The sequence below is a fragment of the Gottfriedia luciferensis genome (genome assembly GCF_001712755.1).
GTDB classification, from domain to species: domain Bacteria; phylum Bacillota; class Bacilli; order Bacillales; family Bacillaceae_G; genus Gottfriedia; species Gottfriedia luciferensis_B.
This window is the reverse complement of the sequence record NZ_MDKC01000006.1, coordinates 57,672-115,342: the sequence shown is the minus strand read 5'-3', so window position 1 is coordinate 115,342 and position 57,671 is coordinate 57,672. Positions and strand designations below refer to the sequence as shown.

The following is a 57,671-nucleotide window of genomic DNA, read 5'->3' as shown; positions in this document are numbered from 1 at the left end:
TATTTATCCGTTGTTATTCAAAAAATGGTTTTCCCACAGGCTTCAGGGATATTATTTACTGCTGATCCTATTACTTCTAATCGAAAGGTACTATCAATCGATGCAAGTTTCGGACTTGGAGAAGCTCTAGTTTCTGGTTTAGTATCGGCCGATTGTTATAAATTACAAGGGAATGAAATCGTCGATAAAAGGATCGCGACAAAAAAATTGGCTATTTATGGTCGAAAAGAAGGCGGAACAGAGGCACAGCAGATTGATTCCAAAAAACAAATGGCTCAAACACTTTCTGAACAACAAATTTTACAACTTGCACAAATTGGTAGACAAATAGAAGCTTATTTCCGTTTTCCACAAGATATCGAATGGTGTTTAGTAGAAGATACATTTTATATTGTCCAAAGTCGTCCAATCACAACTCTATATCCGATTCCTGAAGTGGATGACAAAGAAGATCACGTCTATCTGTCTGTTGGACATCAACAGATGATGACCGATCCAATCAAACCGTTGGGATTATCGTTTTGGATGTTAACGTCTAGGGCACCTATGCGAAAAGCTGGAGGTAGATTATTTGTTGATATTTCACAAAATCTTGCTTCACCTGACAGAAGAAAAATGTTTATAGAAGCAATAGGAAAATCAGATCCGCTCTTAAAAGACGCTCTATTAAAGGTTGTAGGCCAAGAAGATTTTATCGAATCATCATCATCTATGAATCAGGCACCGACACCAACTAGAACTGATCAAGCACAATCGTCGTCGAGTTTTAAAGCACTGATTGAAAACGATCCAACAATTGTATCAGATTTGATTAAGCAAAACGAAACCTCAATCGAAAAATTAAAACAAACCATTCAAATGAAATCAGGATCAGATTTAATGGATTTTATTTTAGAAGATCTTCAGAAATTACGAGAGTTATTATTTGACCCACGAAGTTCGGCAGTCTTTATGTCTGCTATGAATGCGACAGAATGGATTAATGAAAAAATATACGAGTGGTTAGATGAAAAGACTGTAGGAGATATCATTACGCAATCTGTACCAAATAATATTACTTCAGAAATGGGTCTAGCACTAATGGATGTTGCAGATGTAATTCGTCCTTATCCAGAAGTAGTCGATTATTTGCAACATATAGAAGATGATAACTTTTTGGATGAATTGATTAAATTTGAGGGTGGACAGGAAACGAAAGATGCAATCGATGAATATCTGAGAAAATATGGCATGCGATGTACTGGTGAAATTGATTTGACTAGAACTCGTTGGAGCGAAAAACCAACTACACTCATACCAATGATTCTTAGTAACATCAAAAACTTTGAGCCGCATGCAAGTAGACGGAAATTTGAGCAAGGGCTAGAAAAAGCATTGAAAAAAGAACAAGAGCTTGTAGAACGATTGATGGAATTACCAAATGGTAAACAAAAAGCGGTAGAGATAAAGGAAGTGATTAGTCTAATCAGGAATTTTATTGGATATCGAGAATATCCAAAGTATGGAATGATTAGTCGCTATTTTGTGTATAAGCTAGCTTTATTGAAAGAAGCCGAACAACTCGTTAAAATGAACGTCATTTCTGAAGTAGAAGATATATTTTATCTGACATTTGAAGAACTTCACGAAGTCGTTCGCACAAAAAAACTAGATTACAAAATCATTAACAAACGAAAAGACGAGTACAAATTATTTAATAAACTAACTCCTCCACGTGTTATAACATCTGATGGTGAAATCATTGTAGGTGAATACAAACGAGAAAATCTTCCACCTGAAGCGATTGTAGGTTTGGCTGTTTCTTCAGGTGTAATTGAAGGAAGAGCACGTGTAATTTTAAATATGGAAGATGCAAACTTAAAAGAGGGTGACATATTAGTTACTTCATTTACTGATCCAAGCTGGACACCATTATTTGTTGCAATAAAAGGACTGGTCACTGAAGTTGGTGGACTGATGACACATGGAGCGGTCATAGCAAGAGAATATGGCTTACCTGCAGTTGTCGGTGTAGAGAATGCTACCAAACTGATAAAAGATGGGCAAAGAATTCGTGTTCATGGAACAGAAGGATATATTGAAATATTATAATTGTTGAATGAATAAGTCGTTTTTCCAAATGTGGAAAGCGGCTTATTTTTATTGAAATTAATGACAATTTAGGCAATTAGTGCAAAATTATGTTGTATAATAGTCTAAATATAAAGTAACGAGGGGAGAAGAACATCATGCTTTCATTTATTTTAGTTGTATTAATGCTATTTTTAATACCAGGACCCGCTGTACTTTTAACATTATCCCAAACAATGAAAGGTGGGAAATGGAATGGCATCTTAACAGGCGTTGGGATTGCTGTCGGTGACTTAATTCATACATGTGCATCAGTATTTGGATTATCAGCAATTTTAATGACTTCTGCATTTGCTTTTGAAATCGTTAAATATTTAGGTGCAGCCTATTTATTTTATTTAGGAATTACTGCAATCATTAAAAAATCGAAAAACAGTAAAAAAGCAACTGAACAAAAAGAAGTAAATAGTAAACTTTCTTTTCGTCAAGCAGTGCTGATCGAAGTATTAAACCCTAAAACTGCACTATTTTTCTTAGCTCTTTTACCTCAATTTGTTCAACACAATGGACATCCGGTATTCATTCAACTTTTAACTCTAGGTTTGACATTTGTATTACTGAGTATTTTGTACACAACTTTACTAGTGCTTTTATCAAGTGTAATCGGTAAAAAAATCTTTAGTAAGAAGACAAAAGGACCAAAATGGATGGGGAAGGCAATTGGTTTAGTTTATATTGGGTTAGGTTTAAGAGTTGCTCTTCAAACGCAATCGTAATAGTTTAATAATATTCAATAGAAAAAGTAGGCCGACTGGCATCCTTTTTCTGTTGCACATAATATTTGTTAAATCAATTTTTTTGTTATCTCAGATAGTAGAATAGTTACCTGAGAAACTATTCTATTCTTTTTCTATTTAAACCTTAGTAATTTTTTGAAAAAAGGTGAGTTCATATGATTAATTTTGAAAAATATAGATATCCAGCAATAATTAAACAAGAAGTAGATGGAGGTTTTGGTGTTTATTTTCCTACTCTTTTCTCTAAACATGGTTGGGAAATTTCCTTATCAAATGGCAGAACAAAATTTGAAGCAATCAAAGAGGCAAAGAAAAAATTAGCATTTAGCTTAGCAGGAATCTTAGATGATAATGAATCACTTCCGAAGCCAATACCAATTCAACTTGAGTCAATTTCAAATGGCATGGAGTTAATTGATATAGAAACCTCTTTTCATCCATATTGCGATGAAATCAAGCAGCATTTAATAGGTCGTCATTGGCATATTACTTTTTTCATAGAAGAATATGAAGAGGAAATTGAGGCGATAGCATATAAAAACAATCAAGGATTATGGGATATTCTTTTTGAAGATTATTCTAAGACAGAGGAAGAACTATTTTTCGATTCTTCGATTAAGAAACATTCAGAAAAGCCTAAAAGCATAATACTTTTTTCAGCCGAATTGCGAAATGAAGCACAAGAGAAATTTAATCAATTCATTCAAAATGTTATCTTAAAATACCGTACTAAAAAAGAATGGGAAGAAAGAAGAAAACTAAGAGTAAAAATGGAACAAAATTTTAAACAATCAATTTTACAAATAATAGATGAAAAAGTAAAAAGCGGTGAGATAACTGAAGATGAAGCTTTAATATTAAGGGAAATAAACAAAAAAAGCTAAAATTACATTAAACAAAAATAAGGAGCTGAATTTTCAGCTCCATAAACATAAACTAATAAAGTATTTCATATTCACTCAAAATACAAATGGTAATGGTTTTTGCACCCTGGATTAAAATCAGATTCACATTTAGGGCATTTGTAGTTACAATCTTGATATTCCCCTATAGTTAATTCCTCATGACAATTACCACAAAGAATTGCTTTTGTTTGCCATTCGTCTTTATTCCATGTTTTTGGTTTATGATTAGTGCTTTCCTCATGGCAATAATAACATCCATAGTACGTATCACAGCACTTGAATTTGATGGCAATGATATCTCTTGCAGTATGGTAATGTTTACAGCGTGTATGAAGATCGATTGAACCAATTACTTTCATATGTTTACCTCTCTTTATACTTCTTACTACTTGATGATTTATTAATTTTATTTTACGACCTCGAACAAGACAGCTAATCCGATTCCACCACCACTTCCAATTGTAGCGACTACATAACTTGATTGTAAGTTTTTTCTTCTTTGTACTTCATAAAAAAGTCTCGTGACCATGATACTTCCAGATGCACCATATGGATGGCCGATCGTTAATGCTCCTCCACAACTATTTAACTTGGAAGTGGGGATGGAAAGTTCTTTTGAACAAGCTATTACTTTTGAAGAAAAAGCTTCATTTATTTCATAAAGTTCAATATCTGCAACTGTTAATTTGTTTCTACTTAATAAATCTTGAATAGCAGGGATCGGTGCTGCACCTGCATAATTAGGATGAACACCCGAAACTTGACTATCCACAAATCGTAAAACTGGTTTAAAACCGTTTTTTATCGCTTCATTTTCTTCCATGATGACAACAGCGGATGCGCCATCATGAATCCCACAACTATTTGCAGCTGTGACTGTACCATTCTTTTTAAATACTGGTTTTGCTCTTTTTAAAAGTTCTTCCATTTTCCTTTTTTTGAAAAATACTTCATCTTGGTCAAAACCACCAACTGGAATAATCTCCTCATTGAAGTATCCATTCTGATGAGATTCCCAGCTTCGTGTATAACTTAATAACGCATATTCATCTTGAGTTTCTTTTGAGATACCATATTTTTCAGCTACATTTTCCGCTGCAATGCCCATATCAGGATCACCAATTTTGTCAGGTGCAAATCTAGCTCTAGCAGGAAATGGGGAAGTACTAGTACTTTCAACACCACCAGCAAGATAGCAATTACCAGCACCACCTTGAACTAAGTAACAAGCCATTCGAATCGCTTCTAATCCTGCACTACATTGACGATCAATTGTAATCCCAGGGACTGAGAGAGGAAGATCCGCTTCTAATGCAGAAACTCGAGCGACATTTCCTCCTGGTCCAACAACATTTCCTAAAATGATGTCATCAATCTTTTCATTTAACCCATCTGCCAAATGCTTGAGCAATGGGGCAGCAAGCTCATGTGGTTGAAAATCTCGTAAAATTCCACCTTTTTTTCCGATAGGTGTTCGCTTTGCTTTGACAATGACAGCTCTTTTAATTGTTAGTCACCTGCATTTCAATTTGTTTAATTAACTCTGCGCGTGCGATCTTTCCACTCGTCGTATACGGCATTTCATTTTGAAAAAACCATTTACGAGGAATTTTATATGCTGATAGTTGTGTCTTACAAAATCTTTTTAGCTCAAAAGAATTACTATTACCTTTGATCACTGCAGCAACAATCTGACCCCAATACGGGTTTGACAGACCAACGACTGCAACTTCCTCAACATCCGGATGAAGAGAAATAACTTTTTCGATTTCTTCAGGAAATATATTAATACCTCCGTATAAAATCATGTTTTTTTCACGACCGTTTATTGTTAAAAAACCGTCTTCATCAATAAAGCCCATATCATGAACTGTAGCCCAGCCGTCATCATCTTGAATTGAATGAATAGTTCTTTCATTTTCTTCAAAATACCCATTTATTAAATACTTACTTTTCACATATATTTTTCCAGTTTCATTCGGTTTAGCTAACTCTTGGTCTGGTCGACGAATTTGTAACTCCACACCATAACAAGGTTTCCCGACCGTTTTTGCCTTATGGACACCATCTTTATCAGACAAAACGGTAATGAAGCTTAGTTCACTAGCGCCAAAAAATTCATAAATCGTCATCGCAGGAAACAAATGACGAAATTCAACTTTTGATTTTTCAGTCCACTTTGCACCAGACGAAAGTATTTTCATCGCTTGATCGATTTGAATACCTTCTTTTATTAACGCTTCAATCATTGTCGGGACAACATAAATTGTTGTAATAGGAAAAGAATTAATTCTTGATATAACGTTTAAAGGAGAAAACTTTTCTAAAAGGTAAACTGTTCCACCTAAATATAAAGTACTAATTGCACCATATAAAAAATGAGAATGAATCAAAGCTCCAGGTATGAGAGTTTGATCAGTTTCATCTAATCCAAAGTCAAATCGATTACAATCAAAGCTAGCAACCCATGAATCTTGAGAACGGATAAATGCTTTGGGGCTACCGGTTGTGCCTGAAGTAAATCCCACATAGAAAGGTAGGTCCTCATTTATCTCCATTGAAGATAAGCTATCAAATAGGGCTATTTCTTGTAGGATATCATCTAAAACTTTCACATTTGGATGGATCGAATGAATCTTATTGTACATTTCTTTTGTTGTAACAATGATTGAAGGATTCGAAAGCTTTACCCTTTTTTCCAAATCAGCAAGATTCCATTTCATATCATAGGGAACAGCGATCCAACCTGCTTTAGAAGCTCCTGTAAACATCTGCAAAAACGAGATACCATTCGGTAAAAGGATACCTATTGTTCTCGAATTTGATCGATAAGAGTGTAGCCAATTAGCCGTTTGATTAATTAATTGATTCCATTCCTTATAACTGATTTGATTCGTACTCGTATGTATCGCAATTTTGTCAGGCGACAAATTAGCGTTTTTCTGATAGGTTTCTGTAATATTTGCCATTTTAAATCACCTCTATAAAAAAGAGACACAACTAGAGTGTCTCAAAGATTTACATATTTTCTGTTGATTGATTTGAATAGTTTTTTGTCAATGTGCTCAAAAAAACTGGTTGCTGTCTTAGTTTGAATACTAAAATTGAAGCAAGAATCGCTTTTAATACATCTCCTGGAATATAAACTAAACTTAATTTAGCCGCTGTCATAACTGGAATTCCCATCATAACCGCTTGAATTGGGATACCGATTAAATAGATTAATAGAATTCCAACAGTCAAGTTAATCAATAAGACATGTTTTAATTTTAACGTTTTAAAACGAGATAATAAATACCCAATTACAAAAGCCGTAATAGGCCATGAAATTAAATAACCAACACTTGGTCCTGCAAATACACTAAAACCACCACGACCACCGGATAGAAGCGGCATTCCAACTGCAACTAGTAATAAAAAGATAGTTTGGCTTAATGCACCTAATCTAGCACCTAAAACACCACCAGTAAGAAGAACACCAAGTGTTTGTAAAGTAATTGGAACTGGTGTAAAGGATAACATAATCGGAGGAACTTGTCCAAGGACACCCATAACTGCTGCAAACATTGCTACAAATGTAATTTCTTTGATCTTCATTTTAATTCTCCTAATGTCAATTTTCTAATAACTTCTTTCATATTAATGAAACTCAAATTATATGTCAACTAAATATTTTAGTTGGTTAACATATATTATAGTAAGATAGAAAACTAGAAAAAACTTAGAAGAGAGAATTAAAGATCAGAGTAGAAATTGGAAGATTTTATAGATGAGAGAGTAAGTAAAATTATAGTTATTGGTTTTGGTGGAGCGGGTAATTCTACTCTAATTGAAATCAAAAAGACAGCAAGCTAGTAATAGCCAACTGTCTTTTAATATTTTAATTATATTCATTATTTTTAAATTGAGTTAAACAATGGATCAATAACCTGGAATATTTACTTTCTGACCAATTCGCTCAATTACATCTTCCAATTCGTCCGGCTTCAAAAACTCAATCGGAGAAAATCCCTTTTCAAATTGCAATACATCAGCTTCTAAAATTACGACATATCGACCGTTTACTTTCGCAATATGCAGGTTATCACCAAAATCAGCTAATAATCCTTTTACAGAAAAATGATCCGCTTTAAATGATAATTCAATTTCTGGTGTATGTTCCACGATTTGTGCTGCTGCTTCGATGACTTCATTGGGTGTAAAATGCTCTTGAATTTCACGTTTAGGACTTGCTGCCCATACTTCCATTGCTGCATCAAATTGTTGTCTTTCAACACTTTCCTCTTCAAAAACGTCTTCAATTTTGTCATAAACCATTTCCATTACTTGTGATTTTACAATTTCAGGCATTGATTCAGAATAGGAAACAAATTTTAAAAAGTCTTCAAAATATCTTGCGTGAGATGCTTGATGGATTTTTAATTCACTCTCTGAGATCATCCCTAATTCTTCCATATAAGGGTATTGAATTGATTTCATATTTTTCGTGGTAATTGCCATTTCAACTGTTTTAATGAGTGTTGATTCATCTGAAATGGAGGCTACTTTTGGTTCAAAATCACATTTTAGTACAAATAAGAAAGGGTCATCAAAATATTTTCTTAGTTTCGCTTGAATAACTAGAAATGCTCCTCCGCGAACTGCACTTGTATCAATATAATTAATGACTAAAGTCTCATTTTCTGCTTTAAAATCTTCAATCGATTTTGCATCACGTATACGCTGGAATAAATTATAATTTGGATTTGAGTCTAAAGAATGGCCTTCTTCGACGATAAAGTGACCTAATTTTGTAGGTACAGAATCAGATTTTGGATGTTTTTCAACTTTTCGATTTACAATTCTTTCAAGTTCACCTTCTAAAAAGCCTTTCAATTCGCTTTCTTCAAACATTGATTCATCTAATGTTTGAAAATGTTTATATCGTTTATCAGATTGTTCACCTTTCCCTTCAACAGTTACAACATAAAACGATAAGTATGTAATTTCAAAATCCATCCAATCACCTTTTCCTATTTTTCTGTATTTAAGTATATGGATGAGGCTTCAATGAGTCAATCATGAACTAATCGAGTTTTGGGCAAAATTTCCATAAAAACTATCATAAGATAGAGAAATTTTACAGTTATGAGACAAATTCATTACACACTATGATAAAATAAAGATATAATTTAATGTGGAACCAATAAAATTATAGTACTTGGATGTGGGAATATCACATCTTTTTTTCGTTAAGTGGGAAAAAATAGGCAGCAATCTAGTGATTTCAGCATAGTCGCCATTTAGGCTCGTCAATCAACGAGTTTTCTTTACTTGCATTTTATGGGACCAACTTAGGGAGAGGGGATGAGAGACCTGAGAATAGAAAGAATAGCTACAATCTCATTAATTATCGTAACATTACTTTGGGGCACAACATTTGTAGTAGTCCAAAATGCGATTGCATACGTTGAACCGTTTGCATTTAACGCATTTCGATTTATCCTCGCAACTTTAGTCCTTTTACCATTTTTAGTTAAAAGAAAACAAAAAACTAAATTAACGGTTAAACAAATCGTTATTACTAGTGGTATTGGATTTATGTTGTTTTTAGGGTATTTACTTCAAACATTTGGATTGAAGTATACAACTTCATCAAAATCAGGTTTTATTACTGGTCTATGTGTTGTATTAGTACCTGTTCTTTTATATTTAGTCTATAAAGAACGGTCTAACTGGTCTACTGTAATTGCGTGTTTAATTGCATTACTTGGACTAAGTTTCTTAACTTTAGGTGATTCATTCTCTGTAAATCTAGGAGATGTACTAACACTAATTGGGTCGGTTGCATTTGCATTCCATATTATTTTATCAGGAAAATATACGAAGCAAATGGATCCACTCAGCTTTACAACGATTCAACTAGCAACTGTTGGCATTAGTAGTACGATTTTCTCTCTAATTTTTGAAGATACTTCCGTTTCATTTTCTAAAGAACTTTGGGTCAACCCGACATTCATTTTTGCAGTCATTGTAACAGCAGTATTCTGTACGAGTATCGCATTTTGGGTCCAAATGTTTGCTCAACAACATATTTCTTCAACGAAAGCAGCATTAATTTTTATTTTTGAACCTGTTTTTGCCGCATTTACCGCAGTACTTTTTGCAAATGAAACATTATCGATCCAAACAATTATCGGTGGGACTTTTATTGTAGGTGGTATGCTGCTATCTGAAGTTCCCTTACCCAAGAAACGAACAAAAGAAGTAAAAAATGAGGCAATCTAGTAAGAAATGTAAGAAATTTTAAAAAAATGGGTAGAATTCACATTGACAGATACAATTTGTTCACGTATTATAACTTTAAATTAATAAACGACTTAGAAAAGGAATAGTAAGTTTATAAGCTTTTAAGAGAGGGAATGGTCGGTGCAAATTCCTAAAGCAAGTATTCTGAACCAGCCTTGGAGTCTCTGTACCGAAATAATAGTAGGCTACAGCGGTTTTCCCGTTAAAGATGTTAAGAGATTATGTAGAGCTTTTACATAATAAGTAGGGTGGTAACGCCATGAATGGTCCCTTTTGATCATTCATGGCGTTTTTTGTTTATAAAAATCCGCTTATTTCGTATTTTCTATATAGTAATTAGGGTGGTAACGCCGAGAATGGTCCCTTACAGATTATTCTCGCGCGTTTTTTTTATTTTCTAAAAATGAATAGGAGTAGAGAAAATGACTACAAAAAAATTTGTTGAAGCAATTACAGATATGGATGTTGATTTTGCACAATGGTACACAGATATCGTAAAAAAAGCAGAATTAGTCGATTACTCAAGTGTTAAAGGTTGTATGATTATAAGACCTTATGGTTATGCATTATGGGAAAATATCCAAAAAGAATTAGATTTTCAATTTAAACAAACAGATCATGAAAATGTATATATGCCAATGTTTATCCCTAAATCATTATTACAAAAAGAAGCTGATCATGTAGAAGGATTTGCTCCTGAAGTTGCTTGGGTTACGCATGGTGGGCATGACGAATTAGCTGAACCATTAGCAGTTCGTCCTACATCAGAAACACTATTTTGTGAGCATTTTTCAAAAACAGTTGGAAGCTATAATGACCTACCAAAACTATATAATCAATGGTGTTCAGTAGTTCGTTGGGAAAAAACAACAAGACCATTTTTAAGAACGACTGAATTCTTATGGCAAGAAGGTCATACAGCTCATGCAACCGCTGAAGAAGCACAAGCAGAAACAATTCAAATGCTAAATGTTTATGCTAATTTCTTAGAAGACTTCTTAGCAATTCCTGCTATTAAAGGGCAAAAAACAGAAAAAGAAAAATTCGCAGGTGCAAAAGCTACTTATACAATTGAAAGCTTAATGCACGATGGGAAAGCATTACAAAGTGGTACATCTCATAACTTTGGAGATGGATTTGCAAAAGCATTTGATATTCAATACACAGATAAAAACTCTAAAAGACAATATGTACACCAAACTTCTTGGGGTATGACAACAAGAGTAATCGGCGCTTTAATTATGGTTCACGGTGATAACAGCGGATTAGTATTACCACCAAAAGTTGCTCCAACTCAAGTAATGGTCATTCCAATTGCTCAACATAAAGAAGGTGTGATCGAAAAGGCAACTGAATTAAAAAACCGTATTTCAAAAATTGCTCGAGTAAAAATTGATACTTCAGATAAAATGCCAGGCTGGAAATTTAACGAATATGAAATGAAAGGAATTCCAGTTCGTGTTGAAATTGGGCCAAAAGATATTGAAAAGAATCAAGTAGTTTTAGTAAGACGTGACACGCGAGAAAAAACGATTGTTTCATTAGATGCTTTAGAAGAAAATATTACAAAGTTACTTCAAGAAATCCAAACATCACTTTACGAAAAAGCATTAAACAATCGTACAGAAAAAACATATGAAGCTACTTCAATGGAAGAACTAAAACAAATCAGTGACGAAAAACAAGGCTTTATTAAAGCAATGTGGTGTCAGGATCTAGCTTGTGAAGAACAAATTAAAGAAGAGGCTGGTTTAACTTCAAGATGTATTCCATTTGAACAAGAACAACTTGCTGAAACATGTGTATGCTGTGGAAAGAAAACGGATGTAATGGTCTATTGGGGTAAAGCTTACTAATTTGACATCAATCTAAATCAACCTAAGAGGGTGAATGATTAATGGAAAGTTTAGATTTTTTAAAAGAGCATCTTTGTATGTTAGAAGAAAAATTACTACAACCAGAAATTCGCACCTCACAAATTGAACTAAAAAAGCTACTAGCCGATGAATTTTTTGAATTTGGTAGTTCAGGAAGGGTTTTATATAAAGAAGATCAATTCGAAACTGGCATTGGAATCGTAAAAATGACATTAAGTGATTTTGAAATTCATCCATTATCAGACGAAATTACATTAGTAACCTATCGAATTTTTAATGAAATAAAAAAACAACATTCCTTACGTAGTTCAATTTGGAAGTTAAAAGATGGTCAATGGAAAATGTATTTTCACCAGGGCACACCAACAGAGATTTAGGTAATGTATATGTATATTAAACAAAAGAACATATTCAAAAAAATAGTAAGATAATGTAAGAATGAGTAGGTAAGGAGAACAAAATGTATTTAACAATTAAAGAAACAGCGGAATACTTAGATCTTGATGAATCCTATATTAACCAGTTAATTCAAGAACGAAAAATAAGAGCAGTCCATGATGGTGAACAATATTTAATCTACAAAGAGCAATTTAATAATCATCTAGAACAAATGGAAAAAGCAAAAAAAATGATTGCAGATTACTATAACGAACCAATTCCTGAAGATATAGATGTAAAGGACGAAGACTAAATAAAATCAGATTATAAGAAGTTGCTATAACGGAGGGATAAAATGGATTCGCAAGTACTCATATCAATTTCTATTTACTTTATTTTTATGTTAGCTATAGGTTTTTACGCTTATAAAAAATCTACTGATAGTTTATCCGAGTATATGCTTGGTGATCGTGGTCTTGGACCTGCAGTTACTGCTCTTTCAGCTGGTGCAGCCGATATGAGCGGATGGATGTTAATGGGATTACCTGGTGCAATGTACGCAACTGGTATCTCATCTGCATGGATTGCTATTGGATTAACGCTTGGAGCATATTTAAACTATTTACTATTAGCACCCCGACTACGTGTATTTACTGAAGTAGCCGATAATTCAATTACAATACCAAATTTCTTTGAAAAAAGATTCCAAGATTCAACTCGAATTTTAAGAATTACTTCAGCTGTTGTTATTATCATTTTCTTTACACTTTATTGCTCAGCTGGTTTTGTATCTGGAGGTACATTATTTGAATCAGCTTTCGGGATCGATTATAAAGTAGGATTAATTATTACAGCTGCGGTTGTAATTGCCTATACATTATTTGGTGGGTTCTTAGCTGTAAGTTTAACAGATTTCGTTCAAGGTCTAATTATGTTTATTGCATTAATTTTGGTACCACTTGTTGCTTTTACAGATGTAGGTGGAGTAAAGCCTGCTTTCGATGAAATTAAAAATATAGACCCTAAGTTATTAAATATCTTTACTGGAACTTCATTTATTGGAATTGTTTCTTTACTTGCTTGGGGATTAGGTTATTTTGGACAACCTCATATTATTGTTCGATTTATGGCGATTTCAACTGTAAAGGAATTAAAGCCAGCGCGTCGTATTGGAATGGGATGGATGATTTTTACGATTGTTGGTGCAACATTAACAGGACTAGTTGGAATTGCATACATTTCAGTTAACAACTTAACATTAGATGATCCAGAAACAATTTTTATCTATTTCTCAGAAACATTATTTCATCCACTAATTACTGGATTCTTGTTATCTGCTATACTAGCAGCGATTATGAGTACTATTTCATCTCAACTTTTAGTAACTGCAAGTGCTTTAACAGAAGATCTTTATCGTATCTTTGGTAAAAAGAATGCATCTGATAAAGAGCTTGTTCGTATTGGTAGAATAGCTGTATTAGTCGTTGCGATCGTATCATTACTTTTATCGTTAACACCGAATGATACGATTCTAAATCTTGTTGGTAATGCCTGGGCAGGCTTTGGTGCTGCATTTGGTCCGGCTATATTATTAAGTTTATTCTGGAAAAGAATGACTAGCTGGGGTGCACTTGCAGGCATGTTAGTAGGGGCAGCAACTGTTATCATTTGGATCAGCGTCGATGCGATTAAAGAAGCAATCAACTTATATGAAATGGTTCCAGGTTTCTTTTTCAGCTTACTAGCAGTTATTGTAGTTAGTCTATTAACTTCAAATTCAAATCCAAAAGTAGAAAAGCAATTTGAGGAAATGGAAAAAAGAATAGCATAAAAACAAAAATACATTTTCTAAATTTAATCAGTAGAAATAGGGGGCGTGCTATGCACACTCCTATTTTTTTTTGACAATTTGCAAATGTGTTACTGACGATGCAAATTAGTAAATATTTTCAGGTTCAAGTTCTAAAAAAATAAAATCAGATTGTAGTAGTTGCTAAAGCAAGTTACTTCTTACAATCTGATTTTTTTATCGTTTAAAAAGTAATTTTTATTGGTAAAAATTCACAATTGAATAATACGTACACATTGTATACAATTTCGATATAGTCAGAAAATTAAAATTTAAATTGTACTTTAAGGGGTGTTGTTTATATGAAAAAGGAAGTAATGATTATAGTCCCAATCCTTATATGTATATCAGTTGCATTAAGTATGAATAATGCCTATCACGAAATGGTTTTTACAGGTGTAGGAGAAGGTTTTACTGATTTTGTGAAATATATTATTCATGGACTTTTCTAAAAAATTTTATAAAGAGATACGATCGAAAAAAAACCCTTTTCCTTTTTGGATTCAGGGTTATTTTTTTAAATTTACTTTAATTTAATAGTCTCGAATAGTTAATATGACAATCACATGCTCTAAAACCTTTATCGTTTATTCAAATTCTCCTGCGCCATTCTAACTAATTCTTTTACCATATTGCCACCAATACGTCCACCAACTTTACCGTTTTCATGAGACGTTAAATTGCCATTATATCCCTTCGTTAAAGGAACTCCAACTTCCTCAGCCGCTTCGAATTTAGCATCTTCAGGATTTGTTGTATGCATTACTTTTGCTTTTAGTGCATCAAGTGCTTTTCTAGATTCAGGAACTAAGATTTTATTCTTTCTACTCATCAAACCCACTCCTTTTTAGTTATAGATTTCCCGTTTATTGATTTTTTTAATTATGGAAATAATTGCTATAAAATAGGGAATGTTACATAATGAAGACATGCGTTGATCAATCGATATAAAAGGAGAATGATGATGAAATCTTTTAATGTAACATTTCACAAAGAAGATAATGTAGATAATATGTTAATCCAAAAATTGAATGACGAGGAATACCATAAGTCTACTGAAGGTGGAACTAGACATTTATTCGAAATCGATACGAATATAGGCTTTTTTGTGTTTTTAGATTCAGAGGATAATGAAGGAAATGTATCACATTTAGTCCTTCAATATAATGAAGAAGATGAAGAACCAGTTGCTTGCTATTCATTTGCAATGAAAGATTTTTATGAATTCATGGCTTTATATTTAAATGATTTAGAATTCGTTGATGAAACTTCTGAAGAAGAGGAAGTTGAACTGGATGCTTCTAGTTCAATTCATCATTTAGTTCATCTATTATTCCATGTAATTGAAGAAGGCGAAGATTTAGAAGTATAAACTACCAAATAAATGTATATTCTTCCAAAAAATACCGGGTTTATATTTCTTGAATCGGATATTTATGCAAAATATGGAAGTTTCACTAATTTGTTTTGGTTATTCATTTAAAACAATGATTTCGAAAAAGCTCTTGATATTTATCGGGAGCTTTTTTTATTTTTAGGATTCACTTTGTCTATCATAAATAACTTTCGACTAAAGTAGAATTAATACAAGGATATTTTCAGAGGAGCTAGTTTTAAAAAAATAAAAAGTAGAATAGGAGTCGATCATATTGAACTTGCCACAGTCTGTATTCATAAAAGAAATTGGACCTCGTATTAATTTTCAATATGGATCACGATTATCTATTGACCAAAAATTACAATGGATTAACTATCTGATTGATAGTGGATTAAATCACATCGAAGTGTCCACGTTAATGAATTTTCCGGATAAACTCCAGTTTAATAAGGCTACCGAATTAGTATTGAAGTTAAAAAGAGAGCATCACATAACATATGGAGTATTAGTACCAAATAAAAGAAGTCTAATGAGAGCATTTGTCGTAGATGCAGATGAAATTAACTTTTTTATCTCAACAAGCGAGTCATACAATGTTAAAGTTAAAAATTGCTCGATCACTCAATCTTTGAAAGATATTAAAGAAATGACAAAAGTAACAAAAGATTATGAAAAGCTTACGCGTGCTTATATTACAACAGTATTTGGCGATCACGATGAAAAAGTAAGTCATCAAAAGGCAATCGACTTGGCATCGCAATTATTAGATGATGGAGTGGAGGAGGTATCATTTGTTGATACGCAAGGCAAAGCAACACCTCATCAAGTTAAGTTATTTTTGGAGGATTTATTAATAAACATTCCTAAAGAGCGTTGCTCAATGCAATTTTATAATACTTTTGGGAATGGCATTTCTAATATCTATACATCACTTTCATATGGGATTCAGCGGTTTGAATCAGCTAATGGAGGGTTTGGAGGTTGCTTTCCATCTAATGAACAAAATCGAATGATTGAAACGGAAGATTTAATTTCATTTTTGCATCGACTTGAGATTACTACTGATGTCGACGAAGAAAAACTACTTGCCGCTACAAACTATATTTCAAACCAATTAAATGAAGAGCCTACTAGTAAGTTATTTTCAAGATTACCAACCAAAAAGCATCTTACATGATGCTTTTTTATATTTTTAATAATTTGGACAAGAATTGAATTTTTTTTGCATATAATTTACTAATTTGAATGAAAGGAGAATTGATTATGTCTAACTTTGAAGCAATTATATTAGGCATCATTCAAGGGTTAACTGAATTTCTCCCAATCAGTAGTACCGGTCATTTATATATTGGTAGACATTTATTCGGCTTAGATGAGGCAGGCTTGTTATTAGATACGTTAATGCATATTGGTACTTTATTAGCGGTGTTTGTTTTTTACAGTAAAGAATGGAAAGGTTTGATAAAAAAACCTTTTTCAAAATTAACTTTATTGCTTTTTGTTGGCACATTACCCGCAGTAATTGTAGGCTTATTATTTAAAGATTTTTTCGATAAGATATCTGTTTCGGGTAAAACGATTGGGTGGGAGTTTATCTTTACTGGTATTATTTTATTTATTGCTGATAAAAGGAGAAAAGGGAAGAAAACAATGGAGGAGCTAACATGGGTCGATGCCTTATTCATCGGCTCATTTCAAGCACTTGCTATATTTCCAGCGGTTTCTCGTTCAGGATTAACAATCGCTGCAGCATTATTTAAAGGAATGGAACGAAAAAGCGCTGCGTATTTTTCATTCTTATTATCTACCCCTGCAATTTTAGGTGGAATCGTCTTCCAGGGAAAAGATCTACTTGGTGGAAACGCGGAACAAATTGCGTTTTTCCCGCTATTTCTTGGTACATTAGCCGCCGCTTTATTCGGGTATCTAGCCATTAGCTGGATGATCAATTTATTGAAAAAACAATCACTGAATATTTTTGGCTATTATGTTATCTTTTTAGGGGTTAGTATCGTAGTGCTTCAGTATTTAAAGATATTTTAAATGTAAATCGATAAAAATTACAAAATGATAAGTTATCGTTTTGTATACAAAAGAGCACAGGAAGTGATTAACCTGTGCTTTTTTGATTACTCATAGTTTTTTAACTTTTTCTTCATCACCAGTCATTGCATTAATAAAGATATCATATGTATCGTGATTATATGTACCTAAAAATTCATAAGTAAGAACTTCTTTATTAAAACTATTTAAGATAACCGCTAGGCGTTCTTCCTCGACTTTAACATTTTTGTTAAGCTTTGCTTTTGCTTGCTCAAGCGTAAGCTTAGGAGTAGGGATTTTACGTACATGGTTTGAAGTAATATAGTTTTTAGCATTAAAGCCGATGATTTGCCCGTTATCTAACGCTACCTTTAATTGAATTGCTTCTGGATAGATGCGTACGTCGTCTATTGCATGAACATATTGAAGCACACCGATTGTATCATATTGAGAGCTATCGTATAATTCCATATCTTTATAGTTTTTAGAATCTAAATAGTTTAGACCTTTTTTTACTGCATCATCTAAGCTAATTTTTTGCTTATTTATTGGTCTATTTGTTATAAAAAAGATCGGTAAACCCTTAGTTTCAGTTATTTGCATATAAGTATCAGCGGTCGGGTTAGTATGAGCCATAGTAACAGCATAAAATGGTTCGAAATTTTTGTTCTCACTTCTAGTAACTTGAGTTTTATTTACATTTTTAAGCGGAACAAATTTTTGGGCTATTTTTTTAGCTTCATCCTGAGAGATTTTTTTACCTGTAAGTTTCTTTAATCCTTTAGATTCTTCTTGCCCATTTGTGAAGGTAGGACCAAAATCTTGGTCAGTTGTTGCTTTTACTTGTTCAATATGTTTAAAACCATCCACGATACTATTGTCTCGAGGCGCTTTTCTTTCTTCAGTCATTTGACCAACATCAATCCAACTTAAGTTTTTATTCATGATGTTTGTTTGTACATTACGGAGTCCATCTTGAATTTTTTCAGCTGTCGAATACATATCACGTAAAGTTTTATATTCCTTTGCAGTTAAAGGTTCTTTATTTAAATCTCGAACCGCTGTTTTATAGCTAAAGTTTCCTACTCCAGTTAAAAAGGCTTGAGTTTTGTCAAAAGGCACAAATTTTAATGGGAGCTGTGCTATGTCAGATTTAGAATGAATCGAAATTCGCCATACATCTGCTAAAGCAGGGGAGAGAGACGTTCTAGAATTCATTGCTAATGTCGTTCCAATTTTATCGTGTAATAAATCAATATCGTATGTTAATTCATTAAAAGCTCTTTGATAATTATTTTCGGCTTTTAAATTCATTTCATTCAATTCACGATGTTGCGTGTATCCCCAATAACCAGATCCGACTAGAGCGGCTGCTAAAGCACCTGCAACAATCCAACTTCCTTTCATAATTACACCTCATTACAATTATTTGCAAAAAATATGTTGACCAATAGTTAAAATAATAGGGCGGCCCCGAATCCATTGGTTTGTTGCTGTTTTAGGATTGTAATAATAAATACATCCAGTGGTTGGATCCCAGCCATTTATTGCATCAATTACGGCTTTTTTAGCCTGAGCATTAGGTGTTAAATTAATTTGACCGTCAGCTACTGCCGTAAAAGCACCTGGTTGATAAATAACACCAGCGATTGAATTTGGAAAAGACGCATTTGTTAAACGATTTAAAATGACTGCTGCAACAGCAACTTGACCGATATATGGTTCACCACGTGATTCTCCATAAACAGCATTTGCCATTAATTTAATATCGTTATCTGTATAACCGTTTGGTGCGTTTGCAATCGGTTTATTATTTGGTTTTGCATTCGAATTATTAGGGTTACTTGTATTTGGTTTAGCCGGTTTATTGTTGTTATTAGAAGTATTATTATTTGATGTATTATTGGCCGTATTACCTTTATAATTTTTAGTTGCTTTTGTCAGCTTTTCTTTTAATTTTGTTCCTGCGACACCATCAACCTTCATACCAAATTCCTTTTGAAAATTACGAAGAGCCCAGTAAGTATTCCAGCCGAAAACGCCATCAGCCTTATCGTCTAAAAAACCTATAAATATAAGTCGTTCTTGAAGTTCCTTAACATCTTGACCTGTTGAACCACGGCTAAGCACTTGACTACTAAATGCATCAACTTGTTTTTTAGGTAAGTAAATATTTAAAGTAATCAGCGAAATACATATTATGCATAAGATAACAAATGCAGTTTTATAGTGAAAATTTTTTTGCAAAATAAATCCTCCTTAATCAAATACATATAGGATTACTATTTGTAAAAAATTTCTTTTTATTAGTAAAAAGCGTAAAAACTGATATAAATTGCACAAACAAGAAGCGAATAGATTGAGTAGAGAGGTCGAATAGTAAAGATAGGAGCAAAAAGGAGGAGGTATTTTGAAAAGAACATTCAGAGCCATTTTCATTTTCTCATTCTTATTTTGTATTTTTTGCAATGTAAACTCAGTTGCTGCAGAACCTGTTTATGAGCCTCCATATGCTAAATGGGGGAAAATTGCAGTTGAAAAAACAATCCAAAAATACCCACAATCGGATGTTATAGATTATTTACACATAGGAAGGGAACAAAAAACACCAACAGTCTCAGTAGAAAAATTCAAATTATGGTTAAGATTAAAAGATGGAAGCAGGGAATTCGGGGTATATGTAAATGTTGAATTTGAACCAAGAACTGAAAGGTACTTAGGAATTACATATATTGAAACAGATCGATAGGTAACTCAATTTAAAAAACATCACAAATTCGTGATGTTTTTTATTGAAACCAGTATTGTGAGAGAAATCACAAAAAAATTAAATGAAGTTTATTAGTTTGAAAAAAGGATATAAAAATTTAAAAAAAGAAAAATTGAAGGTTTCAAATATTAATTTTTAATGATGGAACGGTAATTGAAATCATATAAAAAAATTGCTTAATCAGTGAGTTTAAATAAAGAAAAAAAGTTTGAATTGTTGTAGAAGCTGAAACAAATTAAATTTTATTTTTTATTGAAGAATTTTTATTAATTATTTTTGCTAAATGTTAAATGATTAAATTAATAGATAGAATTTTGGTTTTAATAAATAAGTTACACTTAAACAGAATTTGATATTTTTGATCTAATTATACAAAATGATGATTTTTTCTATTTCATCTCAAAACACTAAGAATACTTGCTAATTGAGATGGATTATAGTGATTTCACCTCAACTTCCTATAATATATATTATGTAAACTAGAAAAAATGAAATAAAATACCTCAGCTATTTAAGCTACCCTTCTTGTCCTCCGACACTAATCTGTTACTTTTAGTAAATTATGGAGATTTCATAAAAATTTCTTCTAAAAGCCGAACGTTCGATTATAAATTAGTTACTCCATTTTTTGTTTTCAATTTGAAATAATCATGTTTTTATATACTTGCGACACAAATCTGTTTACTTAATGAAATTTTACGACATAACTCTGTTTACTTGAATAGCAGTTTTGAACACAAATCCATTTACTTACGGCTTTTTTGCGACACAAATCCGTTTACTCGCTTATAGAGATTTTGTATAAAAAAAAGCAAGTAGTTTACTTGCTATAAATAATCACCAACTACATCACACCACAATTTTGATTTATTAAATTTACCTATGCAGTTGATATATGAAATTTGTTTGTTTTGAAGTTTGCTAATATTTACATAAACGTTCTGAAGGAGCTTTATCGGATTAAACGGAATATTGTTAAAGTAAGTAATTTCATTGTTTTTGCATTCTTAAAAGTTTCTACCCATTGATAATAATTATTTAGTATTAACTCACATACAACCAATTTCGTATACTTGTTGATAATCGTTCAAAATCTAGGTTAGACGCTCCTTTTTCTTCATTAATAATATTAAATGCTTTTTCGCATTCTGACTCAAATTTACGCAAGTCTTCATTAAACAGCTGTGAATAATACGCTCTTGGGGGGGTATAATATTTATCTTTCCTTGTTTGTCCATTATGAACATTGTGATATCCATTTGCTCCTTCTATAAATTTTCTCCAGCAAACATATGCATGCGCATGATGACAAATATCACTAAAACTTCCCTTCAATGTAAGATCGCGAATACAGTGCCTGTGCTGTTTTAATTGAGTTTTACGTAACTTACGAGCAATACTTTTATAAATGGCTTTTTGCTCTTTATAAATTTCATTAGATTCATGAAATGGATTTAATTTTAACTGAAGTTCCAGATTTGAAATAGAAATGAGTTTACGGGGTATTAATATTTTCGTCTCAATCCCCTCTTCTATCATTCCGGTTTGTTTTAATTGGTTTACCCGCTGAAGGTGCCTATTTAAGTCTTGATTACTACCGATTTTAGAAAAAATGATTTGGCTGATAAATTCTTTTTCTATTAATTGATTCATTTTGATCTTAAAAGTTTCCTTTACTTCTATTTTCTGCTGGAAATTACGAAACATTTCCACAATATTTTCTGTATCGGCATATTGATATCCGCATGAACAAACATACTTTTTTCCATATTAGGATTTGATAAAATGTAAGCATAACGTCGATTACTAATAGTTTTGTTTCCATTTATTCTACCTCTGTGTGTAGTAAATGTGTCCCTATTAAGGGTGATACTTTGGTTGCAGTCTTTCCTCCATCGGCATTACCCAACTTCATAGGTACTACACTGCTATCCGACTCCCTACATCGGCATTTGGTTTCCTTACTTGTTATCGCTTGTACACCATACTCTTCTATTAATTGAAAAGACCGGTAGGGTCTCCCGAGTTGCCGTATGATATCAATGTGTTACGTGCCAAGGTCTCTGACTCCGGAGAGGCTTTACCCTTCTTGCCTTAACGAAAGGTAAAATGTTGCTTTCTGCTATGCGTAAGGCATCAGCCCTCTCGCTTTACTAACATTTCGAAGCTCAATCCCTTCAACCATTTGGCTTTCGGTCCGCAACCTAACTGTCTACGCTTAAAGATTAAAGTTACCTTTAATCCTCCAAGACTCGCTACGAGTGAATGGCTAGTTCTTTCTCGACGGGAATTCCACCCGCTGCTATATGATACGACCTAGGCTCGGCCGCACACGCATCATTTAGTTATATAGGAGATTCAATCTACAAACTATTGCTTTTTTAGTTTATTGTACTTTTAGAAAACTAACACTTGGGTTAAGTTTAATGTAAAATCTTGTTTACTCTCTTCGTACTGTATTATGCATAAGCCTAAATGTCTTTTTCTAGTAATTGATTCATCAGAACTTTTTTGAGTTGACTGCTGCGACTTGATTCTACAAAAAGGTATTTTCTTTTACACATTTGCATTAAGAAAAGAAAAAGAATTTTTAAAAATTGCATTGAATAACGTTTATTTCATTTGGATATTTTATGGAAGTATCATAAATTCAGGAGGTAACACATAAAAGCAGTCACGTACCAAGGTATTAAAAATATGCAGGTTAAAAATGTACCAGATCCTGCACTAGTAAAAGACGATGATATTATCGTACGAATTACATCTTCTGCGATTTGTGGTTCGGATCTTCATATTTATCAAGGTTCATTGCCGTCTAAAATAGACTACGTAATTGGCCATGAGCCAGTGGGAATTGTTGAAGAAGTTGGTAAAGATGTAACAAAAAGGTCAAAAAAGGTGATACCGTTCAATATTGCTTGTGGTCAATGTCAGTATTGTCAAAGCTACTTGGAAAGCCAATGTGATAATGCTAATACATATCCTAATCTCTATAAAATAGACACTGGAGGGTACTTTAGCTTTACAGACCGTTATGGCGACTATATGGGCGCAGCAGAATTGCTTCGAGTGCCGTATGGAAATAATCTTCCCTTCATTATTCCAGAATCATGCGAACTACCGGACGAATCGGCGCTGTTTCTATCAGATGTACTTCAGTCAGCTTACTGAAGTGACTTACATGCGCAGGGCGCTAAACGAGTTATTGCTGTTGACTGTGTGCCATACAGATTGGAAAAAGCTAAACAAATGAATAAGAAGGAAGTGTAATTACATATATGAAGGTACTTTCAATGATTCAACCTTGGGCCAGCCTTTTCCTTTTTAATGAAGCACAATACGAAACAAGAACATGGAAAACTAAATATCGTGGTCCATTGGCGATTCACACAAGTAAAAAAATAGATAGTAATGTTTGTAATAACAAAGCAATTCAGTATTTGCTTAGTAAGCACGAGGTGAATAGGAGCAATCTACCAACCGGCAAGATTATTGGTGTCTGTAATCTTATTAATTGTTTAAAAGTAATAGAAGATAATCAAGAAAGTGCAGTATTGGAAGATGGACGTATTGTTTCAGGAAATGACTACTTCTTAGGAGATTTTAGAGTAGGGAATTATATTTGGGAAGTTTCCAATAAAGAAATGTTAATCGATTTTATACCTGCTAAAGGAAAATTAGGTTTATGGGAATACGATATAAATTAATTGTTCACTTCTGGAAAAACACACTAATAAGCGTTAGCACAACTAAAGAACCAATTAGTTCAATTTGATATCTATAGTTATCTTTATTTTCCTCCATTTAATAATAGCAATGATAATTGCACCTATAACCACTCACGAAACAGTCATATCTTGTTAAATGTACGAAAAAACAAACGTATTTCATTTTATTTTTCTTACAGAGGTGGACTCTTTCACGGTGGATTCATTGGGCTACATTTTGGATACATCATTGGAAACAAATGAGAAGTAGAAGACAAATCAAATATTAAAGGTGATTTTGATGAATAAAACAACAACAACAAAACAAGAAATTATCAATGCATTTCAATTCCGCTATGAAACAAAAAAATTTGACCCAACAAAAAACATTTCTAACGAAGATTTCCAATTCATTCTAGAAGCGATTGGCGTCTGATGGTATAGCGATTTCTTCCGATGGAAAGATTTTATTTTATTGTCCACTTACCAGTCGGGATTTGTATTCGATCTCAACAGAAGCTCTAAGAGACAGAACGATACCTGACATGGATTTACTATATCAGGTGGAGTACTGGGGAGAAAAAGGTACGTCTGATGGAATGATCACTGGGGCAAAAGGATCCATTTATGACGGAGACTATGAAAACAACAGTATTCGAAAGATATTGCCGAATGGCATAATGGAAACAATCGCTCATGATCCGAGAATTTTATGGCCAGATACTTTTTCAATTGGGCCGGATCAATACTTATATGTCATTGTGAACCAATTACATCGGCAGGCAAAGTTTCATTATGGAAAAGACCTGCGACAGAAACCTTATAGTTTACTTCGTATGAAAATTGATGAATTCCCTGCTTCTACCTTTTCGTAATAAAAAATAGTTGAATAATTTTTACAATACGTCAGGTGAGGTTTAATCGGTTTTTATCCGGGAATTAGCTGACGAGTCTACCTTCAATCTTAAAACTCATATATTTCCGACCATTTCACAAAAAAATGGTTTTTAAGAACAGTTTTTTAGGTCACCAAGTGACGAGTTAGAATCTCTTTAACTTCAGGCATTCCTGATTCGGTAACTGCAAACGCATAATTTCTAATTCCATTTTTAGCTGCAATTAATTAATCCATTGCAACCATTTGATCAGATAGTCCATCCATTCCAGTTAACCTTTCAATGATTGCATTCATATTCATTCATCTCCTAATTATTGCTTTGCATTGGATAAGATAGAAGCTAATATTCATATAAGAGGTTTTAGCTGCATCTTGAGTAAATCTTCCAATACCTCTGTTGACATACACATTCAATCCCCTCTCTCTTTGTCTATCCTCTAAAATTTCTAAATAATGTCCAAAGGCATTTTTCTAGTCGGTTGCGGAAATACCTCATCAAGTCTATTTAAATCCTCTTTTGTTAATTCAATTATAGTAGCTTCCGCATTTGCTAGTACATGTTCTTCTTGAACAGCTTTTGGAATAGCTATACAATCGTTAGAACAGATTGTCCAAGCGAGAGCGATTTGTAAGAGTTGTACAGCGTATTTTTCTGCAATCTCTTTAATGGTTGAATCCGTTAACAATTGTCTTCTTAATGAACCTCCTTGAGCTAGTGGGCTAATGCCATAATAGGCATGTGATGTTCTCGCTGCCATGGTAAGAGATCATAATCTATACCCCTTGAACCAAGATGATATAACACTTGATTAGTCATACAATTTTTTCCGTTAGTGGTGTTCCATAACTCTTTCATAACATCGGTATCAAAATTGGAGACTCCCCATCTTACTATTTTTTCTTCCTTGCGTAGCTTTTCCATTCCTTCAATGGTTTCTGCTAATGGCACACGTCCTCGCCATTGTAAAAGGTACAAATCAAGATGATCGGTTCCAAGCCTTTTTAGACTGTTTTCACACGCTTTGGCAATCATATCTAATCCTGCATGATGAGGATACACCTTTGATACTAAAAAGACGTCATCTCTACGTCCCTTAATTGCTTCACCTACTAAGCGTTCAGAATCGCCATCACCATACATTTCCGCCGTATCTAATAGTTTCATTCTTAATTCTATTCCGAGTTGTAAAGCTTTGATTTCCCTTTCTCTCATTTGAGGATTTTTTCCCATGTACCAAGTTCCTTGTCCTATTCTTGGTAGAGAAGTTCCATCAGGCAATGTAACTACACAACTTTCAAGGGAATTTTTTATTTTTGTTAATTTATTTTCGTCCTGTACACTCATAAAAATCAACACTTCCTTTTGTATCTTTTTATGTACTTAATGAACAAAAAAGGCGGCAATACTCTTTTGCAGTGTTGCCGCCAGTAAATCACTCAATTCTTACCTTATTTCTATTTTAGTTAGAACTGCTGCTTGGTAGGGTGGTAAGCTTCGGTTCAACATCCATTTAGGCATCATACTAAGTGAGCACCACCATCAATAAGAACAGCCGTCCCAGTAGTAAAACCATTTTTAGCAAGGTATACATAGGTTTCAGCTATGTCTTCCGGCTTTGCAATCCGTCCAACAGGGAGCTGTTGTGCAATGCCGTTGAACAGTGCTTGCCTCTGATCATCTGACATTCCAGCATAGATTGGAGTGTCTACAATACCAGGTGAAACCACGTTTACCCTAATAGGGGCTAGGTCTACGGAAAGTCCTCGAACCAATCCTTCAATGGCTGAATTGATTGCCGCTAACGTAGTAGCGCCTTGAGGAGGACGAACGCCATATACGCCAGAGGTTAAGGTGATTGAGCTCTCATTGCTTAAATATGGAAGTGCTGAACGGACAGTAATATATTGCCCCCAGAACTTACTATCAAACGCCTCTTTAGCACTTGCCACAGGCAGTTCGCTAAAGTGCCCCATTGCGCCTTCACCTGCTGTTACCACAAGGTGGTCAAATTTTCCAACCTTACTGAAAAATTCTGCTACTTTTTCTTCGCTTCGAAAATCGATTTCAATTGCTTCTACACTGCCACGAAGAACTTGTTTTGCTTCATTTAATTTGGAAACAGAACGGCTGGCAATAATCACTTGAGCAGATTGATCTAGAAACGCTTTAGCAGTTGCTAAACCAATACCAGAAGTACCCCCTAAAACAACTACTCGTTTACCATTTAATGACATAGTAAAACCCTTCCTTCTTAAATTTTTTGTATTGATCATTCAATGTGAAATTTATTTCTAAAACGATACTATTAGTACCTATTATTCAGCTAATAGTTTTAAGGATTCACGATTAAAGGCAGGAATGTCATCCGGAAAACGGCTTGTTACAATATTATTGCTTACTACAACTTCTTCATCTTTGTAGTTAGCACCTGCATTTGTTAGATCGTTCCTTATTGATTTGAAACCTGTTATGTCGACGCCTTTTAATTCCTCCTTTTAATCTTAACTTTTTCATTTAATAAATTGTTCTGCGATTAATCGATATGATTGATGCTTATCCTTTGATGAATAAGTGATAGTTACAATCATGATTTCATCTGCTAATACATGAGATTGAATTTCTAATATTTTACTTTTCACCTCTTCAGGAGTACCTATAATCATTTTCTTTTTTATTCTTTCAATAGACTTTTGATTACGTAGATTTAATAGAATTTTTTTTGCCTCATCAACAGAAGGAACTCCTTTGTTTCCTTCCATACTCTCATTTTGTAGTTTCCAAACAATTGAACTTAAAGCAATTTCTTCTGCTTGTTGAGTAGTTTCTGCACATATTACTGATAAAGCCATAATGACGTATGGTTTTTGGCCTTTTTTTCTTGGTTGAAATGACTGACGATATTGTTGGACGATTTCTGCTCCGTTTTCATCACTCATAAATTGTCCGAAACTATAGGCTAAACCGTTTTCCGCCGCAAAATTTCCACTTTTTCTACTTGTACCTAACATCCAAAGATCAGGACTAATTTGCGGTAACGGAGCAGCCTCTAATACGGTCCCTTCATTATCTATGTATTTAATTAATTCATTTACTAAATCAGGCATTTTATAGACATGTTGCAAATAGTTATCCGATAATGCATTTGATGCTTCAGCAGGACCACCCGGTGCCCTTCCAATCCCTACATCAATTCGATTAGGAAATAGAGTGGATAACATGTGATAGGTTTCTGCTACTTTATACGGCTTATAGTATGGCAATAAAACTGCTCCAGAGCCAATTCGTATATGTTTTGTATTTGCACCAATAAACCCTAACATTACCTCGGGCGCGGAGCATGCAAGCCCTGGCATTGCATGATGTTCAGCAATCCAATAACGTGAATATCCTAATGTCTCCGCAATGCGTGCGAGATTCATTGATTCCTGTAATGCTTCATTTGCCGTTTGATTAGTTGAGATAGGAGACTGATCTAAAATGCTTAATTTCATAAGATGAAAATCCCCTTTTCTATTATTCCGTTTCTTTCAAAGTCAGTTTATATTCACCAATTTGCCCTTTTTCGTATAGATTCGTAATTGATGTTGAATATTCTTGAATCGTTCCGCGGAACTCAAGATGTCTCTCGAGTACGATTACATCAAATGTTCCTTTGTATAATAACGTTGCTATGTCATGGTAGTCGTCACTTGTAACATAAAAAGTTAACGATATCTGTGTTTTACCTTCTATCTTTTTTTCATCATATTGTGTGATTTTAATTTTAGTATCATTTAGTTGGATTTCTGTAACCATTTCATCATCGTCCCTTTCTTTTTGACCCGCACTTTTATTGAATTTGGTTTAGCGTAATCGATCAGGCATCATAATACTCAGGAAATCTACAATCCCATTCCCTATCATGAGTTCTTCTCTATCTTGATCAACTAGTACTCTTCTGATCGTATCTTCTTTTCCCTCCAGCACTTTACTTGTCCAATGAGGGTCAATGATGAGAGAGCGCCCTACTGTCACTATTTCAGCGTTTGTCAATGTATCCTCTGCATCCTGTTTAGTACGAATATCACCAACACCAATTAAAGGTACACCTCCATTTATTTTCTCATGAACACATTGCATAATAGATTTTTCTTTATAATCTTCAGATACAGATACTCGCTTAAAGTCACCTAATGATATATACAAATAGTCTAACTTTTCAGCTAATTTATCAACAAGATAAAGGGTATCTGACATTTTTATTCCAGGTTCTTCATATTCTTCTGGGGAAAAATCGATATCCCACAATAAAATCTTGAACATTTGAATTATCCACGACCTCAGTAACAGAATCAACTAATTGGTTTATGAAATTAAATCGTTTCTCTATACTTCCTCCCCATTGGTCTTCACGACGGTTTGAGTGTGGAGAGGAAAATTGTTGGATTTTATAGGTGTTTGCTCCATGAATTTCTACCCCATCAAATCCAGCTTTAATTGCACGTTCAGTCGCTTTTTTAAAGTCTTGGATTAAGTCGAATATTGCATCTTCTGTTAACGCTCTTGGAATTTCTGCATTCAGACGTTCGGTAGCGATGGCACTGGCAGAATTTTCCACAATTCCAACAAACTGACCGCCCAGATGTTTGTGCTTATTCCTTAGGGCTCGGTAAATTAACTATCTTGGTAGATGACACACCGTTTGTATTAATTGCACCAATTACCTTTTTTCACCTTTTCCAATCACCTGAGGATTATATTAATCGTTGGCCGGTTGCAAGTTTTTTAAGAGTTATTCGATATATAAGCTTTTTTCTGTCCGTCACACTAATACCATTTTATGTTGCACTAACAACCCACCATTATCAAATGATTCCCTTACAAATACTATTTGTAATAGTGGAATCTAGAAGTAAACTACCTTTTACACCATTTTGGGAAGCAATAGTGATGTTATCTATTCTTGAAATCATAAAAGAAGCAAGTTTACGGATGCCGACCAAATCAAGTCAAACCTTAGGGGTTATTGGTGGTATAGTTATCGGTCAAGCAGCGGTTGAAGCGGGTTTTGCGAGCAAAGTATTAATTGTATTAGTTTGTATTTCAACCATCTCCTCATTTTTAGTACCAAACTATTTGATGACGAAGGCAAATACAATCATTCAATTTGGTTTTCTTCTCCTTTCATCCTTTTTCGGTGTTTTTGGAATTGCCATGGGAGCAGTTGCCATTTTGGCACATCTAAATGGTCTTACTTCCTTAAAACAACCCTATTTTTCACCAATCGCTCCATTTTACTGGAAGGACTGGATCGATCTCTTTATTAGAGGGCCTTTAATAAAGATGAAAGCCCGTCCGGAACATTTACACCCTTTACAGAAATGGAGATACAAACGAAGGATGTGATTTAAAGTTGACCACATTTTCTTTATTTGATAAATCATCTAAATTTGACGGAATCTATGCCTTTTTCATCGTTAACCGTTTCCAAATGCTTTACCTATTTTTTTTAATGCCTACCTACTTATTACACCCGTATATGATTTGGGCCATTGTTGCAATGGCAATCTTTTCCCAACTCAATATATGGCTGTTATGCAAATGGCTAGAATCAAATGTTGCTAAAAAGGGATATAAAGGTTTTGTAGAGCTTTTTGGTGTTCGAATTGTAAGGCTTTTGACTTTTTTAGGCCTTATATTGATGCTAATCAAAATTACGGTGATCACACTCGGATACTTAGAAGTCATTCATGATTTTATTTTCCCATCAATGAATTCAAATTGGATTATTTTTTTCATTCTACTTACGAGCTCCTATGTTGCTTCACTAGGAATGAAAAATACCATACAGTTTGTGGTAATTGTTTTTTTATGTGTTTTTTGGATGATTTTTTTATATTATCCCTTTTTTATTCCACCAATCGCTGCATTACATGATTTGTATCCCTTGATACCAACAAATTGGACAACTGATTCATGGAAAGGATTGTTACTAATTTGGGCTTCATATTCAGGACCAGAGTATTTAATCTGTTTAATTCCTTGGATCAAACCACAACAAAAAATGAGTAAATATTTAACCTATGCGAATGCTCTTTCTACTTCAGAGTATTTGCTATTGTTTATTGCGAGTATATTCTTTTTCGGTTCAAATTATTTAAGTAAAAATAAATACCCTATTATCCATATGATCCGATACTTACAATCTCCCTTGTTTGAACGACTGGATATTATCCTGATTTCACTACATATGTTTTTATTGGTGTTTGCTATATCAATTTTCTTGTTATGTATATATGGGGCTACAAGAATCATCCTAAAAAAAACAAGTAAACAACCTTCACGTATGGGTTTTGCTGTCACTTGTATTATGTTATTTCTCTGCTTTGTAATTGTGAATAATTGGATTTGGTCCATTGAAACCGAACAGAACATTCTCCTGAATATTCATATTTGGTTAAGTGGAATTACTTACATTATCGTACCAACATTCTTGCTCCTATTGACAAAGCTAAAAGGGCGTGTGAAAGCATGAGACGAAAGAAAATTCTTTTGGTTTGGGGAATCTTTGTTTCATTAGTCATTATTCCAGGATGTGCCCCATTTGTTGAGAATAACACAATTGAAGATATTGCCCCTGTCACTTTTTGGTCAATTAGTAAAGGGGAAAAAGAAAAAATAAAAATGAGTACATTAGTCCCTCCATTAGCAAATGTACCAAAAAGCTTATTAACACTCGAAGTTGATCTCCTTAAACAGGGAGGAAAAGACTTTAATTTAAGATATTATCGTGAAATGAAGGTTGGACAACTCCGTATGTTTTTAATTCATGAAGAACTAGCGAAACAAGGGATTATTCAGTTGATTAACACGCTATTGACAGACTATGATATTTCGCAACGAATGTATTTAGTAATCGTTAAAGGTAATTTTGACGAATATATTAACAGACAAGAACAGAAGCAAGAAAACCTTGATTATTACCTATATCGGATGCTAAGACACTATGAGAAGAAAAAACAAGGTGAAATGACCATTGTCAATTTGCATGAATATAAAAATAAGCTGTTTTCACCATTTTCAGATCCCGTTCTTCCTGTTTTCAAAGTAGTGAAAGATAACTTTACTTACGAGGGAACTGCTTTATTTAGCAATGATAAATTAATAAAAACAGTCACAAATACCGAAGATCAAATATTTCAACTTCTTGATAATGATCACTATTTGAAGTTTTTCCCAATACCCAAATTAGATGTGGTTATTGGACATCTACGCTCAAGAGTAAATGTGGATTTAGATAAAAATCTTTCCCTAGTTACAATAAACGTGAAACTAAATGGAAGAATTGAGGAATATCAAGGTAATAAAAATTTCCTCAATGGAAATGAACTGAAGCAGCTTAATAAGGAAATTGAAACTGAATTAGAAATGAAAACTACGGACCTCATAAAAGAAATGCAAGAGCTGAAGGTGGATCCTCTTCAAATCGGGACACACTCCCTTAGTCCCTTTTCCAAACCCATCAGCGAGAAGGGATGGTTAGCCGCTTGGGGAAAAATGAAAGTAAAAGTTAATTATCAGCTTTATTTTAAGGCATTACAAAATACTAAAAATAATTATTAGATTATCAGAAAAGAGGTTGACCCCCTTGGCGGAGTCAACCTTAGATTACCAGTTAAAATTTACCTAATGGCCTCTTGTCTTACTAAAGGATTCAAGCCAGCAGTTTCCATATAATCTTTTCCCCAGTTATACATAGCATCGAGAATCGGCATCAAGCTTCTTCCTTGTTCAGTAATGGAGTATTCTACCTTTGGAGGAACCACAGGATAGACTTCACGTTTTACAATCAAGTCTTCTTCCAGTTCTCGCAATTGATTAACTAGCATTCTCTGCGTGATCCCTGGCATAAGAGCTTTCAGTTCACCAAATCGCTTCGTTCCCTCTTTTCCTAGATGCCATAGTATAAGCATCTTCCATTTACCACCGATAACGGAAAGAGTTAATTCTTTTTCACAATTAAAAATCTTATCCTGCATTCGCGACATTTCACTTCACCTCCATATTTATTATAACCCAAAGTATACTTTTTTCACTATATAAAAAAAAAGTATGTACTTGCAATGTCCATCCATACATTATATATTAGCAGTGAATATATAGTCTATTCTGCTGTACAAGAAGGGAGTTAAAGAATGATGGAACAATTTAAAGCATTGATGGTAGATAAAAATGAAAACGATTTTTCTGTTCAAGTCAAAAATATTACCTTAAATGAGTTACCTCAAGATGATGTTTTAATCAAGGTTACTTATTCTGCGATTAACTATAAAGACGGTTTAGCTAGTATTCCGAATGGAAAAATTGTCACAACCTATCCCTTTATTCCAGGTATTGATTTAGCAGGTGTAGTCGTAGCGTCTCAAGATCCACGCTTTCGCGAAGGAGATGAGATCATAGCAACAAGCTATGAAATTGGGGTATCCCATTATGGTGGTTATAGTGAATATGCCCGCATTCCTGGTGATTGGATTGTCCCTTTACCCGAAAATTTAACGTTGATGGAATCAATGATTTTGGGGACAGCAGGTATTACTGCAGCCCTTTCCATTCAAAGGTTAGAAGATAACGGTTTATCGCCAGAAAAAGGCAAAGTCCTTGTCACTGGAGCTACTGGTGGGGTAGGAAGTTTAGCTGTTTCCATGCTTTCAAAAAGAGGATACGAAGTTGTCGCTAGTACGGGTAAAAATTCTGAGCATACTTTTTTACATAAGCTCGGTGCAAAAGAGATTATCTCTCGTGAAGATGTCTTTAATGGTAAAATAAAAACTCTTGATAAACAAAATTGGGTTGCAGCGGTTGATCCAGTTGGAGGAGAGACACTTGCTTCCATTCTAAGTAAAATCCACTATAATGGTTCAGTTGCGGTCAGTGGTTTAACTGGTGGAGGAAGCGTTCCTACCACCGTGTTTCCGTTTATTTTACGTGGCATAAACCTTCTCGGAATTGATTCTGTTTATTGTCCAATGGATGTTCGGCAAGAACTATGGAATCGCATGGCAACCGATTTAAAACCTTCTACTCTTTCTGAAATTATACAGAAAGAAATTACACTTAAAGAATTACCTGAAAACTTGCCTACTATTTTAAAAGGACAAGCAAGAGGTAGAATCATTGTAAAGATATAGAAAACATAAGAGAGGGACTCAAAGTCTCTCTCTTATGTTTTTACCTTCTTAACATGACAACATTTTTTCCTTGATATAAAGTGATCACCAAGTCAGTCATTCCAACAAACAAACCGTTTTCAACGACTCCCGGTATCATTTTAAGTATTCGTTCTAACGTTTCAGGCTGAACCTACTCAGGAATTCGGCAGTCAAAAATATAGTTTCCATTATCAGTAATAAACGAATTTTCTCTGTTTAATCGAATTTCTGGGACTAATCCAATGGCTCTAATATGTATTTCCGTCATTTCATAACCGAACAAAATAACTTCTATGGGCAATCGAAACGCACCTAATTTCTCTACCCTTTTAGATGAATCTGCTACAACAATAGCAATTTACCAAGCCCCACAACCATGCCATCTTTTATAAACTCTGCTGCTTCTTCACCGACTATTTTTTTATCAACCATTTTGACACCCATCATAACAAGGTCCTTTCTTTTTCATAAAGCACAATTATCATTGATCTAATTCTTTCCAAACTTTCGTAATCAGTGGCAGAAGGAGGTTGTTCCATCCATCCCTTTTCTATTAATAGTTTTATACCATCTTCAGCAATTAAGGCAATTTGGGTATTCATTTGTGCGTAATCTGCCGTTAAGTCTCTTCTTTGCCCCATTGAGAATGCCTCACTATAATAAGCAATTGCTGCAGAAAGCAGTGTCGCAATATGAAATAGCATAAGTTCATCTGAAAAGGGTGGAACTGTTGAATCTGTTACTTCTGTTTCAAATAACTTTGGAACATGAAGAATTCTCCTCTTTTAACATTGAACTTAGAATATCAAAGTGTTTAATACAAAGCTTATGAGCACGTTCCATATAATCTCGTACCTCTTTAGAATGACAAACTTGACTGAATCCTAACTCCAGTAACATTTTCACCATTGTTTTCTGAATATTAAGACGCACACCACAACAATGACAATTTGGGCAATTATCAAGCAACTTATACAGAAAATTGGCCATGCGGAATGGTGCATTGTTTCTTTTAAAGTTAATAGTAAGACTATATAAGCGGTTTGTCTTATAGTATACTTTTTAACACTATGTAAAATAAAAGTGCGTACTTTCAATGTTTAATCATACGTTATATACTTGCAATTGTTCAGTGAGAGGACATGATATTCCTTATTGCTTACTGTTATAGATAAAGCACTATAAGGATACTATAAAAGTATTTTTACACTTTGGAGACATTATTACTGAACAACAATAAAAAAATTATAGGAGTGAATATAGATGGAATTACAATTAGCATTAGATTTAGTTAATATCCCAGAAGCAATTGAGTTAGTTAAAGAAGTGGAGGAGCACATTGATATCGTTGAAATCGGTACACCGGTTGTAATCAATGAAGGTCTTCATGCTGTAAAAGCAGTTAAAAAAGCATTCCCTAACTTAAAGGTATTAGCAGACCTAAAAATCATGGATGCTGCTGGTTATGAAGTAATGAAAGCTTCTGAAGCAGGTGCTGATATCGTCACAATTCTTGGAACTGCTGAAGATATGTCAATCAAAGGTGCTGTTGAAGAAGCGAAAAAACAAGGTAAAAAAATCCTTGTTGATATGATTGCTGTAAAAGACCTTGCTGGACGTGCAAAAGAAGTGGACGCAATGGGTGTTGATTATATTTGTGTTCATACTGGCTATGATCTTCAAGCAGTTGGAAAGAACTCTTTTGAAGATTTACAAACCATCAAAGGTGTTGTAAAAAATGCTAAAACCGCAATCGCAGGTGGTATTAAGTTAGACACACTTTCAGAAGTCATCAAAGTACAACCAGACCTTGTTATTGTAGGTGGCGGGATAACTGGACAAGCTGATAAAAAAGCTGCTGCTGCCAAAATGCAACAAATGATTAATCAAAGGTAATTCAGATTATGAATACAACTCAATACCTAGCTGAAATCATAAAAGAGTTAAATCGCTCCGTAGATTTAATTTCGAATGATGAAGCTGAAAAATTAGTTAATGGGATTCTTGAATCAAAAAAAATCTTTGTTGCAGGCGCAGGTAGATCTGGATTTATGGCTAAATCATTCGCCATGCGAATGATGCACATGGGGATAGATTCCTATGTGATTGGCGAAACAGTAACCCCTAACTTTGAAAAAGATGACATCTTAATCATTGGATCAGGTTCAGGAGAAACGAAAGGTTTAGTTTTCATGGCCGAGAAGGCAAAAAGCATCGGTGGGACGATTGCAGCTGTAACCATTTTCCCTGAGTCCACTATTGGACAATTAGCGGATATCACAATTAAGTTGCCTGGCTCACCTAAAGATCAGTCGGAGAGTGATTTTAAGACGATTCAACCAATGGGCTCATTATTTGAGCAAACACTTTTACTATTTTACGACGCTGTGATTCTTCGGTTCATGGCGAAAAAAGGTTTGGATACCAATAAAATGTATGGTAGACACGCCAACTTAGAATAAATATATTATTCTTTGAGTTCTAATTAGGAAAGACCGCAAGCTGTTTCCATGCAAGCTTGCGGTCATTCTGTTACAATAAATACTTCAATTTGTAATAATTTTTAGGAGTGATAAAATGATTTCTTTAAATGGAAAAACTGCAATAGTTACTGGCGCAGGAAGAGGCATTGGACGTGCTACTGCTATCGCCTTAGCAAAAGAAGGCGTTCATTTAGGTCTAATTGGCTTAAATATATCTAATCTAGAAAAGGTAGCTGCTGAACTAGCACAATTTGATGTAAAGGTTTCGGCAGCAACAGCAGATGTAACCGATCTTGAATCCGTTACCCATGCTGTTGAACATATCAAATCAGACTTAGGTCCAATTGATATCCTAATCAACAATGCTGGTGTTGCTAAATTTGGTGGGTTCCTTGATCTGACACCAGAAGAATGGGAAAAAATCATCCAAGTCAATTTAATGGGTGTGTATAATGTAACAAGAACAGTATTACCAGGAATGATCGAAAGAAAATCAGGAGATATCATCAATATCTCTTCATCTGCTGGCCAAAAAGGTGCTCCTGTTACAAGTGCTTACAGTGCTTCTAAATTCGCTGTTTTAGGACTAACAGAATCACTTATGCTAGAAGTAAGAAAACATAATGTCCGTGTTACTGCTTTAACACCAAGTACGGTCGTTACTGATTTAGCCATTGATACAAATCTTGTTAAAGGCAATGAAGAAAACGTTATGCACCCAGAAGACCTTGCAGAATTAGTCGTGGCTAGTTTAAAATTTAATCCAAGAGTTTTCATTAAAACAGCTGGATTATGGTCAACAAATCCATCATAAAACGAAGCAGATCCATTGGGGTCTGCTTCTTTAGTTCGAACAAAATAGTTATTTCCCGCTAACAACGACAAACGTATCTGCGAACCAACTTTTGTTTTTCACCGTTACGATGACATCTTTTGGGTTGATATTACTTGGAACTTCACAAAGCACATAGCCTGTGACATCGATCCCAGGATTAATCAGTTCGTTTTCAAATGTTCGGGCACCATCTAAAATTAATCCATCTGTTGCAGACCACTTAACCGCATTATATCGATTCCCCTTTACATCCGTGATATTGATTAAGTCGTCATCGATTCGCTTCGGTTCATCATATGTATTTTTAAACCACACTTTGACATATACATAGTGACTAGTGTTTTTTAACCCTTCGTGGTTCGTGCTTTTAAAAATATGGTCAAAATCATAGGATTAGACTGCAATTTTTTCGACACGCACATCGAGACCGTCCATGTGTGAGAACTCACCAACCGTACTTTCAATGATTGTTCGTTCCCCGAAATCTGTTTGTTCTTTCTTTATGGTTGAACCAAATGCCACACTTGAGATGCTGAATGTGAAGCACCCTACGATGCATACTATTTCAATCCATTTCCCGATTCTCTTTAACACCATAAAGCGACACCTCCAAAAACGTATTATCTTTAGTATTTCCAGTTTTTTTCATATAAAACAAGCATCACGTTTCAAAAATCAAGGTCGCTATTCTTCTAATTGTTGTAAATAATTGATAAAAAGCACACGTATACAAGAAAGTCCCATGTGAGGTCTATTGTGTATATCTATTAATCTAGAGAAGTGAAGATCAACAACATCTTCACTTCTTTTTTATTTTTTTTGATTTAATTTCAGATTGGAGTTGACTTAATTTTTCTGTCCCAATTTTCATCAATTAATATAAAAGTAACACATTTGTGTCGTATTTTAATTTTTAAAGAGCAGTGCTTCAAGTTAACACATTTGTGTCGCATTCCCTCCGAGTAAACACATTTGTGTCGTAATCCACAGACAAGAATATGTTACTTCTCCTTGATAAATCAACGTTTATATGAAATAAAAAGTAAACAGATTTGTGTCGGTGGACATGACGTGTTCAAAGACAACAATTTGTCTACTTTTATGACACAAATTTGATACCTTTTACAAATATTGGAAATTCGTTAAGTAAATACCGCTCAAATCCGAACAATTAAACCCTATTCATTTACTTAAGTATTTCTAAGTTTATATTTTATTTAAGCTTTTCTTCTTCATACTACACAAATTTGATTACTTGGATAAATATATTACATAATCTACATTTTTTCTCATTAATATTGGGAATTTATCTTTATCAATTGTATTTTCAATAAGTAGTAACTCTCCTTAAAAATATAAAAAACCGCTGTTAAAAGTTTATTAACAGCGATTTTTATTAATTCAACATTTTTAAAAATTTTAGATCGTCCTCTTCATTAAATTCTTCCATAATTTTAGGCATATCTCCCAATTATCTTCTTGGCTAACTTGTTGATACAAGTATTGCTCATAATATATAGTTAATTCGGTCATTTCGCTTGAAGTAAAAAGAGAATCAATATATTTTGCATAATTTCTAAGTGTTTCGTTATCGTTACGTTTTAATCCATAACGAGCTAATTGACGTAATAAAGTAAGGTAAGCTGATTCTAGTCTATCGTCTTTTTTACTAAAACGGTAATTTAACAAGAAATAGTAAGGGAGCCATTTTCTACGATTTAGATAAATGATACCTATAATAGCAAGGATCAGCCCTAGAGAAAGAAAAATCTCTTTCCAACCATTCATAATTGATTGTTTAATCTCTGACCAGAGACTAGAAGAGTTATTTGTTTTTTTAGGGTTCTTTGATTCTTCACCTGTTACTTCTAGTTCATGCATCGGTTTATTTTTAAGTACAGTTGTAGGTAAATCTTGCTGTTGGGTGGTAGAGGAATTTTCGTTGCTGTTAGTGAAATTTTGTTCATTCGAAATAGAAAACCCTTTAGTAGGTTCAAATGCCACCCAGCCTTGATTTGGTAAAAATACCTCAACCCATGAGTGAGCATCGTTAGCATTCACTTCGTAAATTTGTTTTGATGGGTCTCCTTTACTATTTCTAACATAATTACCGCCAGAGAATCCTTTAACCCAACGTGTTGGTATTCCTATCGTTCTAAGCATTACTGCCATCGATGTTGAAAAATTATTACAATAACCAGCTTTCGTGTCAAATAAAAATTGGTCAACATAATCAACATTTTTACCTGGAAAAGCAACATTCTTTTTAGTATATCTGTATTCATCCCTATCAAAGTAAGTCTCTATTGCTTTCGCTTTGTCATACCAATTTGTTTTTCCTTTTGTTATTTGCTGCGCCAACTCACCTATTCTCTTAGGTAAATTTGCTGGTAATTGAGTATAATTTTGGTAAAAGACAGCATTGATCAAATTTGAATCAAGTTTTACTGTTTTGATTAAATCTTTTGCTTTATATCTAGGTATTTCATATTCTACTTCAAAACTGGCTGGAATCTCTGGAATGCTATTATTGAAATAGCTTATTCTGTCAATGGTTGTATCAAGTTTGAAAACATTTCGATCGGGATTAAAAGGTAGAATATTTACTACTTTTTTAATTCCTTCAGGATACATAATATAGTTATACTGATAGTTATCATTGATTGTGATCCTTGCTGTTTCGATTTTGGTCTCAATCGGATCTGGATAAGTATTTAACATTACAAAATCCTCTTTTTTTATAGGACGCTGCGTCGATGCAGAATCAACCCAACCTCGACCTGTATAGGTGTCTTTAGTCTCCATTTTCCAATATATACTTTGATTTGATTCATATTTAAAAATCGGATCATCATTATCTTTTATAGGTCCACCTAGTTTTGAATCATCGGTGTCGTACCCCACCGTTTTTGTTCCTCCACCGGAACCAACATTGTCATCCTGGTTAAATACTTGGAAAAACCGGTTTGAGGAAATCCAAATTGGTGAAGGCTTAGGGGCCAAAGATCCAATTAGGACAAAAAGAGTAATCATACTAACGAGTGGAACCATCCATTTTTTTACATATTCTGAATAATAATTAACTCTTCCTTTATCCATTAGATTTTCAAAAGTTAATAAACCCATTGTTGTAAAACCAAGTATTACTGTTCGAACAATGACAGGTTTGCCAACGTAATCGGTAAGCGAATCTAAAAGAGAAATATATAAAACTGTCAAAAGGAATAAGAAAAATATCCAATTGCGGTTTAAAAAGAAATTGATGAAATAGGCGATTATAGAAAGTGAAAGTAAGAATAATAATGTCTTGAATTCGTAAGTCAATTCATTTAAATGGCCAGTTGTAAGCCAAATAATGTTCTCAAATACATGTTTAATGAAGATTAATATCCATCTAAAATGAAAGAAACCTATATCGTAGTGGAATCGATTAACCAAGATTAAAACTAAGAATATGTTGATAATCCATTGAAGGATTCTTTTTACTTTAAAAAAAGATAATGTAAAAACTATTAATATGTATAGTATGAAGACTTTCATATGATCAGTATTGGGAAAATGATCAATGGGCCATATCCATTCCAATAACAATAAACAGCCATATGAATACAACAAAAATAAGGTGAAATTACTTTTTATCATCGTATATCTCCCCCTGTAAAGGCTGCATTAAAATTACCTTCACGTACAATGATTGTTCTCACCCCGTGTGCATTGGCGATTGAAATGAGTGATTTTTCACTTTCTGATACGACCATAGACTCTTCCTTAATCACAAATATTGTAAATGAGCCTTTTCTATTTTTAATAAAACTAGCTTTTTCGACCAAATTTTTCGATAACCGGGTAGTTATCAGGATATAAGATACACTTTGTTGAATGAAACGAAGTTCTTTTTCTAAAACCATCTCAATTGATGAAGTATTATTTGCTTCTATTTTCGCAAGGTGGTAATAAAGCTTTTGAAAATGTCCTTCTCCCCCTCTAATTGGAAAAGAATCTAGTTTTTTGTTATTTGTTAAAAGCCCAACCTGAATACCCTTTTTCAGTACAGTATGCAGAAAAGATGCTGTAAACGACACAATTGATTCGAAAAGATTATTTTGAGCACAATCCATTATGACAAACAGATCATTAGATTGTAATTCTTCAAACTCTTTTGTCATCATCTCATTTCGTTTCGCGGAAGCTTTCCAATTAATCCAGGAAAACCGGTCTCCAGACTGATATTCTCTTATACCAACAGCCATAGATATATCCCGCTGAAAGTGATGAATCGATACTGTTGAGGCTTGATTATTTTGATGCTCAAGTGAATGATAATAATACTCCGAATATTGGGGATATACTACGAACCTATTAATAATGTTGAACTTTATTTTCGATTCGAAAATACCAAGAGGATCACCAACCTTTATTGTTAAGGAATTAAAAATATACTCCCCTCGTGGTAATTTGTAAATCAAATAATTAAAGGAACATTCCTTTTTAAAGCCTGTTAAAATCAGCTCTTTTGTAAATTTTTGTTGATTAGTAGTTTGTAAACTATTTGAGTAATTTTCTACTATTAAAAAATAAAATACTGGAAAAAAATTTGACTTTTTCATGGTTAAAATAACTTTTATTGGATCTCCGACCTTGAAACCGTTTTCAGGAAGTTCTCTAGTCACTTTTAGATTTTCCAACGGATAAAATGAAAATGCAACACAGTATAAGATAAAAGGTAGAAAACTATAGAATAAAAACCAACTTACAAATCCCCCTTGAAACAAAGCATTCAAAAACAGTATTGGTAATAGAACATATAAAAGTAGGTACTTTCTGGCTTTTTTGAGGAAACGTAATTTTATTTTCATTATAATTTCACATTCCTTTTAACAGGTACAGAAATCGTTTTAATAATATTTTTAATAATTTTTTCAGCAGTAATTCCTTCAAATTTTGATTCTGAATTTAAAATAATTCGGTGGGATAATACAAATGGAGCTAAATATTGTATATCATCCGGTAAAACGTAATCACGTCCGTACATGAATGCATATGCTTGTCCCGCTTTCATAAGTGCGATTGAACCTCTTGGGCTTGCACCCAAATAAATATTTCGGTCCTCTCTCGTACTATTAACAATACTCACAATATAATGCTTAATTGATTCGTCGATATAAACATTCTTCATTTCCTTTTGAAGTGATAGTAAACCATCAATGTCAATGACAGGTTTTAGCTTATCAATTGGAGGGAGATTTTGGAACCTATTTAATATTTCTAATTCTTCAACCATAGTCGGATATCCCATTGTAATCTTTAGCAAAAATCGATCTAGCTGTGCTTCAGGAAGTGGATATGTACCTTCATATTCAATTGGATTTTGAGTCGCCATAACAAAAAAGGGCTTGGGTAGTTCATAAGTTATCCCATCAATTGTTATATTTGCTTCCTCCAAACCTTCTAATAGTGCAGACTGTGTTTTTGGGGATGTTCGGTTAATTTCATCAGCAAGGATAATATTCCCCATTAAAGGTCCTGGATGGAACTGAAACTCCATCTCTTTAGGGTTATAAATTGAAACCCCTGTTACATCTGAAGGCAACAAGTCTGGGGTAAATTGAATTCTACGGAAATTTGCATGAATGGATTTGGCAAGTGATTTTACCATCATTGTTTTCCCAACACCCGGCACATCTTCCAATAAAACATGCCCCCCTACAAGAAGGGCTACCAGACTTAATTCGACTACATTTCTTTTACCAATTATTACATTTTCGATATTTGTAATGATATTTTCAATATCAGGATGCATTTTTTCGTTGACCACGTTTTTAATCCTCCTTAAAGTGTAGTAGTTTGTTAAAATAATAGCTTTTCATTTCATCGTTCGATTCCTACTAGGGATAATATTCAAGGAGTATTTAAAAATAAATAGTTACTTTAAATTCTTCTTCGTTGACAGACTTATTCAATAAAACAATAGTAATAAATACAAATCGTTTGAATTGTATGTCGTTAGAAGCAAAATAATCACTAAACTTCAGTTTTACCATACAAGGTAATATAAAATTACAATTTTCATACTCCAAATAATGATCATGCTGACAATGGGAATCGTTATCTAAAGTATAGTATAATTTAGATAAAATTTCGATATATTAAAATATTCTAATAAAAGATAATTCCTATTTTGTAGTGTAATTGCATTTTCGAGCTACTATATAAACTGGGAAAACAAGTTGCTCGTATCAATCTTCACTTATTAAAACTAACAATCTTTTTAACTAATAAAAAAGTGCAAGAATTTTTTACATCCCTACACTTTTCTTAATTGAATAATTATTTTTGTGATACAGTTATTGTTTTTGGACTTATCGTAACTTTAAAGCGTTGTTTACTAACCACTTCGCTGATACAGTGTTCGTAACATTAGGGTGGTATTGTAAAATGCTTCCTTTTTTTACACATATTAAGCTTTTATTTTTGATGAAGATTCATATAAATCTACCGCTTCATTTACTGTGAATCCTTTATGAACAATAGAATGTATCGCTTGGATCATTGCAAGAGGATGCTGAGATTGCCAAATATTTCTTCCCATATCCACACCAGCTGCACCTTGCTCCATAGCATTATACGTAATTTCTAGTGCTTCACGAATTGTATCAAATTTTGGGCCACCTGCAATAACTATTGGAACCGGGCACTTACTCGTTACCTGTTCAAAATCGTCACAGTAATAAGTCTTAACAATATCGGTTCCCATTTCAGCTAGAACTCTTGAAGCTAATGCTAAGAACCTGGCATCCCGTTTTTCAAGCTCTTTTCCGACTGCGGTAATTCCAAGTACAGGTATTCCGTAATCATGAGCATCAGTTACAACTTGAGCTAGATTCGTTACTGTTTGAGTTTCGTAGTCAGAACCGATAAATACCGAAACCCCTACACCAACAACATTATGACGAATTGCTTCTTTTATTGAAGTAACAATCCTTTCATTCGCTAGATCCTTCCCTAACGTTGTAGGACCGCCTGAAACACGAAGTACCATTGGTTTTTCCGTATTTTTCGGAATACATGCTGCAAGTGTACCTCTTGTTAAATATAGCGAATCCGTGTATGGAAGTAAGTCTCTGACAGTTTCCTCAGGCTTTTCTAAACCTCTTATTGGCCCTAAGAAATAGCCATGATCTATCGCAAGCATTACTGCCCTCTTATTTGGTAATATTTTGTTTAATCGATTTAGAAATCCCCAACTCACTATCTATTCACTCCTTAACTTGATTTCTGGATTCTTTATATTAACAACATCTCTTTCCAAAATATGCGGAGATTTAATGAAGAGGGCTTTAAAGGTTTTGTCAGTTTGATTGATAAGGTAATGAGCATCGCCTGGTCGGCATTGAATCATATCACCTGGTATTGTAGGAACTTTAATACCATTAATATAGAAATCTATCTGCCCTTCGAGGATATAGAAAATTTCTTCGCAAACTGTATGATAGTGGTTTTGGAAGTCTTGACCTGGTTTCAATACAACCACACCAAGATCTACGTTGGGACCTTTTGTTAAATATTTCGGCCCGTTGTCGCCAAACCGATAATCGAATTCATTTTCGTGAACTTTCTTCATCCCTTCACCTCCTTTCACATTATTCTATACCAGGTGCCTTCCACATATGAGTCGTTAAACCACGATCAGCAAGTTGAAGCTGTTCTCGATATACACTTCTCCATTTTTCATAGATTTCTAGGTATTGGTCATGGTTTTCATTGTTAGGTAGGTGTGTCCTCTCCCACTTTACAACTTGGTTAACTGCTTGATGGATATTCTCATAAATTCCTATGCCAATCCCCGCAATTAATGCGGTGCCCAGTGCTGCTGTTTCTTTAACTACAGGTACTTTCACGGGCACTCCAAGGACATCTGCAAGGGTTTGACTCCAAAGCTTTCCTTTCGAAGCACCACCTGTGAAAATAACTTCACTAGGATAATAACCAGTTTCTTCTTCTATAATCTTTAAGTTTCCTAGCGTAATAAGTGCAGCATTTTCTTGAATAGATTTAAACATTTCTTTTTTACCAGTCATTAGTGGGTCTAGAGTGAGGTTAATAAAAGCTGGAGATGCGTGGCGCCAAGAGCTATAATTCATCGTATCTGAAAATATAGGAATAATCCCATTTGCCCCGATTGGAACATTTTTTGACTTTTCCTCTAAAATTTCATACGGGTCTCTACCGGACACTATTGCCTCTGCTTTTTCCAAATCACAAAATGCATCACGAAACCATCTCATTACAAGCCCAGGGAAAAATGCAATGGTTTCTAGCTGCCATAATTCAGGTACGGCATGGCAGTTAACCCGGATACGGCCACTTTTGTCAACTAAAGGCTGTCTCACATTGACTTCCTGCTGCCAAAATGATCCACCTGACACAACAGTCTGCCCCGCTTTTACCGCACCGACGCCAACTGAAGCCATTTGAGCATCTCCGCCTCCACAAATAACCGGAGTTCCTGAATTCAAACCTGTATACGATGCTACTCCATCCGTCACGTAACCGATAACGGTACCAGCTTCATTTACCGGTGGAAATAAAATATTTTTTAGTCCGCACATTTTTGCTACATCACTTTCCCATTTCCTTTTCTCAATATCAAATATTCCTGTAGTACATCCATTTGAAGGATCCACTTGTAGTTTCCCTGACAATTTATAAAGAATCCAATCATTAATCATAGTCATGTCAGTAGCTTTTTCATAAATCCCCGGTAAATGATTTTTTATCCACAAAAGCCTAGGCAATGCCCCTAATGCAAACATTTGACCTGATAACCTATAAATCTTGTATTCTAATTCAGGATCTAGTTCCTTTAAAGCTTTGACCTCATCCGAAGCTCGAGCATCTACATTTGCACAAGCCCAGATCTCCTTACCCGTTTCATCATAAAGGACAATTCCTTCCCTCATACTCGTAGCACTTATCGCTTTTATTTTTTTTGCGTCAACTCTTGTTTCTTCAATAACAGACTTTACACACTGAACGACTAACCTCCAGTTTGTTTCCCAATCAAAATCCATAGATCCTGGATACTTTTCATTTGATAAATGGTTCCATTCTATTTGTGAAAACCCAACTTGATTTCCTAATTGATCAAACAAAACAGCGCGAATACTGCCAGTACCAGCATCAATTGCTAGAATGTACGCCATTAATTTATTTCACCTCCATATTGAGTAATGAAATAGCTGTAACTTCATCTGTTATTAATGTCGTAATATACTTACCTTTTAAAGCTCTGTAGTTGGCATCAATTTTTTCTCTCCACCGGTCACGGCTATAACATTTAAGGCCCTTAGACTCTTCAAGTCTGTTCCGATTAACCTTTTATGGTGTGGCAAATCAATAATTTTGCCATTTCGATCGTAAAATTGACCTAAAATATCGGCGACTCCATTCTGATGTTTTATAAATGTCAGTTCGTTCATGGTCATTTTTTCTTCCTGAATAATTGTGGCATCTGGATAAATACCGCCAATTCCAACAAAGATATATTTTGTGAATTTAGCCAGCTCGAGAACTTCATTTATTGAAGGTTCAGATAAAAATTTTCCTGCCATTTCTTCAGTTGGAGCTATAAATGGAGCAGGAATTACATTTATATCCTGGAACTTTTCCAAACCGCCCTATTTTTGGCGATGATTATGGAGATAGTAATGAACTCCCCCAGTTAAGGTTACAACTGAAATATGACTAATGGGTTCAATTGTCAAGTATTCAATCGTTTTAGAAACGGCTCTTCCCCAACCTAAGCCAACCATATCATTCGGTTGCAATTTGTTTTGTAAATACTGAGCCGCTGCCTTTGATAAAGAAACGCTCAAATCCACTTTATTTAGAGGGCTTGGTATAATATAGGCATTTTTTAGATAAAAGCCTTCTTTGAATTCTTTTTCGATACTTAAACCATTTTTACCAATCCCTTTAATTTGGAATTGTACAATTCCTTCAGACCTGGCCCGCTCCAGCATTCTAACAACCTTGGCCCTTGACAATTCTAGTAAATCAGCTACCTCATTTTGAGTTAAGTTCTCTTTATAGTAGTACCAGGCTACTTTCATCAGCATATTTTCCGTACAATGATCTTGGCTCATCTACTACTACACCCCTTAACAAAAGTTCCCCATGAAAAAAATTGTTCACCTTCATATTAGAAATATATCCGTAATTTAAATAATAAGACCTGACAAAATAAGTTTCCGAACATTCAAAATTCCATTTCCGACTGGTAATACTATTGTAATTTTTGCTGTAATAATTAACTACAGTTGTCTTCAAATACTGAAGAATTAAATCGTAATTTTTTTCGGATAGTTTGTAAGCGTTTCTGAACTTTTTATTGGGGTGTTGACAAAAGTCCAATGAATCGCACTGAAGTGACTCTTCTAGAATTAGATCAGCTCCTAAAATGCTAACCATTAAAATAAAAAAAGAATCAGAGCAATTTTCCTGATTCTTTTTCTACTATTAAATTGCACTTAGGTATGTGAAACAATTAATTTATTCACAATCACCATCTAAAACAAACTCCCCAAATCCAACTGGAATGTTAAAGTTTGATCCTTTTGATAACATATACTCTTCACCACTGTGGATTAGTATAGCGATTTTCCAATAGACTTTTTAAAACAGATATTTCCTGTAATAACCGCTCTCCCACATTGGTTTCTAGAACCTTTTTTCTCTCGAGTTCTTTTTCCACCAATCTCTTTACTGATAAAACATCTGACCCTTTTAGTAGAACATCTTTTTTTGAATTAAATTTTTCATGGGCTACGAGTTGTATACCGCAGGAATTATATAATAAAGTGTAACCAGCAATACCAGTTGTTGATTGATAAGCTTTAGAAAATCCTCCATCAATAACAATCAACTTCCCGTTTGCTTTAATTGGATTCTCTCCTTTTATTTCTTTAACAGGTGTATGGCCGTTTATTATATGGCCTATGTTAGGATTAAGATTCATTTCTGCTAAAATTTTACAGCAGATTTCCTCTTTTTCACGTAAATGATAGTATGGATTCTTAATCTCTTTATGGGTTTCTTTGTCTTTAATAAAATACCTTTCAAAGGTCGTCATTGCTCTTTTCCCAAATAATGATGAAAATTCTCCTGTCCATAAATACCAGACCATATCTGTTGCAAGATCATCTGTCTCTTCAGGATGTGCAAATGCATGTCGTAAATAATGTTCAAAAATATCAAGTAGATCGCGACCTGCATAGGTTTGATTTTCAATCACCATTTTTTCCATATTTCCATTTTCATCAATTGGGATGCATCCATGTATTAATAAATTCCCATTATATTTCAAATAAAGACTGCCTTTCTTCATGAGAAAATTCATATGTCTAGCCAACTTTTCCGAATGCTGGACAAAAAACAATAGTCTGTCCAAGACTTGCTCTTCTTCCTCTATTAATTCACTAGGATTATCTGGATTTATAGTTGCAAAGCAAGAATTTTCTAATGGGTAAGTTTTCCCATTAATTGTTATTTCATTTTTGTCATAATCAATTTTTTCAAGCAAAAGCCTTTCTGACATATTAAAATATGGTCGTCTCTTTATAATTGGCATTTCAAGCTTGAACTGAATAATTGCAATCGCTTGATGGATTTTAGTGATTTGCAAAAGTTCATGATCAGACTTTTTTTTATCCGAATTGCTCTTGGGTCTAAACGCTAGATTGTCCTTATAGTACTTTTCCGCAAGATTAAGAAGTGGTATAAGATTTATCCCATACACATCTTCAATAATACTTAAGTTGTCGTACCTGGCACAGATACGAATAATATTAGCTAGGCAAACCTTTGATCCAGCAAAGGCGCCGATCCATAGGACATCATGATTTCCCCATTGAATATCAACAGAATGATAATTAATTAGAGTATCCATAATTTTATCAGGTTCAGGTCCGCGATCATAAATATCACCCACGACATGTAGATGGTCAACTACCAACCGCTGAGTAGAATAAGCCAGACCTGTTATAAGCTTATCTGCCTGACCAAGAGAAATAATTTGCTGAACGATTTTTGAATAATATGCTTTCTTATTTGTGAATTCATCCGTTTTGTAAAGTAACTCTTCTATTATATAAACAAACTCTTGAGGCAATGCTTTATGTAATTTAGAGCGTGTATATTTAGATGACGAATAAGAAATTAACTTTATCATACGGTCAATGATTACTGTGTACCATTGATGTAATTCTTGTTTATTTACACACTTATCTCTAATTAATTTTAATTTTTCTTCAGGATAATAAACTAACGTCGCAAATTCATTAAGTTCTGTATCAGATAGTTCGTCTTGAAATAGGTCTCTTATTTTCTCTTTTACTCTACCCGAACCATTTCTTAACACATGTTGAAAAGCTTGATACTCCCCGTGTAAATCACTGACAAAATGCTCTGTCCCTTTTGGCAAATTAAGGGTGGCTTCAAGATTAATAATCTCAGTTACCACCTTTTCTTCACTATCATATTTATGTGCAAGTAAATCTAAATATTTTATGTTCAACTTTATGATATCTCCTTCTATTTTCTTCATTTATTTTTCGAGCGAAGATTCGGTTTATTACCTACATGATAAATGTAAACTCGACTGTATTTTATAATAGTAGATTACATTTTTAGAGGAAATCTATACATTGTACTCAACAAAGTGTATTGGGTGATTACAAGGAAGATACAAGTAAATTTACAACTTTGAAACAAGTTGTACCTAAATTCGAAACATCCAGTTCTTATCATTCTCTTATATAGTTCGAGCTTTTTAGACAATAATATAAGGGAGATTTAAAAATGAACAAGTTTTGTATTATTTATCCACAAACTAGTAGACAAAGCCATATCTGGGGGTACTTTCTTTTATGAAATATTTAGTTCTTTCAATTATGATTAGCTTACTATTATCTTTTAATAGTTGTTTTTCCAAAAACAATAATTATAATGATTCTAGTGCAAAAAAAGAGAATCACCAAATAAATATAGAAAACGCTAATATAAAGAAAAACGCAACATTAGATATACCTGAAAATGTAATGAATAAAACGAAGCAAAGTAATGCAATTAGAACTGTTTCACACCCTGATGTAATGACAGTTTTAGTAAACAAAAAATATTTTTTACCTAAAAATTATGTTCCAAAAGATCTAGTTTATCCAAATGTTTCATTCATTTTTAAAGAAAAGCTTGAAAAACGAAAAATGAGAAAAGAAGCAGCAATCGCATTAAAGAAATTATTTGCTGGAGCTCAAAAAGATCATATCTATTTAAGTGGTGTTTCAGGATATCGCTCATATGCGACTCAAAAAGTTCTTTTTAATCGATATGTAAAAGAAGATGGCTATGTTAATGCAAGAAAGTATAGTGCATTACCCGGTTCAAGTGAACACCAATCAGGATTAGCAATTGATGTAAGTAGTAGCACTGGAAAATGTGCGGCTACAAGCTGTTTTGCTAATACAAAAGAAGCTAAATGGCTTGATAAAAATAGCTCTAATTATGGTTTTATTATTCGATATCCAAAAGGTAAAGAGCAGATCACAGGTTACAAATACGAACCTTGGCATATTCGGTATGTTGGCGTAACAACAGCAAAACAAATAAAAAAAAGAAACTTAACCTTAGAAGAATATTTAAACGTCTATCCAGTTTCAAAATAAAAAAATCTAAGAACATAGTATCTCTTATTGATAAAAGGCTATGATTAAAATACATAGCCTCTTTATGTATTCAGTTTTTATGACTTCCGTTCATTTAAAATGAGCTCTTTGCTTTAACCTTAGTCTCCTCACAATTATTATGATTACTTCTACTGCGTGTTGGCCGTCCTTTGTAATTTTTAGTCCTTAATGTCTATTAAAATAGATCAGGTTTACCTACATCATTTCATTTATGATCGATGTTACAATGTGTAGTGAATCCCATTCTCCACTTGAAAATTTTATAATCGGGTATTTTTTTGGAAATAGCTTATTTCGGATATCTTCAGCTGAATTCCCTTCTTTATGTAAGGTTAATACATTATGTTTAATAGATAATAAATAGTCTCGTTTTCGTTCAAGCGCTGCACGACCATCTTCTATAAACCCTGCGTGGCTGCAAAATACATCTTGAAAATCATAAGTTAATACTCGCTCTAATGAGTTAATAATTGTAGGGATACATTCTTCTGCTAATACGACTTTTGTCCGCTCACTTACAAATAAATCTCCCGTAAATAATTGACCAGTCTCCTGATTTAATAATGCTTTATGATCAAAAGCATGGCCGGGTGTATCGATTACTTTCCATGTCGCATTTCTTGATGTAAACGTTTCAGGTATAGCCTTAGCGTGAAACGGCTTTCTCTTTCCCCAAAAAAGTTGCCTATATAAAGGATAATCTGCATGTCTTGCGCAATAATCAATTGTTTTTTCACTTAAATAAATTGGTAGATTCTTAGTTTTTTCAATATAAGAAGCACAACCTGAATGATCTTCATGAGAATGAGTTATCATTACTTGATCAAAATCTGCTTGGTCAATAAAAGATTCGAAATATCTATGTAAAGACTGCGATCCTGTATCAATTAAAACTCCATCCACTAAATAACTGTAAACATTTAATGAAACACTTAGATATTTAACTTCCCCATTCAAGTAGGAGACGCCATTTTTCTCTCCTAAGTTTGAATTTTTCTTTAAAAACATCACCTTTCATCTCCTTAGTATTAAATAATAAAGATATATAATGCTTAAATTTTTTTATACTTTAAATATTCTGATTTTAAATTTAACATTTAAATGAATGAATAGCCACTCATTTTTTTAATTGAACTGAACTGTCATTTAGTACATTAAAAAAGGACTTGATTTAGCTCATTGCTAAGATTTTCACAGCTTCCACGATCGAATGATAATTGGATAATTTGATTTTCTCCTATTTTATTGTGCAATACTTCCTTTGCAGAATCAGTTATTTGAAAATCCATTTATATGCCCTCCTTAAAGTAAAGAAATTGTACTATCAAAAGACTATTTAAAAATTTTATAATAATCATCATAGCTAATGGCTTATAATCTTTTTCTCAGATTAGTTTCATTCCAGATTGATAATTTGTGTTTTCCTGTTTGCATCATATTATTCTTAGGAAAAAATCTGATCAATTTCTTGAATTTCTTCATTCGTTAAATTGACTTCAAGTGTTTTCAGATTTTGCAAGACTTGTTCTGCCCGTTTTGCTCCTGGAATGATGACGTCAATGGCTTCACGGGTAAATACCAGGCAAGAACGACATGGGCAACTTCTGTTCCTTTTTCACCGGCAATTTTACGAACTTTTTCGATTTTTTTCAGGTTTTCCTCAAAAACACCCTCTCGGAATTGCTGGCGTTTTCTCATTTTTTCACTTAAATCGGTATTTTTATTATATTTGCCTGTTAATAATCCTGAAGCAAGTGGGAAGTACGGTATAAAGGAAATGCTATTTGCAGCAACATTGGGGAACAATTCTTTCTCGGCCCCGCGGCTTAGCAGATTATACTCCCCTTGGAAGACATCCACATAACCATCTTTATTGGCTTCTTTCAATTGCTCAATCGAAAAATTGGAAACACCGATTGCTCTGATTTTCCCCTCATCCTTCAATTGTTTTAGGGCTCCGACGGCTTCATCCTTTGGCGTATCCTGATCAGGGAAATGAATATAAAATAAATCAATGTAATCCGTTTGCAGACGTTTTAGGCTCTCTTCGACAGATTGTTTTAAAAAAGCAGGCGAATTATCAATTACAACTTCAGAACCAACAAATTTATGGGCTGCTTTCGTAGCAATTACAATTTCTGAGCGATTACCATTTTCTTTTACGACTTCACCAATGATCTCCTCAGAACGTTTGGGACCGTACATAAAAGCTGTATCTAATAAATTTATCCCGTTTATTAGCCCTGCGCGAACTAATTCCCTACCAGTTTCTTCATCAAGATTATGAAAAAGATTGTGACCGCCTACTGCGTTTGTTCCTAAACCAATTGGATTGACATATAAATCTGTTTTCCCGATTCGAACGTGCTCTGCCATTTAACTTTCAACTCCATTCTAGTATTATTTTTCTTTACGGATACGAACGTCTTTTTTTCTTTTAGTTCTTGGGGTTACAATCACCACATTGTTACTTTACAATCATTACACCACAATGCGCATGCTGGACCACTTTATGGCTTACACTTCCCACGAGCAGTTCTGAAAAGAGGCTAAGTCCCCTGCTTCCCATTACGATTAGGTCGTAATCTCCCTCTTTTGCCTTCTTGCATATCATCTCTGCAGGATCTCCAATATGGTATTCGCAATCGTATTGGATAGATGACCCTGAAAGAACTTGTTCAGATTCCTCAAAAATCATCTTAGCTTCCTCTTCTAGCAATTGTTTAATATCCACTCCGAAAGCAACTGTATTGTAATTGTTACTTGGAATAACGTGAAGAAGCGTTATATGTGCATTTATCCCCATATTTTGCGCCAACCATTCAGCCGATTTCAATGCATGTTTGGAGTGTTCAGACCCGTCAACTGGAACCAAAAACCGTTCATACATGTTCTCTCTCTCTCCTTTTTATATAATGTTATCTTTATAATTAAAAAATGACGTTGATTATCGCTATAAACTTTAGAATAATAACTTTTATATCTGTAGGTGCGAATTATCCCGATGTATTGGAAAAAAGTTTCATTGAAAGTTACTGCCAATTGAACAAATGAGTCTTAAACCATTCCACGGCTTCGCTGCTCGACTGATCGAAATACTTCTTGTATGGGTCAAAATGTCCTCCCGATATCAGCACCAATTTTTTGGGCTCAAGAGCTTGCTCGTAAGCAGCAAGTGACAGATCGGTAGGAGTTATAAAATCGTTTTTTGCAACCAACATTAACAGTGGGCTAGGACTTATATTGGCAATAAAAGCTCCCGGCTCATAACCTCTAGATAACTCAATCGAACGAAGCGTAACTTTGTTAATAAATTTCTCTGAGCCTTTCAAATAGAATTCAATTGCATCCTTCGATTTATATACGCTATTTTCAAATTCTCCTCCTGGTACGACCGAATAATAAACGGGATCTTCACCGCGTTGCCTGTTTAATCTATCTTCTGCAAACGAAGACAACAACTCTGTTAGCGCTTCTCCGTTCACTCTTCTTTGGGCAATTTTCGAGCCGCTGATTGTCGGAACCTGAGATACGATGCATTTTACTCGTTTATCGGTCGCGCCAACTACCAAAACATGTCCCCCGCTGTAGCTTGTACCCCATACCCCGATTGCATTGCTGTCGACTTGAGGTAGCGAGCTTGCGTATGTTATTACATGCCGGTAGTCCTCCAATTGCTGCCAAGGATCTATTTCGTGCCTTGGAGTTCCATCGCTGTCTCCAAAATTCCGATGATCGAACAACAATACAGCAAATCCGTTGGTAGCGAACTTCTCAGCGTAAGGCTCCAAAAACATCTCCTTCAGTCCCGCATATCCATGTGCCATCACAATGGCCGGGATCGGCGTAATATCATCGCGTTGAGGCAAATAAATCCATCCTCTAAGCATGGTTCCTTCAGCATTTATTTCCACATCATTTTTCGTAAAACCCGATTCTTTATTCATTACACGTTTACTCCTTTTATGATCTAAAGGAAGTGTAGACTGCTCCACATTCTTCTCCTTTGAATAATAAATTACATTTCGAACTTTAATTAAATTGAAATGCAGGGAGCTGTCTGCCTGCTTTAAACGATTCAACCGTGGCGGGTAATACCGTTTCAAATAAACGTTATCCTTATTCAAACAATGTGAACACGATCCGGTGCCAGTTCTTTAAAATCCTGTATAGATTTAATATTGCGCGCTGTAGCGACCACTTTGTCTCCTGCATTTAGCAGCTGTTGCACAAATTCTCTACCGAATCCTGTTGAAGTTCCTGTAATAAACCATACTTTACTCATCTTTATCATTTCTCCCTTTTTTATTAGTTCAGATCTAATCCTCTGCTTTAATGACAATACTTGACCTTGACAGTGATCGATCGATTACTTATTTTAATTTGATTATTTTTAATAGTATCCCTTAAAAATTTTCTACATATTGCAACCTTCACGTAGTTTGCAAAATCTTAAAGGAGATTCTCCAATCTTTAAACCATATATGCAGTTGCTTTAATCACAACAAATAGTAAAACGCTTCATTCAAGAACATTCATTCTCAAATAAACAAAAAAATTAAAATTTGTTTGCATTCCCCCTTTCAGTTCTTTACTTCATATTATCTTGATGCGCCTTGATTTGGAACTGTTGTGCTATATGTCTCACGTTTAAATTTAACTGAATAGAACAATATATAGGCAACAATTATCGTTGCAAACAAATTAAGAAATACTAGTGCTAAGTTTAAATTGAAAAATTTTGTAAGTACTCCGACTCCTATAACAGGAACGATAAATCCAATATAAGCAACAAAATAAAAAGCTGATATTACACGAGGTCTAGACTCCGGTTCTGGCAGTTTACCTGCAAAAAATAACGCATTCTGAAAAGTCCATCCTCCACCTAGAGCTTGTGTGAATACACCTATCCAGAGTAAGGGTAAACTTGATGTTTGACCTGAAATAACAATAAGCCACGTACCAACAAGTAGAAACAGTATACCTAATCTGATACGAGTAATTGGATGATTCGGTCTAGGTATGAACTGAGCTGTTGCTGATCCACTTAAAAGGACGAAAAATATTAAACCTGAAATAAAGTGATTAGACGTATGAATTATATTTTTTACAAAAATAGGAATTAGAGCAAACGCAATTCCTTGTAACGTAAAAACTGTAAAAATAGGAAGTGCTGACATTGCCCAAAAATGTGAACGAATCTTTTTGGGAACACCTAGTGATATCTTGTTTTTTGCACGCTTTTGCTCAGGTGAAACGATATCTTTTGACAACGTTTCAAGAATTATGATTGAAATGATCAAGAAAAAAATCAGAATGTAAAATGGTAATTTTAACGGTTGAACGGGGATATATTGCAACATGAAAGCAGCAATTAATGGTCCAAGTCCAAAACCAACAAGAACTGTAACTCCTGATAATTTGAGTGCTGTACCTGTGTCTTTTGGAGAAGTATGTCTCATTAAGAAAGCAACTGCAGTACCTGTAAAAGCACCGTATGCAATCCCTTCTAATATTCTTCCAGCATATAACATCCACGCTTCAGTATTACTTAGCAATAATATGGTAGAAACAATAGAAAATAGGATACTAATACGGATTACTTTTTTTAATCCCCATATGTTCCCTTTTGCTCCAACAATAAGTAAAGTTGGTAAAAGAAAAACAGCATAAATAGCAAATAAAATTGTAATTTGCAAACTACTTAAATGATAATATTCGCTATACAAAGAAAACATTGGCGTAACAAAAGTTGCACCACATGACATCAATAATATAATTAATAACATTCTTTTCATATTTACATTCCTTTCTATTTTTTACTGTTCGTTCTCAAAAAATCAAAAAAATAATTGTGCTAAAAATAATGGAATTCAAATGTTTGTATGTTCACAAACATTTTATCTGTTGCTATTTTAAGAATGTTCATTCTAAAATAATTTTCATTCCTCCTATAGATTACAAATAAAAGTAAAATTTCTCCCTTTATAAAATGCTGATTGGTCATTACTATTGAAGACTAAACAATTAAATTTCAAAATCCACAATAATACTGTCAGTCATACCAGCTTCAATCATGTACGAAACTGCCTTTTGGTGTTCTGGATGTGGACCATAGGCTTTTAGTGCTTCTATGCTTTCAAATCGAACAGTTAAGCCAATATCAAATCCTTGATTCCGCTCGGAAAAATTGTGATTACAACGTAAATCAACAATGCCTGGTATCGAATTTGCCAAACTTTGCAGCTGTTGAATCACATTATCCTTTTGTTCCTTTGTGGTCATTTTATCGAACTTGATGATTACAACATGTTCAATCATGCCGTCACCTCCGTTTTAATAGTTAAAAAATCTTTCATCATTTCTATCTTTTATCTTATAGATTATTAACTCTTTTATCGTTCTCAATTGAAAAACAAATATTCCTTCCGAGACTAACATGTTGATTATTTGGCGTAAAAT

The 57,671-nt window shown here is 34.0% G+C and carries 54 protein-coding genes, 10 pseudogenes and 1 other annotated feature (1 of these 65 only partly in view); of the genes and pseudogenes, 25 read left to right on the top strand and 39 right to left on the bottom strand.

The features are described 5' to 3' along the window. The 3 genes from ppsA to BED47_RS07410 form a co-directional block, all read left to right on the top strand. A protein-coding gene (gene ppsA / locus BED47_RS07420; protein WP_069033118.1) for a phosphoenolpyruvate synthase crosses the window boundary here: on the top strand, positions 1 to 2,091 show its 3' portion. The gene continues 525 nt to the left of window position 1, outside the view; 2,091 of the gene's 2,616 nt are visible here — the last part of the coding sequence; its start codon lies off the left edge, out of view; its stop codon occupies positions 2,089 to 2,091. 137 nt (positions 2,092 to 2,228) lie between these two features. After that, the gene (locus BED47_RS07415) at positions 2,229 to 2,846 is read left to right on the top strand and encodes a LysE family translocator (RefSeq protein ID WP_025568377.1); all 618 of its coding nucleotides are present in this window, start codon (positions 2,229 to 2,231) and stop codon (positions 2,844 to 2,846) included. Positions 2,847 to 3,022: 176 nt separating this feature from the next. Then, entirely contained in the window at positions 3,023 to 3,751 is a 729-nt protein-coding gene (locus BED47_RS07410) for a type II toxin-antitoxin system HicB family antitoxin (RefSeq protein ID WP_084006816.1), read from the top strand. A 71-nt stretch (positions 3,752 to 3,822) separates the two neighbouring features. On the opposite strand, the gene BED47_RS07405 is transcribed toward BED47_RS07410, so the two are convergent. The 5 genes from BED47_RS07405 to BED47_RS07385 all read right to left on the bottom strand — a co-directional run bounded on the left by BED47_RS07405 (position 3,823) and on the right by BED47_RS07385 (position 8,770). Then, on the bottom strand, positions 3,823 to 4,131 hold the full coding sequence (locus BED47_RS07405) for a CHY zinc finger protein (protein WP_025568379.1): 309 nt from the start codon (positions 4,129 to 4,131) through the stop codon (positions 3,823 to 3,825). Between the two features lie 47 nt (positions 4,132 to 4,178). Next, complete coding sequence (locus BED47_RS07400) at positions 4,179 to 5,279, bottom strand: acetyl-CoA C-acyltransferase (protein ID WP_069033117.1); 1,101 nt, start codon at positions 5,277 to 5,279, stop codon at positions 4,179 to 4,181. Then, on the bottom strand, positions 5,275 to 6,741 hold the full coding sequence (locus BED47_RS07395; protein ID WP_069033116.1) for an AMP-binding protein: 1,467 nt from the start codon (positions 6,739 to 6,741) through the stop codon (positions 5,275 to 5,277). Before BED47_RS07395 ends, BED47_RS07400 begins: the two co-directional genes overlap by 5 nt. Before the next feature lie 49 nt (positions 6,742 to 6,790). After that, entirely contained in the window at positions 6,791 to 7,369 is a 579-nt protein-coding gene (locus BED47_RS07390) for a biotin transporter BioY (RefSeq protein WP_025568382.1), read from the bottom strand. Between the two features lie 324 nt (positions 7,370 to 7,693). Beyond that, positions 7,694 to 8,770, bottom strand: coding sequence for a DUF3900 domain-containing protein (locus BED47_RS07385; RefSeq protein WP_069033115.1), 1,077 nt, complete (start codon positions 8,768 to 8,770; stop codon positions 7,694 to 7,696). Between the two features lie 348 nt (positions 8,771 to 9,118). On the opposite strand from BED47_RS07385, the gene BED47_RS07380 reads away from it, so the two are divergent. The 6 genes from BED47_RS07380 to BED47_RS23655 all read left to right on the top strand — a co-directional run bounded on the left by BED47_RS07380 (position 9,119) and on the right by BED47_RS23655 (position 14,616). Continuing rightward, entirely contained in the window at positions 9,119 to 10,039 is a 921-nt protein-coding gene (locus BED47_RS07380) for a DMT family transporter (protein WP_084006815.1), read from the top strand. 84 nt (positions 10,040 to 10,123) lie between these two features. Then, positions 10,124 to 10,335 (top strand) — a binding site (T-box leader). 147 nt (positions 10,336 to 10,482) lie between these two features. After that, a complete protein-coding gene (proS, locus tag BED47_RS07375; protein WP_069033114.1) occupies positions 10,483 to 11,916 on the top strand; it encodes a proline--tRNA ligase in 1,434 nt (477 codons plus the stop codon). Positions 11,917 to 11,957: 41 nt separating this feature from the next. Beyond that, positions 11,958 to 12,314, top strand: coding sequence for a nuclear transport factor 2 family protein (locus BED47_RS07370; protein ID WP_069033113.1), 357 nt, complete (start codon positions 11,958 to 11,960; stop codon positions 12,312 to 12,314). A gap of 83 nt (positions 12,315 to 12,397) precedes the next feature. Beyond that, positions 12,398 to 12,628 (top strand): excisionase family DNA-binding protein, encoded by a 231-nt coding sequence (locus tag BED47_RS07365; protein ID WP_025569189.1) that lies wholly within the window; start codon positions 12,398 to 12,400, stop codon positions 12,626 to 12,628. A 42-nt stretch (positions 12,629 to 12,670) separates the two neighbouring features. After that, a complete protein-coding gene (gene putP, locus BED47_RS07360; RefSeq protein WP_069033112.1) occupies positions 12,671 to 14,146 on the top strand; it encodes a sodium/proline symporter PutP in 1,476 nt (491 codons plus the stop codon). Positions 14,147 to 14,466: 320 nt separating this feature from the next. Beyond that, complete coding sequence (locus BED47_RS23655) at positions 14,467 to 14,616, top strand: hypothetical protein (RefSeq protein WP_175403466.1); 150 nt, start codon at positions 14,467 to 14,469, stop codon at positions 14,614 to 14,616. 128 nt (positions 14,617 to 14,744) lie between these two features. On the opposite strand, the gene BED47_RS07355 is transcribed toward BED47_RS23655, so the two are convergent. Next, positions 14,745 to 14,996: an alpha/beta-type small acid-soluble spore protein gene (locus BED47_RS07355; RefSeq protein WP_069033111.1), complete on the bottom strand. Its 252-nt coding sequence runs from the start codon at positions 14,994 to 14,996 to the stop codon at positions 14,745 to 14,747. Positions 14,997 to 15,128: 132 nt separating this feature from the next. On the opposite strand from BED47_RS07355, the gene BED47_RS07350 reads away from it, so the two are divergent. The 3 genes from BED47_RS07350 (at position 15,129) to BED47_RS07340 (ending at position 17,585) form a co-directional block, all read left to right on the top strand. Then, complete coding sequence (locus tag BED47_RS07350) at positions 15,129 to 15,536, top strand: cytosolic protein (RefSeq protein WP_069033110.1); 408 nt, start codon at positions 15,129 to 15,131, stop codon at positions 15,534 to 15,536. Positions 15,537 to 15,813: 277 nt separating this feature from the next. After that, on the top strand, positions 15,814 to 16,719 hold the full coding sequence (locus BED47_RS07345) for a hypothetical protein (RefSeq protein ID WP_069033109.1): 906 nt from the start codon (positions 15,814 to 15,816) through the stop codon (positions 16,717 to 16,719). A gap of 86 nt (positions 16,720 to 16,805) precedes the next feature. Continuing rightward, the gene (locus tag BED47_RS07340) at positions 16,806 to 17,585 is read left to right on the top strand and encodes an undecaprenyl-diphosphate phosphatase (RefSeq protein ID WP_069033108.1); all 780 of its coding nucleotides are present in this window, start codon (positions 16,806 to 16,808) and stop codon (positions 17,583 to 17,585) included. A 90-nt stretch (positions 17,586 to 17,675) separates the two neighbouring features. Here BED47_RS07340 and ypeB read toward each other — a convergent pair whose 3' ends face one another. Continuing rightward, positions 17,676 to 18,995 (bottom strand): germination protein YpeB, encoded by a 1,320-nt coding sequence (ypeB, locus tag BED47_RS07335; protein WP_069033107.1) that lies wholly within the window; start codon positions 18,993 to 18,995, stop codon positions 17,676 to 17,678. 15 nt (positions 18,996 to 19,010) lie between these two features. Beyond that, complete coding sequence (gene sleB / locus BED47_RS07330; RefSeq protein WP_439097772.1) at positions 19,011 to 19,796, bottom strand: spore cortex-lytic enzyme; 786 nt, start codon at positions 19,794 to 19,796, stop codon at positions 19,011 to 19,013. Positions 19,797 to 19,995: 199 nt separating this feature from the next. Between sleB and BED47_RS07325 the strand changes: the two genes are divergently transcribed. Next, positions 19,996 to 20,334 carry a DUF3889 domain-containing protein gene (locus BED47_RS07325; protein ID WP_069033105.1) on the top strand — a complete coding sequence of 113 codons (339 nt, stop codon included), beginning with the start codon at positions 19,996 to 19,998 and terminating at the stop codon, positions 20,332 to 20,334. Positions 20,335 to 21,399: 1,065 nt separating this feature from the next. Here the strand turns inward: BED47_RS07325 and BED47_RS07320 are convergent. Further along, positions 21,400 to 22,008, bottom strand: coding sequence for a hypothetical protein (locus BED47_RS07320; RefSeq protein ID WP_139116347.1), 609 nt, complete (start codon positions 22,006 to 22,008; stop codon positions 21,400 to 21,402). A gap of 1,011 nt (positions 22,009 to 23,019) precedes the next feature. Between BED47_RS07320 and BED47_RS07315 the strand changes: the two are divergent. From BED47_RS07315 to BED47_RS07305, 4 genes and pseudogenes are all read left to right on the top strand, one after another. Further along, positions 23,020 to 23,619 (top strand): annotated as a pseudogene (locus tag BED47_RS07315) (alcohol dehydrogenase catalytic domain-containing protein); the annotation flags it as partial. 14 nt (positions 23,620 to 23,633) lie between these two features. After that, complete coding sequence (locus tag BED47_RS07310; protein WP_069033102.1) at positions 23,634 to 24,062, top strand: 2-oxoglutarate dehydrogenase E1; 429 nt, start codon at positions 23,634 to 23,636, stop codon at positions 24,060 to 24,062. 301 nt (positions 24,063 to 24,363) lie between these two features. After that, positions 24,364 to 24,486 (top strand): annotated as a pseudogene (locus tag BED47_RS23165) (NAD(P)H-dependent oxidoreductase); the annotation flags it as partial. Further along, a pseudogene (locus tag BED47_RS07305) lies at positions 24,485 to 24,937 on the top strand (SMP-30/gluconolactonase/LRE family protein); the annotation flags it as partial. The pseudogenes BED47_RS23165 and BED47_RS07305, both read left to right, overlap by 2 nt. Before the next feature lie 155 nt (positions 24,938 to 25,092). On the opposite strand, the pseudogene BED47_RS24060 reads toward BED47_RS07305, so the two are convergent. The 8 genes and pseudogenes from BED47_RS24060 to BED47_RS24050 form a co-directional block, all read right to left on the bottom strand. Next, a pseudogene (locus BED47_RS24060) lies at positions 25,093 to 25,254 on the bottom strand (spore coat protein); the annotation flags it as partial. A 152-nt stretch (positions 25,255 to 25,406) separates the two neighbouring features. Next, positions 25,407 to 26,305, bottom strand: a pseudogene (locus tag BED47_RS07300) (aldo/keto reductase). A gap of 173 nt (positions 26,306 to 26,478) precedes the next feature. Further along, complete coding sequence (locus BED47_RS07295) at positions 26,479 to 27,195, bottom strand: SDR family oxidoreductase (RefSeq protein ID WP_025727352.1); 717 nt, start codon at positions 27,193 to 27,195, stop codon at positions 26,479 to 26,481. 81 nt (positions 27,196 to 27,276) lie between these two features. Further along, a pseudogene (locus BED47_RS23155) lies at positions 27,277 to 27,447 on the bottom strand (DJ-1/PfpI family protein); the annotation flags it as partial. A gap of 24 nt (positions 27,448 to 27,471) precedes the next feature. Continuing rightward, on the bottom strand, positions 27,472 to 28,452 hold the full coding sequence (locus BED47_RS07290) for an LLM class flavin-dependent oxidoreductase (protein WP_069033101.1): 981 nt from the start codon (positions 28,450 to 28,452) through the stop codon (positions 27,472 to 27,474). Between the two features lie 22 nt (positions 28,453 to 28,474). After that, on the bottom strand, positions 28,475 to 28,756 hold the full coding sequence (locus BED47_RS07285) for a DUF3219 family protein (protein WP_069033100.1): 282 nt from the start codon (positions 28,754 to 28,756) through the stop codon (positions 28,475 to 28,477). Positions 28,757 to 28,804: 48 nt separating this feature from the next. Further along, positions 28,805 to 29,197 carry an oxidoreductase gene (locus tag BED47_RS24055; RefSeq protein WP_254664562.1) on the bottom strand — a complete coding sequence of 131 codons (393 nt, stop codon included), beginning with the start codon at positions 29,195 to 29,197 and terminating at the stop codon, positions 28,805 to 28,807. 16 nt (positions 29,198 to 29,213) lie between these two features. Beyond that, positions 29,214 to 29,558, bottom strand: coding sequence for an oxidoreductase (locus tag BED47_RS24050; RefSeq protein WP_069033098.1), 345 nt, complete (start codon positions 29,556 to 29,558; stop codon positions 29,214 to 29,216). Here BED47_RS24050 and BED47_RS07270 point away from each other — a divergent pair. From BED47_RS07270 to BED47_RS07260, 3 genes and pseudogenes are all read left to right on the top strand, one after another. Beyond that, positions 29,552 to 30,346 (top strand): annotated as a pseudogene (locus tag BED47_RS07270) (spore germination protein); the annotation flags it as partial. The gene BED47_RS24050 and the pseudogene BED47_RS07270 overlap by 7 nt on opposite strands. Before the next feature lie 7 nt (positions 30,347 to 30,353). Further along, the gene (locus BED47_RS07265; protein ID WP_069033097.1) at positions 30,354 to 31,475 is read left to right on the top strand and encodes a GerAB/ArcD/ProY family transporter; all 1,122 of its coding nucleotides are present in this window, start codon (positions 30,354 to 30,356) and stop codon (positions 31,473 to 31,475) included. Continuing rightward, positions 31,472 to 32,563: a Ger(x)C family spore germination protein gene (locus BED47_RS07260; RefSeq protein WP_069033096.1), complete on the top strand. Its 1,092-nt coding sequence runs from the start codon at positions 31,472 to 31,474 to the stop codon at positions 32,561 to 32,563. The genes BED47_RS07265 and BED47_RS07260 overlap by 4 nt, the downstream gene beginning before the upstream one ends. Positions 32,564 to 32,622: 59 nt before the next feature. On the opposite strand, the gene BED47_RS07255 is transcribed toward BED47_RS07260, so the two are convergent. Beyond that, positions 32,623 to 32,988, bottom strand: coding sequence for a winged helix-turn-helix transcriptional regulator (locus BED47_RS07255; RefSeq protein ID WP_069033095.1), 366 nt, complete (start codon positions 32,986 to 32,988; stop codon positions 32,623 to 32,625). 147 nt (positions 32,989 to 33,135) lie between these two features. Between BED47_RS07255 and BED47_RS07250 the strand changes: the two genes are divergently transcribed. Then, a complete protein-coding gene (locus BED47_RS07250) occupies positions 33,136 to 34,128 on the top strand; it encodes an NADPH:quinone oxidoreductase family protein (protein WP_069033094.1) in 993 nt (330 codons plus the stop codon). Positions 34,129 to 34,168: 40 nt separating this feature from the next. Here BED47_RS07250 and BED47_RS23145 read toward each other — a convergent pair. The 3 genes and pseudogenes from BED47_RS23145 to BED47_RS24565 all read right to left on the bottom strand — a co-directional run bounded on the left by BED47_RS23145 (position 34,169) and on the right by BED47_RS24565 (position 35,049). After that, positions 34,169 to 34,450: pseudogene (locus tag BED47_RS23145) on the bottom strand (ribose-5-phosphate isomerase A). A 142-nt stretch (positions 34,451 to 34,592) separates the two neighbouring features. Further along, on the bottom strand, positions 34,593 to 34,925 hold the full coding sequence (locus BED47_RS07245) for a DUF3231 family protein (RefSeq protein WP_439097771.1): 333 nt from the start codon (positions 34,923 to 34,925) through the stop codon (positions 34,593 to 34,595). Beyond that, positions 34,900 to 35,049, bottom strand: a complete 150-nt coding sequence (locus BED47_RS24565; protein WP_439097769.1) for a DUF3231 family protein — start codon at positions 35,047 to 35,049, stop codon at positions 34,900 to 34,902. Before BED47_RS24565 ends, BED47_RS07245 begins: the two co-directional genes overlap by 26 nt. A gap of 363 nt (positions 35,050 to 35,412) precedes the next feature. Here BED47_RS24565 and hxlA point away from each other — a divergent pair, with 363 nt between their 5' ends. From hxlA to BED47_RS07230, 3 genes are all read left to right on the top strand, one after another. Further along, entirely contained in the window at positions 35,413 to 36,045 is a 633-nt protein-coding gene (hxlA, locus tag BED47_RS07240; RefSeq protein WP_069033093.1) for a 3-hexulose-6-phosphate synthase, read from the top strand. Positions 36,046 to 36,053: 8 nt separating this feature from the next. Then, the gene (gene hxlB / locus BED47_RS07235; protein ID WP_069033092.1) at positions 36,054 to 36,611 is read left to right on the top strand and encodes a 6-phospho-3-hexuloisomerase; all 558 of its coding nucleotides are present in this window, start codon (positions 36,054 to 36,056) and stop codon (positions 36,609 to 36,611) included. A 115-nt stretch (positions 36,612 to 36,726) separates the two neighbouring features. Beyond that, positions 36,727 to 37,446: a 3-ketoacyl-ACP reductase gene (locus BED47_RS07230; RefSeq protein WP_069033091.1), complete on the top strand. Its 720-nt coding sequence runs from the start codon at positions 36,727 to 36,729 to the stop codon at positions 37,444 to 37,446. A gap of 48 nt (positions 37,447 to 37,494) precedes the next feature. Here BED47_RS07230 and BED47_RS07225 read toward each other — a convergent pair whose 3' ends face one another. The 10 genes and pseudogenes from BED47_RS07225 to BED47_RS07180 form a co-directional block, all read right to left on the bottom strand. Continuing rightward, a complete protein-coding gene (locus tag BED47_RS07225; protein WP_069033090.1) occupies positions 37,495 to 37,782 on the bottom strand; it encodes a hypothetical protein in 288 nt (95 codons plus the stop codon). Between the two features lie 78 nt (positions 37,783 to 37,860). Continuing rightward, positions 37,861 to 38,064: a hypothetical protein gene (locus BED47_RS07220; protein ID WP_069033089.1), complete on the bottom strand. Its 204-nt coding sequence runs from the start codon at positions 38,062 to 38,064 to the stop codon at positions 37,861 to 37,863. 822 nt (positions 38,065 to 38,886) lie between these two features. After that, entirely contained in the window at positions 38,887 to 41,109 is a 2,223-nt protein-coding gene (locus BED47_RS07215; RefSeq protein WP_069033088.1) for a transglutaminase TgpA family protein, read from the bottom strand. Beyond that, positions 41,106 to 42,323: a DUF58 domain-containing protein gene (locus BED47_RS07210; protein ID WP_069033087.1), complete on the bottom strand. Its 1,218-nt coding sequence runs from the start codon at positions 42,321 to 42,323 to the stop codon at positions 41,106 to 41,108. Before BED47_RS07210 ends, BED47_RS07215 begins: the two co-directional genes overlap by 4 nt. Continuing rightward, positions 42,323 to 43,267, bottom strand: coding sequence for an AAA family ATPase (locus BED47_RS07205; protein ID WP_069033133.1), 945 nt, complete (start codon positions 43,265 to 43,267; stop codon positions 42,323 to 42,325). The genes BED47_RS07210 and BED47_RS07205 overlap by 1 nt, the downstream gene beginning before the upstream one ends. Positions 43,268 to 43,924: 657 nt before the next feature. After that, positions 43,925 to 44,716, bottom strand: coding sequence for a 3-hydroxy-5-phosphonooxypentane-2,4-dione thiolase (gene lsrF, locus BED47_RS07200; RefSeq protein WP_069033086.1), 792 nt, complete (start codon positions 44,714 to 44,716; stop codon positions 43,925 to 43,927). Between the two features lie 3 nt (positions 44,717 to 44,719). Further along, the gene (locus tag BED47_RS07195) at positions 44,720 to 45,088 is read right to left on the bottom strand and encodes a cupin domain-containing protein (protein ID WP_069033085.1); all 369 of its coding nucleotides are present in this window, start codon (positions 45,086 to 45,088) and stop codon (positions 44,720 to 44,722) included. Positions 45,089 to 45,107: 19 nt separating this feature from the next. Beyond that, the gene (lsrK, locus tag BED47_RS07190; RefSeq protein WP_069033084.1) at positions 45,108 to 46,670 is read right to left on the bottom strand and encodes an autoinducer-2 kinase; all 1,563 of its coding nucleotides are present in this window, start codon (positions 46,668 to 46,670) and stop codon (positions 45,108 to 45,110) included. A 4-nt stretch (positions 46,671 to 46,674) separates the two neighbouring features. After that, positions 46,675 to 47,612, bottom strand: a pseudogene (locus BED47_RS07185) (sugar-binding transcriptional regulator). A gap of 488 nt (positions 47,613 to 48,100) precedes the next feature. Next, on the bottom strand, positions 48,101 to 50,041 hold the full coding sequence (locus tag BED47_RS07180; RefSeq protein WP_069033083.1) for a fructose-bisphosphatase class III: 1,941 nt from the start codon (positions 50,039 to 50,041) through the stop codon (positions 48,101 to 48,103). A 352-nt stretch (positions 50,042 to 50,393) separates the two neighbouring features. Between BED47_RS07180 and BED47_RS07175 the strand changes: the two genes are divergently transcribed. Next, positions 50,394 to 51,188, top strand: coding sequence for a M15 family metallopeptidase (locus tag BED47_RS07175; protein WP_069033082.1), 795 nt, complete (start codon positions 50,394 to 50,396; stop codon positions 51,186 to 51,188). Between the two features lie 216 nt (positions 51,189 to 51,404). Here BED47_RS07175 and BED47_RS07170 read toward each other — a convergent pair whose 3' ends face one another. From BED47_RS07170 to BED47_RS07145, 8 genes and pseudogenes are all read right to left on the bottom strand, one after another. Continuing rightward, on the bottom strand, positions 51,405 to 52,217 hold the full coding sequence (locus tag BED47_RS07170) for an MBL fold metallo-hydrolase (RefSeq protein ID WP_069033081.1): 813 nt from the start codon (positions 52,215 to 52,217) through the stop codon (positions 51,405 to 51,407). Positions 52,218 to 52,363: 146 nt separating this feature from the next. Beyond that, positions 52,364 to 52,498 (bottom strand): hypothetical protein, encoded by a 135-nt coding sequence (locus BED47_RS24350; protein WP_286143670.1) that lies wholly within the window; start codon positions 52,496 to 52,498, stop codon positions 52,364 to 52,366. 155 nt (positions 52,499 to 52,653) lie between these two features. Further along, positions 52,654 to 53,585, bottom strand: a pseudogene (locus BED47_RS07165) (aldo/keto reductase). A gap of 91 nt (positions 53,586 to 53,676) precedes the next feature. Then, positions 53,677 to 54,099 (bottom strand): universal stress protein, encoded by a 423-nt coding sequence (locus tag BED47_RS07160; RefSeq protein WP_069033080.1) that lies wholly within the window; start codon positions 54,097 to 54,099, stop codon positions 53,677 to 53,679. Positions 54,100 to 54,241: 142 nt separating this feature from the next. Continuing rightward, positions 54,242 to 55,156, bottom strand: a complete 915-nt coding sequence (locus BED47_RS07155) for an alpha/beta hydrolase (protein WP_069033132.1) — start codon at positions 55,154 to 55,156, stop codon at positions 54,242 to 54,244. A 176-nt stretch (positions 55,157 to 55,332) separates the two neighbouring features. Continuing rightward, positions 55,333 to 55,494 carry an SDR family NAD(P)-dependent oxidoreductase gene (locus BED47_RS23415; RefSeq protein ID WP_139116346.1) on the bottom strand — a complete coding sequence of 54 codons (162 nt, stop codon included), beginning with the start codon at positions 55,492 to 55,494 and terminating at the stop codon, positions 55,333 to 55,335. A gap of 316 nt (positions 55,495 to 55,810) precedes the next feature. Next, complete coding sequence (locus BED47_RS07150; RefSeq protein WP_069033079.1) at positions 55,811 to 57,007, bottom strand: MFS transporter; 1,197 nt, start codon at positions 57,005 to 57,007, stop codon at positions 55,811 to 55,813. 229 nt (positions 57,008 to 57,236) lie between these two features. After that, positions 57,237 to 57,530: a Dabb family protein gene (locus tag BED47_RS07145; protein ID WP_069033078.1), complete on the bottom strand. Its 294-nt coding sequence runs from the start codon at positions 57,528 to 57,530 to the stop codon at positions 57,237 to 57,239. Positions 57,531 to 57,671: the final 141 nt, after the last annotated feature.

Bases quoted from the DNA above. Each gene is read 5' to 3' on its own strand.
- BED47_RS07230 (WP_069033091.1), top strand. From the start codon at position 36,727: ATGATTTCTTTAAATGGAAAAACTGCAATAGTTACTGGCGCAGGAAGA.
- BED47_RS07410 (WP_084006816.1), top strand. From the start codon at position 3,023: ATGATTAATTTTGAAAAATATAGATATCCAGCAATAATTAAACAAGAA.
- BED47_RS24350 (WP_286143670.1), bottom strand. From the start codon at position 52,498: ATGGATTTTCAAATAACTGATTCTGCAAAGGAAGTATTGCACAATAAA.
- BED47_RS07255 (WP_069033095.1), bottom strand. From the start codon at position 32,988: ATGTCGCGAATGCAGGATAAGATTTTTAATTGTGAAAAAGAATTAACT.
- BED47_RS24565 (WP_439097769.1), bottom strand. From the start codon at position 35,049: ATGTTACTGGAGTTAGGATTCAGTCAAGTTTGTCATTCTAAAGAGGTA.
- BED47_RS07155 (WP_069033132.1), bottom strand. From the start codon at position 55,156: ATGAATAAAGAATCGGGTTTTACGAAAAATGATGTGGAAATAAATGCT.
- lsrK (WP_069033084.1), bottom strand. From the start codon at position 46,670: ATGGCGTACATTCTAGCAATTGATGCTGGTACTGGCAGTATTCGCGCT.
- BED47_RS07355 (WP_069033111.1), bottom strand. From the start codon at position 14,996: ATGAGTAGAAAGAATAAAATCTTAGTTCCTGAATCTAGAAAAGCACTT.
- BED47_RS07210 (WP_069033087.1), bottom strand. From the start codon at position 42,323: ATGAAAATAAAATTACGTTTCCTCAAAAAAGCCAGAAAGTACCTACTT.
- BED47_RS07385 (WP_069033115.1), bottom strand. From the start codon at position 8,770: ATGGATTTTGAAATTACATACTTATCGTTTTATGTTGTAACTGTTGAA.
- BED47_RS07260 (WP_069033096.1), top strand. From the start codon at position 31,472: ATGAGACGAAAGAAAATTCTTTTGGTTTGGGGAATCTTTGTTTCATTA.
- BED47_RS07285 (WP_069033100.1), bottom strand. From the start codon at position 28,756: ATGGTTACAGAAATCCAACTAAATGATACTAAAATTAAAATCACACAA.
- BED47_RS07170 (WP_069033081.1), bottom strand. From the start codon at position 52,217: ATGTTTTTAAAGAAAAATTCAAACTTAGGAGAGAAAAATGGCGTCTCC.
- BED47_RS07290 (WP_069033101.1), bottom strand. From the start codon at position 28,452: ATGAAATTAAGCATTTTAGATCAGTCTCCTATCTCAACTAATCAAACG.
- BED47_RS07370 (WP_069033113.1), top strand. From the start codon at position 11,958: ATGGAAAGTTTAGATTTTTTAAAAGAGCATCTTTGTATGTTAGAAGAA.
- BED47_RS07340 (WP_069033108.1), top strand. From the start codon at position 16,806: ATGTCTAACTTTGAAGCAATTATATTAGGCATCATTCAAGGGTTAACT.
- BED47_RS07295 (WP_025727352.1), bottom strand. From the start codon at position 27,195: ATGTCATTAAATGGTAAACGAGTAGTTGTTTTAGGGGGTACTTCTGGT.
- putP (WP_069033112.1), top strand. From the start codon at position 12,671: ATGGATTCGCAAGTACTCATATCAATTTCTATTTACTTTATTTTTATG.
- hxlA (WP_069033093.1), top strand. From the start codon at position 35,413: ATGGAATTACAATTAGCATTAGATTTAGTTAATATCCCAGAAGCAATT.
- proS (WP_069033114.1), top strand. From the start codon at position 10,483: ATGACTACAAAAAAATTTGTTGAAGCAATTACAGATATGGATGTTGAT.
- BED47_RS07390 (WP_025568382.1), bottom strand. From the start codon at position 7,369: ATGAAGATCAAAGAAATTACATTTGTAGCAATGTTTGCAGCAGTTATG.
- BED47_RS07145 (WP_069033078.1), bottom strand. From the start codon at position 57,530: ATGATTGAACATGTTGTAATCATCAAGTTCGATAAAATGACCACAAAG.
- BED47_RS07205 (WP_069033133.1), bottom strand. From the start codon at position 43,267: ATGCATCCTGATATTGAAAATATCATTACAAATATCGAAAATGTAATA.
- BED47_RS07175 (WP_069033082.1), top strand. From the start codon at position 50,394: ATGAAATATTTAGTTCTTTCAATTATGATTAGCTTACTATTATCTTTT.
- BED47_RS07415 (WP_025568377.1), top strand. From the start codon at position 2,229: ATGCTTTCATTTATTTTAGTTGTATTAATGCTATTTTTAATACCAGGA.
- BED47_RS07150 (WP_069033079.1), bottom strand. From the start codon at position 57,007: ATGAAAAGAATGTTATTAATTATATTATTGATGTCATGTGGTGCAACT.
- BED47_RS07320 (WP_139116347.1), bottom strand. From the start codon at position 22,008: ATGAATCAATTAATAGAAAAAGAATTTATCAGCCAAATCATTTTTTCT.
- BED47_RS23415 (WP_139116346.1), bottom strand. From the start codon at position 55,494: ATGAGTAAAGTATGGTTTATTACAGGAACTTCAACAGGATTCGGTAGA.
- BED47_RS07380 (WP_084006815.1), top strand. From the start codon at position 9,119: ATGAGAGACCTGAGAATAGAAAGAATAGCTACAATCTCATTAATTATC.
- hxlB (WP_069033092.1), top strand. From the start codon at position 36,054: ATGAATACAACTCAATACCTAGCTGAAATCATAAAAGAGTTAAATCGC.
- BED47_RS07220 (WP_069033089.1), bottom strand. From the start codon at position 38,064: ATGGTGTTAAAGAGAATCGGGAAATGGATTGAAATAGTATGCATCGTA.
- BED47_RS07395 (WP_069033116.1), bottom strand. From the start codon at position 6,741: ATGGCAAATATTACAGAAACCTATCAGAAAAACGCTAATTTGTCGCCT.
- BED47_RS07365 (WP_025569189.1), top strand. From the start codon at position 12,398: ATGTATTTAACAATTAAAGAAACAGCGGAATACTTAGATCTTGATGAA.
- BED47_RS07160 (WP_069033080.1), bottom strand. From the start codon at position 54,099: ATGTATGAACGGTTTTTGGTTCCAGTTGACGGGTCTGAACACTCCAAA.
- BED47_RS07405 (WP_025568379.1), bottom strand. From the start codon at position 4,131: ATGAAAGTAATTGGTTCAATCGATCTTCATACACGCTGTAAACATTAC.
- BED47_RS23655 (WP_175403466.1), top strand. From the start codon at position 14,467: ATGAAAAAGGAAGTAATGATTATAGTCCCAATCCTTATATGTATATCA.
- BED47_RS24055 (WP_254664562.1), bottom strand. From the start codon at position 29,197: ATGTCAGATACCCTTTATCTTGTTGATAAATTAGCTGAAAAGTTAGAC.
- BED47_RS07195 (WP_069033085.1), bottom strand. From the start codon at position 45,088: ATGAAGAAAGTTCACGAAAATGAATTCGATTATCGGTTTGGCGACAAC.
- BED47_RS07310 (WP_069033102.1), top strand. From the start codon at position 23,634: ATGAAGGTACTTTCAATGATTCAACCTTGGGCCAGCCTTTTCCTTTTT.
- BED47_RS07215 (WP_069033088.1), bottom strand. From the start codon at position 41,109: ATGATAAAAAGTAATTTCACCTTATTTTTGTTGTATTCATATGGCTGT.
- BED47_RS07350 (WP_069033110.1), top strand. From the start codon at position 15,129: ATGAAATCTTTTAATGTAACATTTCACAAAGAAGATAATGTAGATAAT.
- BED47_RS07250 (WP_069033094.1), top strand. From the start codon at position 33,136: ATGATGGAACAATTTAAAGCATTGATGGTAGATAAAAATGAAAACGAT.